Origin of the sequence: Salipaludibacillus daqingensis (assembly GCF_029891575.1) — a bacterium.
GTDB classification, from domain to species: Bacteria; Bacillota; Bacilli; order Bacillales; family Salisediminibacteriaceae; genus Salipaludibacillus; species Salipaludibacillus daqingensis.
Map to the genome: position 1 here is coordinate 461372 of NZ_JARZHF010000002.1, position 57671 is coordinate 519042.

At 36.4% G+C, this 57671-nt stretch carries 61 protein-coding genes and 1 other annotated feature (2 of these 62 running past the window's edge); of the genes, 12 read left to right on the forward strand and 49 right to left on the reverse strand.

Translation table 11 applies throughout. The features are described 5' to 3' along the window. Positions 1-310, reverse strand: partial view of a dicarboxylate/amino acid:cation symporter gene (locus QDN89_RS06400; protein WP_280769263.1) — the 5' end (the start) only. The gene continues 839 nt to the left of window position 1, outside the view; 310 of the gene's 1149 nt are visible here — the first part of the coding sequence; its start codon is at positions 308-310; its stop codon lies off the left edge, out of view. A gap of 183 nt (positions 311-493) precedes the next feature. Further along, positions 494-743 (forward strand) — a binding site (T-box leader). A gap of 118 nt (positions 744-861) precedes the next feature. Between QDN89_RS06400 and trpS the strand changes: the two genes are divergently transcribed. Continuing rightward, on the forward strand, positions 862-1851 hold the full coding sequence (gene trpS, locus QDN89_RS06405; protein WP_280769264.1) for a tryptophan--tRNA ligase: 990 nt from the start codon (positions 862-864) through the stop codon (positions 1849-1851). 121 nt (positions 1852-1972) lie between these two features. Here the strand turns inward: trpS and QDN89_RS06410 are convergent, their stop codons facing one another. From QDN89_RS06410 to QDN89_RS06420, 3 genes are all read right to left on the reverse strand, one after another. After that, complete coding sequence (locus tag QDN89_RS06410; protein WP_280769265.1) at positions 1973-2731, reverse strand: DUF3603 family protein; 759 nt, start codon at positions 2729-2731, stop codon at positions 1973-1975. A 69-nt stretch (positions 2732-2800) separates the two neighbouring features. Continuing rightward, on the reverse strand, positions 2801-3028 hold the full coding sequence (locus tag QDN89_RS06415; RefSeq protein WP_280769266.1) for a YuzI family membrane protein: 228 nt from the start codon (positions 3026-3028) through the stop codon (positions 2801-2803). Between the two features lie 161 nt (positions 3029-3189). Then, positions 3190-3981 (reverse strand): DUF2268 domain-containing putative Zn-dependent protease, encoded by a 792-nt coding sequence (locus QDN89_RS06420; RefSeq protein WP_280769267.1) that lies wholly within the window; start codon positions 3979-3981, stop codon positions 3190-3192. A gap of 113 nt (positions 3982-4094) precedes the next feature. On the opposite strand from QDN89_RS06420, the gene QDN89_RS06425 reads away from it, so the two are divergent. Next, positions 4095-4817 (forward strand): Crp/Fnr family transcriptional regulator, encoded by a 723-nt coding sequence (locus tag QDN89_RS06425; protein ID WP_280769268.1) that lies wholly within the window; start codon positions 4095-4097, stop codon positions 4815-4817. Between the two features lie 9 nt (positions 4818-4826). On the opposite strand, the gene QDN89_RS06430 is transcribed toward QDN89_RS06425, so the two are convergent. The 11 genes from QDN89_RS06430 to QDN89_RS06480 form a co-directional block, all read right to left on the reverse strand. After that, positions 4827-5450 carry a response regulator transcription factor gene (locus QDN89_RS06430; RefSeq protein ID WP_280769269.1) on the reverse strand — a complete coding sequence of 208 codons (624 nt, stop codon included), beginning with the start codon at positions 5448-5450 and terminating at the stop codon, positions 4827-4829. Further along, positions 5434-6606, reverse strand: coding sequence for a sensor histidine kinase (locus QDN89_RS06435; protein WP_280769270.1), 1173 nt, complete (start codon positions 6604-6606; stop codon positions 5434-5436). Before QDN89_RS06435 ends, QDN89_RS06430 begins: the two co-directional genes overlap by 17 nt. After that, a complete protein-coding gene (gene liaF / locus QDN89_RS06440) occupies positions 6599-7468 on the reverse strand; it encodes a cell wall-active antibiotics response protein LiaF (protein ID WP_280769271.1) in 870 nt (289 codons plus the stop codon). The genes QDN89_RS06435 and liaF overlap by 8 nt, the downstream gene beginning before the upstream one ends. A gap of 510 nt (positions 7469-7978) precedes the next feature. Beyond that, a complete protein-coding gene (gene fabF, locus QDN89_RS06445) occupies positions 7979-9220 on the reverse strand; it encodes a beta-ketoacyl-ACP synthase II (RefSeq protein WP_280769272.1) in 1242 nt (413 codons plus the stop codon). 32 nt (positions 9221-9252) lie between these two features. Then, positions 9253-10185, reverse strand: coding sequence for a beta-ketoacyl-ACP synthase III (locus tag QDN89_RS06450; protein ID WP_280769273.1), 933 nt, complete (start codon positions 10183-10185; stop codon positions 9253-9255). A 173-nt stretch (positions 10186-10358) separates the two neighbouring features. Further along, positions 10359-10703, reverse strand: coding sequence for a hypothetical protein (locus QDN89_RS06455; protein WP_280769274.1), 345 nt, complete (start codon positions 10701-10703; stop codon positions 10359-10361). A gap of 165 nt (positions 10704-10868) precedes the next feature. After that, entirely contained in the window at positions 10869-11423 is a 555-nt protein-coding gene (locus QDN89_RS06460) for a DinB family protein (RefSeq protein WP_280769275.1), read from the reverse strand. Next, on the reverse strand, positions 11423-12400 hold the full coding sequence (locus tag QDN89_RS06465) for a BMP family ABC transporter substrate-binding protein (protein WP_280769276.1): 978 nt from the start codon (positions 12398-12400) through the stop codon (positions 11423-11425). The genes QDN89_RS06460 and QDN89_RS06465 overlap by 1 nt, the downstream gene beginning before the upstream one ends. A 352-nt stretch (positions 12401-12752) precedes the next feature. Beyond that, complete coding sequence (locus QDN89_RS06470; RefSeq protein WP_280769277.1) at positions 12753-12926, reverse strand: hypothetical protein; 174 nt, start codon at positions 12924-12926, stop codon at positions 12753-12755. Positions 12927-13051: 125 nt separating this feature from the next. After that, positions 13052-13234 carry a YjzC family protein gene (locus QDN89_RS06475; protein ID WP_280769278.1) on the reverse strand — a complete coding sequence of 61 codons (183 nt, stop codon included), beginning with the start codon at positions 13232-13234 and terminating at the stop codon, positions 13052-13054. Between the two features lie 54 nt (positions 13235-13288). Then, a complete protein-coding gene (locus QDN89_RS06480; RefSeq protein ID WP_280769279.1) occupies positions 13289-14011 on the reverse strand; it encodes a YwiC-like family protein in 723 nt (240 codons plus the stop codon). Between the two features lie 195 nt (positions 14012-14206). On the opposite strand from QDN89_RS06480, the gene QDN89_RS06485 reads away from it, so the two are divergent. Further along, positions 14207-14752, forward strand: coding sequence for a hypothetical protein (locus QDN89_RS06485; protein WP_280769280.1), 546 nt, complete (start codon positions 14207-14209; stop codon positions 14750-14752). A gap of 124 nt (positions 14753-14876) precedes the next feature. On the opposite strand, the gene QDN89_RS06490 is transcribed toward QDN89_RS06485, so the two are convergent. The 9 genes from QDN89_RS06490 to QDN89_RS06530 form a co-directional block, all read right to left on the reverse strand. Beyond that, entirely contained in the window at positions 14877-15587 is a 711-nt protein-coding gene (locus QDN89_RS06490; RefSeq protein ID WP_280769281.1) for a Crp/Fnr family transcriptional regulator, read from the reverse strand. 237 nt (positions 15588-15824) lie between these two features. After that, positions 15825-17345, reverse strand: a complete 1521-nt coding sequence (locus QDN89_RS06495) for an MFS transporter (protein ID WP_280769283.1) — start codon at positions 17343-17345, stop codon at positions 15825-15827. A gap of 82 nt (positions 17346-17427) precedes the next feature. Next, the gene (locus tag QDN89_RS06500) at positions 17428-18720 is read right to left on the reverse strand and encodes a NarK family nitrate/nitrite MFS transporter (protein WP_280769284.1); all 1293 of its coding nucleotides are present in this window, start codon (positions 18718-18720) and stop codon (positions 17428-17430) included. Positions 18721-18760: 40 nt separating this feature from the next. Further along, complete coding sequence (locus QDN89_RS06505) at positions 18761-18967, reverse strand: hypothetical protein (protein WP_280769285.1); 207 nt, start codon at positions 18965-18967, stop codon at positions 18761-18763. Beyond that, a complete protein-coding gene (locus QDN89_RS06510) occupies positions 18960-19493 on the reverse strand; it encodes a Rieske 2Fe-2S domain-containing protein (RefSeq protein ID WP_280769286.1) in 534 nt (177 codons plus the stop codon). Before QDN89_RS06510 ends, QDN89_RS06505 begins: the two co-directional genes overlap by 8 nt. Before the next feature lie 22 nt (positions 19494-19515). Beyond that, the gene (locus tag QDN89_RS06515) at positions 19516-20058 is read right to left on the reverse strand and encodes a 4Fe-4S dicluster domain-containing protein (RefSeq protein WP_280769287.1); all 543 of its coding nucleotides are present in this window, start codon (positions 20056-20058) and stop codon (positions 19516-19518) included. Positions 20059-20097: 39 nt separating this feature from the next. After that, a complete protein-coding gene (gene fdhF, locus QDN89_RS06520) occupies positions 20098-22221 on the reverse strand; it encodes a formate dehydrogenase subunit alpha (protein ID WP_280769288.1) in 2124 nt (707 codons plus the stop codon). Continuing rightward, positions 22222-23367: an MFS transporter gene (locus QDN89_RS06525; protein WP_280769289.1), complete on the reverse strand. Its 1146-nt coding sequence runs from the start codon at positions 23365-23367 to the stop codon at positions 22222-22224. Positions 23368-23791: 424 nt separating this feature from the next. After that, a complete protein-coding gene (locus QDN89_RS06530; protein ID WP_280769290.1) occupies positions 23792-24082 on the reverse strand; it encodes a HesB/YadR/YfhF family protein in 291 nt (96 codons plus the stop codon). Between the two features lie 188 nt (positions 24083-24270). Here QDN89_RS06530 and QDN89_RS06535 point away from each other — a divergent pair, with 188 nt between their 5' ends. Both QDN89_RS06535 and QDN89_RS06540 read left to right on the forward strand, forming a co-directional pair. Continuing rightward, positions 24271-24960: a Crp/Fnr family transcriptional regulator gene (locus tag QDN89_RS06535; RefSeq protein ID WP_280769291.1), complete on the forward strand. Its 690-nt coding sequence runs from the start codon at positions 24271-24273 to the stop codon at positions 24958-24960. A 35-nt stretch (positions 24961-24995) separates the two neighbouring features. Beyond that, complete coding sequence (locus QDN89_RS06540) at positions 24996-25391, forward strand: hypothetical protein (RefSeq protein ID WP_280769292.1); 396 nt, start codon at positions 24996-24998, stop codon at positions 25389-25391. 507 nt (positions 25392-25898) lie between these two features. Here the strand turns inward: QDN89_RS06540 and moaD are convergent. The 6 genes from moaD to ctaG all read right to left on the reverse strand — a co-directional run bounded on the left by moaD (position 25899) and on the right by ctaG (position 30212). Next, positions 25899-26135, reverse strand: a complete 237-nt coding sequence (gene moaD, locus QDN89_RS06545; RefSeq protein WP_280769293.1) for a molybdopterin converting factor subunit 1 — start codon at positions 26133-26135, stop codon at positions 25899-25901. Beyond that, positions 26132-26605 (reverse strand): molybdenum cofactor biosynthesis protein MoaE, encoded by a 474-nt coding sequence (locus QDN89_RS06550; RefSeq protein WP_280769294.1) that lies wholly within the window; start codon positions 26603-26605, stop codon positions 26132-26134. Before QDN89_RS06550 ends, moaD begins: the two co-directional genes overlap by 4 nt. Further along, positions 26605-27129 carry a molybdopterin-guanine dinucleotide biosynthesis protein B gene (gene mobB, locus QDN89_RS06555; protein ID WP_280769295.1) on the reverse strand — a complete coding sequence of 175 codons (525 nt, stop codon included), beginning with the start codon at positions 27127-27129 and terminating at the stop codon, positions 26605-26607. Before mobB ends, QDN89_RS06550 begins: the two co-directional genes overlap by 1 nt. Beyond that, the gene (locus QDN89_RS06560) at positions 27126-28421 is read right to left on the reverse strand and encodes a molybdopterin molybdotransferase MoeA (protein ID WP_280769296.1); all 1296 of its coding nucleotides are present in this window, start codon (positions 28419-28421) and stop codon (positions 27126-27128) included. Before QDN89_RS06560 ends, mobB begins: the two co-directional genes overlap by 4 nt. Positions 28422-28649: 228 nt before the next feature. After that, positions 28650-29282, reverse strand: a complete 633-nt coding sequence (locus QDN89_RS06565) for an SCO family protein (protein ID WP_280769297.1) — start codon at positions 29280-29282, stop codon at positions 28650-28652. 15 nt (positions 29283-29297) lie between these two features. Next, a complete protein-coding gene (ctaG, locus tag QDN89_RS06570; protein WP_280769298.1) occupies positions 29298-30212 on the reverse strand; it encodes a cytochrome c oxidase assembly factor CtaG in 915 nt (304 codons plus the stop codon). 277 nt (positions 30213-30489) lie between these two features. Between ctaG and QDN89_RS06575 the strand changes: the two genes are divergently transcribed. Further along, a complete protein-coding gene (locus tag QDN89_RS06575; protein ID WP_280769299.1) occupies positions 30490-31299 on the forward strand; it encodes a Cof-type HAD-IIB family hydrolase in 810 nt (269 codons plus the stop codon). Positions 31300-31321: 22 nt separating this feature from the next. After that, positions 31322-31780 carry a GNAT family N-acetyltransferase gene (locus QDN89_RS06580; RefSeq protein WP_280769300.1) on the forward strand — a complete coding sequence of 153 codons (459 nt, stop codon included), beginning with the start codon at positions 31322-31324 and terminating at the stop codon, positions 31778-31780. 81 nt (positions 31781-31861) lie between these two features. Here the strand turns inward: QDN89_RS06580 and QDN89_RS06585 are convergent, their stop codons facing one another. The 5 genes from QDN89_RS06585 to QDN89_RS06605 all read right to left on the reverse strand — a co-directional run bounded on the left by QDN89_RS06585 (position 31862) and on the right by QDN89_RS06605 (position 34875). Continuing rightward, a complete protein-coding gene (locus QDN89_RS06585) occupies positions 31862-32167 on the reverse strand; it encodes an AzlD domain-containing protein (protein WP_280769301.1) in 306 nt (101 codons plus the stop codon). Continuing rightward, a complete protein-coding gene (locus QDN89_RS06590) occupies positions 32164-32886 on the reverse strand; it encodes an AzlC family ABC transporter permease (RefSeq protein WP_280769302.1) in 723 nt (240 codons plus the stop codon). The genes QDN89_RS06585 and QDN89_RS06590 overlap by 4 nt, the downstream gene beginning before the upstream one ends. 206 nt (positions 32887-33092) lie before the next feature. Beyond that, on the reverse strand, positions 33093-33638 hold the full coding sequence (locus tag QDN89_RS06595; protein WP_280769303.1) for a hemerythrin domain-containing protein: 546 nt from the start codon (positions 33636-33638) through the stop codon (positions 33093-33095). 143 nt (positions 33639-33781) lie between these two features. After that, positions 33782-34051, reverse strand: coding sequence for a NifU N-terminal domain-containing protein (locus QDN89_RS06600; RefSeq protein ID WP_280769304.1), 270 nt, complete (start codon positions 34049-34051; stop codon positions 33782-33784). 218 nt (positions 34052-34269) lie between these two features. Continuing rightward, positions 34270-34875 (reverse strand): hypothetical protein, encoded by a 606-nt coding sequence (locus tag QDN89_RS06605; RefSeq protein WP_280769305.1) that lies wholly within the window; start codon positions 34873-34875, stop codon positions 34270-34272. Positions 34876-35165: 290 nt separating this feature from the next. On the opposite strand from QDN89_RS06605, the gene QDN89_RS06610 reads away from it, so the two are divergent. Together QDN89_RS06610 and QDN89_RS06615 are read left to right on the forward strand one after the other, a co-directional pair. Further along, complete coding sequence (locus QDN89_RS06610) at positions 35166-36125, forward strand: hypothetical protein (RefSeq protein WP_280769306.1); 960 nt, start codon at positions 35166-35168, stop codon at positions 36123-36125. Further along, positions 36118-39036: a DEAD/DEAH box helicase gene (locus QDN89_RS06615; RefSeq protein ID WP_280769307.1), complete on the forward strand. Its 2919-nt coding sequence runs from the start codon at positions 36118-36120 to the stop codon at positions 39034-39036. The genes QDN89_RS06610 and QDN89_RS06615 overlap by 8 nt, the downstream gene beginning before the upstream one ends. A gap of 66 nt (positions 39037-39102) precedes the next feature. Here the strand turns inward: QDN89_RS06615 and QDN89_RS06620 are convergent, their stop codons facing one another. From QDN89_RS06620 to QDN89_RS06675, 12 genes are all read right to left on the reverse strand, one after another. Then, a complete protein-coding gene (locus QDN89_RS06620) occupies positions 39103-39660 on the reverse strand; it encodes a BsuPI-related putative proteinase inhibitor (protein WP_280769308.1) in 558 nt (185 codons plus the stop codon). Positions 39661-39749: 89 nt separating this feature from the next. Then, on the reverse strand, positions 39750-40592 hold the full coding sequence (locus QDN89_RS06625; protein WP_280769309.1) for a YitT family protein: 843 nt from the start codon (positions 40590-40592) through the stop codon (positions 39750-39752). A gap of 91 nt (positions 40593-40683) precedes the next feature. Then, positions 40684-40953 carry a hypothetical protein gene (locus QDN89_RS06630; RefSeq protein ID WP_280769310.1) on the reverse strand — a complete coding sequence of 90 codons (270 nt, stop codon included), beginning with the start codon at positions 40951-40953 and terminating at the stop codon, positions 40684-40686. A gap of 96 nt (positions 40954-41049) precedes the next feature. Continuing rightward, positions 41050-41193 carry a lmo0937 family membrane protein gene (locus tag QDN89_RS06635; protein ID WP_280769311.1) on the reverse strand — a complete coding sequence of 48 codons (144 nt, stop codon included), beginning with the start codon at positions 41191-41193 and terminating at the stop codon, positions 41050-41052. 120 nt (positions 41194-41313) lie between these two features. Continuing rightward, a complete protein-coding gene (locus tag QDN89_RS06640) occupies positions 41314-41685 on the reverse strand; it encodes a rhodanese-like domain-containing protein (protein WP_280769312.1) in 372 nt (123 codons plus the stop codon). Positions 41686-41780: 95 nt separating this feature from the next. Further along, a complete protein-coding gene (locus QDN89_RS06645) occupies positions 41781-42884 on the reverse strand; it encodes an AI-2E family transporter (protein ID WP_280769313.1) in 1104 nt (367 codons plus the stop codon). A gap of 155 nt (positions 42885-43039) precedes the next feature. Continuing rightward, positions 43040-44083 (reverse strand): LacI family DNA-binding transcriptional regulator, encoded by a 1044-nt coding sequence (locus tag QDN89_RS06650; RefSeq protein WP_280769314.1) that lies wholly within the window; start codon positions 44081-44083, stop codon positions 43040-43042. A gap of 236 nt (positions 44084-44319) precedes the next feature. Beyond that, positions 44320-45162 carry a sugar ABC transporter permease gene (locus tag QDN89_RS06655; RefSeq protein ID WP_280769376.1) on the reverse strand — a complete coding sequence of 281 codons (843 nt, stop codon included), beginning with the start codon at positions 45160-45162 and terminating at the stop codon, positions 44320-44322. Positions 45163-45188: 26 nt separating this feature from the next. After that, on the reverse strand, positions 45189-46508 hold the full coding sequence (locus tag QDN89_RS06660; protein ID WP_280769315.1) for a sugar ABC transporter permease: 1320 nt from the start codon (positions 46506-46508) through the stop codon (positions 45189-45191). Positions 46509-46578: 70 nt separating this feature from the next. Next, on the reverse strand, positions 46579-47901 hold the full coding sequence (locus QDN89_RS06665; protein ID WP_280769316.1) for a sugar ABC transporter substrate-binding protein: 1323 nt from the start codon (positions 47899-47901) through the stop codon (positions 46579-46581). 392 nt (positions 47902-48293) lie between these two features. Beyond that, positions 48294-50018 carry a methyl-accepting chemotaxis protein gene (locus QDN89_RS06670; protein ID WP_280769317.1) on the reverse strand — a complete coding sequence of 575 codons (1725 nt, stop codon included), beginning with the start codon at positions 50016-50018 and terminating at the stop codon, positions 48294-48296. 124 nt (positions 50019-50142) lie between these two features. Further along, positions 50143-51021: a helix-turn-helix transcriptional regulator gene (locus tag QDN89_RS06675; RefSeq protein ID WP_280769318.1), complete on the reverse strand. Its 879-nt coding sequence runs from the start codon at positions 51019-51021 to the stop codon at positions 50143-50145. Positions 51022-51188: 167 nt separating this feature from the next. On the opposite strand from QDN89_RS06675, the gene QDN89_RS06680 reads away from it, so the two are divergent. The 3 genes from QDN89_RS06680 (at position 51189) to QDN89_RS06690 (ending at position 56025) form a co-directional block, all read left to right on the forward strand. After that, entirely contained in the window at positions 51189-52580 is a 1392-nt protein-coding gene (locus QDN89_RS06680) for an MATE family efflux transporter (protein WP_280769319.1), read from the forward strand. A 137-nt stretch (positions 52581-52717) separates the two neighbouring features. After that, complete coding sequence (locus QDN89_RS06685) at positions 52718-53788, forward strand: TAXI family TRAP transporter solute-binding subunit (protein ID WP_280769320.1); 1071 nt, start codon at positions 52718-52720, stop codon at positions 53786-53788. Between the two features lie 260 nt (positions 53789-54048). Beyond that, positions 54049-56025, forward strand: a complete 1977-nt coding sequence (locus QDN89_RS06690; RefSeq protein ID WP_280769321.1) for a TRAP transporter permease — start codon at positions 54049-54051, stop codon at positions 56023-56025. Between the two features lie 162 nt (positions 56026-56187). On the opposite strand, the gene QDN89_RS06695 is transcribed toward QDN89_RS06690, so the two are convergent. Together QDN89_RS06695 and QDN89_RS06700 are read right to left on the reverse strand one after the other, a co-directional pair. After that, positions 56188-57042 (reverse strand): MurR/RpiR family transcriptional regulator, encoded by an 855-nt coding sequence (locus tag QDN89_RS06695; RefSeq protein WP_280769322.1) that lies wholly within the window; start codon positions 57040-57042, stop codon positions 56188-56190. A 13-nt stretch (positions 57043-57055) separates the two neighbouring features. After that, positions 57056-57671, reverse strand: the 3' portion of a protein-coding gene (locus QDN89_RS06700; protein WP_280769323.1) for an aspartate aminotransferase family protein. 782 nt of this gene lie beyond the right edge of the window; 616 of the gene's 1398 nt are visible here — the last part of the coding sequence; its start codon lies beyond the right edge, outside the window; it ends in the stop codon at positions 57056-57058.

The following is a 57671-nucleotide window of genomic DNA, read 5'->3' on the forward strand; positions in this document are numbered from 1 at the left end:
CTGGAACTGCTCCATCTGAAGCAATCATTGGCATAACTATTGTTGCAACAAAAAATGCCACTATACCTGCCAATAGTGTTGAAAGGTAAGCAGTACCTACCGTCATCCCAACTAATTTACCAGATTCATTTCCTAGTTTTGATACTCCTGAAGCGATAAAGAATAAAATAATGAGCGGAATCATAAATCCAATAAACTGACCAAAGACATCTTTAAATGTTAGAAGAGCTCTGATCATCCATTCAAATCCAACTAAGCCTAAAATCACACCTAACAAAATACCTGTAACTAATTTTAAAATAAGTTTCATATGATTTCTCTCTCCTTCACAGACCGTCCTCGACAAATGGACATTTGTTTTTTCAAGCAAGTACACTTTATATTGCCTTTTTTATGATGATATATCAAGCCGATAGAAAAAAGTCGCAATTTTAAATTTATTTGCTGTTTGCTTTTTAGATGAAGGCATCGTATAATAACTTTTAGTAAAAAAAAACAAGCAATGATAAAGAAGAGTACTTTTCCAGAAACATGCTCAGAGAGTCTGCGTTAGCTGTAAGCAGATCATGTGGAGAAAAGGAATGGCCTTTTGAGCTAATATGCTGAATGAATAGTAGGCATATTCGTATTCTCGAACGTTACCTCGAGACCCCTTGCAAGATCATATTTAAGCGAGGAGAACAAGTGATTTTCAATTTTTTTGAAAATAATCAGGGTGGTACCACGGTCCATTCGTCCCTATATTTAGGGGATGAATGGATTTTTTTATACTTCAGAAATATGTCAAAGAAAGCGATCACCGAAGAGATTAATTTCATACTTAGGCTAAACTATCTCTATAAACGAAAGGATGATTTGAACGTGAAAACAATTTTTTCAGGAATTCAACCTAGTGGGGTTCTAACCCTTGGAAACTATTTAGGAGCAATGAAGAATTTTGTCGAAGTCCAAGAAGATCATGAATGCTATTTTTGTGTCGTCGATCAGCACGCTATTACAGTACCACAAGATCGATTGGAGTTAAGAAAAAATATTAAAAGCCTAGCTGCTCTTTATGTTGCTTCAGGTATTGATCCAAAAAAATCGACGATATTTATCCAATCAGAAGTTCCAGCCCACGCGCAGTTAGGTTGGATGATGCAGTGTGTCAGCTATATTGGAGAATTAGAGCGTATGACACAATTTAAAGACAAGTCAGATGGTAAAGAAGCTGTCTCATCAGCGTTACTTACCTATCCACCATTAATGGCTGCAGATATTTTATTGTACAAAACAGATATTGTTCCAGTTGGTGAAGACCAAAAACAACATTTAGAATTAACAAGAAATTTAGCGGAACGGTTTAATAAAAAATACAACGACATTTTCACAATACCAGAAGTAAAAATCGCAAAAGTTGGCGCGCGTATCATGTCATTGACAGAGCCTACGAAAAAAATGAGTAAATCTAATCCTAACCCTAAAAGCTATGTATCCATGTTAGACGATGAAAAACAAATAATAAAGAAGATTAAAAGTGCTGTCACTGATTCGGATAACAAAGTAACGTTTGATATTGAAAATAAACCTGGGGTATCCAATCTTTTAACCATTTACTCTTTGTGCTCAGGTACTTCTATTCCCGATTTAGAGGAACGATATAAAGATAGTGGCTATGGTCCATTCAAAGCAGATGTAGCTGATGCCGTTGTTCAAACATTGAAGCCTATTCAAGAGAGATATGATCAACTACTTGAATCTGGGGAGTTAGATGACATCCTTGATGAAGGGGCTGAAAAAGCCAATGCAACGTCTTTCAAAATGTTAAAAAAGGCTGAAAAAGCGATGGGACTTGGCAGAAAACGAAACTAGGCCGTTCATGAATGAACTAATTTCTTAGTATTTAATGGGAACAATAAACATAGAAGACTATTCATTTAGCAACAAACAAAAAGGAACAGGTACTCTGTTCCTTTTTGTTTGTTAAACATTTTTATTTATTTGTTTTGTTCATTTCTTCTTCATGTTGTAATTCCCAAGTCTTTTCGAAGAAAGGTTGTCCTTTAATCATTTCAAAACAATATGCTTCATGACGCTGTGTCCAACCATGTTTAATATCATTAAACAACCCAGTCCATGCTTCATCAAACGACATTTGTTGAATTGCATGATACAAATGAGGAGCCCATTCCGTGTACCAGTATCTTAACTCTGATAGTTCCGCATCTTCATAGAGCTGATCTAAAGCCATAAATAGTAGTTGCTTCAACTGTTTCTCTCGTCTGACGAGTCCTTGCATGAACTGAGGACTGGGTGAGAGCATATGATACTGTTTCTCACAATCTAAATAATCCATATAATAATCAGATGTGGATTGATTTTCAACTAATTCACGTAGTTTTTCTTCTTGACGAGGAACCATTCTACTCTTTCTAATAGGCGTATGGTACCCTATTGTATCAACCACTAAGGCACGTGTGCCATCAGTAGCAATAAAACAATATTCCAAAGCTAAACGCTCATTTTTCTGTCTAACAAAACTCTGTCTACTAACATCGGCTAATAATTCTTCAGGAAGTTCTAGCAACGTATTTTCAATGTAGTCTAATAAGTTCGTTTTCATTTTCACGACAACTACTTGATCTAGAAGCTCAATTCGATCACTTTTTTTCCATTCAAAAAATTCACAAACATTGTAACTATTTTCTTCCCCTTCAAACCAATTCACCCAAATATCTCTCATGTGAAGCATGGACATACCTCCTGACTCAATCTTTGTCATCAGTATGCGCTAATTACATCCATATTATTCCACGTAAGATTATTTTTTGATATTCTTTTTCCTTTGATTTCGATTCATAGATGGATAAACAATTACCCAAATCAAAATCATTCCCACAATAAACATATATGTTTCCACACGTTGAACGATAAATAGAGAATATTCTTGGAGAGAGTAGCCAACTGTCAACAAATTCAAATATGCTACTAAACTAATTCCTCCTACTGTGGCCATAATAAAACCAATACAAAGCAAAAATAGTCTCATGGGCGCTTCCCCTCCCTCCAGAATACTCTCTCATTTATTACAAAACCATATACTATTGTATGAACTTAAAGAGAGCTTAAGACATGATTACTAGAAAAACATGTCTGACTATTCCTGTAGTAAACACCTTCATATTAAATCATAAACTTTCATGGAGATTTTTAGCTATCCATCGTTAAAAAATGATGTGCTGGAATGTTTAAAATCATTTCAGAATCTACATTTAAACTTTGTTTTAAATACTTATTCACCAAGTGATAACCAATTTGATATCCCATCATCGGTGGTATACCATCGATGTTTCCATACAAAAAAGGATAGTGAGATACTCTACCAGTCAAATGAATCCTGTGTTGATATAAACGGAACCACCAATCTTTGATTTCATCTTCGCTATACACCGTCGTCCACGGTGCAAGGTAGTCTTTCCCAAGACGATTTCCAACTTCCCACTCTGCCAAACCTTCCATAACCATCGATTCAAGCAATGAAATCGTCCGTTCATTTACTTTCTGATGGTATAACCTTGCAATATGATGATATTCATGAAGAAGAAGAGCTTTTTGTTCCATTAACGGCAAATTTTCTATCCAAAACAACAACATATACGCTGAAAAGGAGCAGCCATTTTTTCCACCAAGATCCTCCATTATTTTTTGATGCTCACTATTTAATGGAAACAAAAAAAGATCGATATCAGGTCCACAAAATACTCTTTTAAGCTTCAATAGAAAATCAGTAAGTTCTTCTAATTTCAACCGACGTCGCCAACTCATCCAATCTTTTTTTGTATGTTTAGAAATGGGAATCATTCCTTGATCAACAAGAAAAGATAACCACTGAGCATCTGTTTTAGTTAAGTCTTTATTAAATAAAGGTTCAAATAATTTGGAAACAGACCGTTCAAAATAATGATGTTTAATTACCCATACAGATGAATCATAAACTTTCATTCTTTATCCCAACCTTCATGCATATTTCAAAATGATTTATCTCACATATTTATTGACTATGTTATGATATGTGTAAAAGTAGAAATTCGCTTCATGAAAGGTGGGAATGATCTTTGACTAAACGCCTTTTTAATTACAAAAATTATGATCCATTTTTCAAACAGTTATCAAAAGAAAATCAATCACAGCTTCTTTTACACGGGGAAGAAATTACTGCCCCAGCCGGTAAAATGCTTTTTTATGAAGGAGAAAATGTCAAATATATCTATTTGATAAAACATGGGCAAGTTCGTCTTAGTAAAAAGACAATGGATGAGAAGAAGTTTGTGCTTCATATCAAACGTGAAGATGATATTGTTGGAGAATTTAGTTTATTTAATGATATGAAAGCAAGTATGACTGCTGAAGTATTATCAGGTGCAACCTTGATCCGGTTTAACTGCGAAATTTTAGAAGGGTTATTTTCACAAAACGGGGAAATTGCTACTGCCTTTATTAAATTATTTGCCCGTAATACGCAATCAACACAGGCTAAATTTTCTGATTTATTATTGTACGGAAAAACGGGAGCATTTTATTCCATTCTTATTCGTTTTGCTCATTCCTATGGTATTGAACATTCGGAAGGCATTATGATCGATATGAAACTGACAAACCAAGAAATAGCTAATTTCATTGGTACGAGTAGAGAAACTGTTAATCGAATGTTTAATGATCTTAAGAAGGATGGTGTCACAGACTTGATTGACGGTTATATCATCATTAAAAAAATTGAGGAACTTAAAAAGCACCTTCACTGTGAAAAGTGCCCATTAGAAATATGTACCATCTCTTAATTTACCTGTTTATACGAGATGATTTTTATTGGCATAAATAGCCGCTTGCGTTCGATCTTCTATCTCTAACTTGGCTAATATATGGCTTACATGCGTTTTTACTGTTTTAATGCCGATGAACAGTTCTTCAGAGATTTCTTTATTTGTTTTTCCTTTTCCTATAAGGCAGAGAACTTCATGTTCCCTATTAGTTAATTCATCGTGTTTTGGTTTATTGTGCATATGCCGGAACATTTTTTGCGTCACTTGACCTTGGAAAGTCGGTTCACCATTTGCTGCTTTGCGGATCGCTTGTGCAATCTCATCTGCTGAAGACGTTTTCAATAAATAACTAAATGCACCTGCTTCCAACACTGGAAATAACATTTCATCATCGATATAACTCGTTAATACAATAATTTTCACATTTGTTTTAGCTAATACTTTTGTCGCTTCAATACCATTCATCTTCTCCATTAATAAATCCATCAAAATGACATCTGGAAACGTCTTTCCTGCCTTATCAATTGCTTCTGCGCCATCACACGCTTCTCCAACGACTTCCATATCTTCTTCAACACTTAAGTATGTTACTAAACCCATCCGAACCATGTCATGATCATCAACTACTAGAACTTTAATCGGTCGATTCATTCAAATCACTCTTTTCCTTAGAAATATCATTCGTTAATGGAATCCGAAATTCTAACTTGGTTCCTTTTCCTGGAAAGGATACAATCGTAAAGTGTCCCCCTAACTCTGTCATTCTTTCTTTCATCGTAGAAAGTCCATAATTCCCTGTCTTATTTTGTTCTATTTGCATCGAGTCAAATCCATCTCCATCATCTTCCAAAATGATGAGTAATCGCTCTCCTCTTAGAGAAGCATGAAGGCCGATCATTTGAGGATTAGCATGACGAAGAGCATTAGAAATCCCTTCTTGAAGGACGCGAAAGAGCTGTTCTTCCGTTCCTTTTTCGATGGGTGGAACAACGTGGAGATCACATTCAAAGCGAAGGTTCGGATGCTTTAATTTCAACTCTTCCATAAAACTTTCCATCGCATGTTTAAAAGCTTTTCCTTCTAACGTAACGGGACGCAAATGCATAATGAGTGCTCTTAACTCTTGCTGTGCATGATGCACCATTTTCTCAATTTGATTAAATAATTGCTCAGCTTTTTTTGGATTTTGATGAAATACTTTATGAACTGCACCTAACGACATGGAAACAGCAAACAGTTCTTGACTAACAGCATCATGAAGGTCTCTTGCCAACTTTCTCCGTTCTTCAAGGCTTGCTCCTTTTTCCGCTTCTTCTATTAAAGTAGCGTTCTCATTTAAAACACGTCTCATTGAAACGATTTGTTGTTCTAAATCATCAGTCAATTCGTTTACTTCTTCGGCTAACTTTTTGAATTCATCTTGCCTTTGCACCGATATTTTTTTATTTAAAGATCCTCGTTGAAATTGTTTTAGCTGATAAATAAATTGCGCGATTGTTTTTTTTATTGATAATCCATAGGCATAAGCATACATCCAACCTGTAATGAGAAATACAACCATGAAAAAGAGAGTCAACACTGCGAAGATAAGTGGATCCTCCGCAACTTTAACCACGTTGTAGAAGAGGGATTCAGGCTGATTCTCCCAAGATAAAATCGTACTTTGGAGGATCAGCACAATTAAAAAACAAATCGCCCCTGCGGTAACAACCGCCTTGAATTGAAGTCTTAAAAGCTCCCAAAGAATTCCTTGTAAACTTGATCGCTTTTTTGTTTCCATAGACGTTGGTTTTCGTTCCTTAGTCAACGGTCAAGACCTCCACATCACCAATGCTTAAATCGACATCGAGAAGTAACTTCCTTTCTGCTTGATGAAACCCAGGACTTGTATATGCTGCACTCCGCCCTGTTCCTGCATGGCTATCATTAAATAATGTTACTTCCCCTGCTTTTACATGCACATTCGCTTGCACTGCCATTTCTTTCGGAACGTAAATTTCAACGGAACCGATCCAACTAGAAACATCTAAAATATTGTCGCCTTCCTTTAAAATGGCTTTTGTTAAATCTATTTCAATGCTACCAATCCCCATACTTATATCCATACCATCAGGTTCCCAAGCCTGTTTCCCTAATGAAATATCTCCGATAAACGTCCGATGATTTTGACTTTTTTTCCTCTCATTCTTATGAGCCCTTTCATCTGATCCTATTGAGTGAAATGAATAAGACGATTCACTGCCTCTTTTTTTAACTTTTTTCTTACGTTTCACTTTTTCTACTTCTTCCGGACCCAAATTTATTACCACATTACCATCTCGATCAAATAAGACTTTGAATCCGATATAAACGATAATGAGAGGCCATGTCCAATTCCACAAATCACCTATTCCATATTGAAACCATTCTGCATTATTCCCTAGTAGCACTATCCCAACAGTGGATATGAATGCTCCCCACAAGATTTTTCCAATATGCCATCGATCTCTTTTTAATCCATGAAAAAAGTAGACTAACCCTTCGAATAAAACCTTTAAACCAATCAATATAATAATAGCGGGCCAAAAAGTGGAGAAATAGTTCGTTACTTCCAAATCAATTAGGCCCGTATTCGTTAATAAAAAAACGATACCAACACTTAATATAAGAATACCAATAAAATTTTTCATATTACTTCACCTCATTTTAGTAGGAAAACCTCTCCAACAGAAATATCTCCCTCTTTTATTGTATCCTTTCCATTACGATTCGCCAATTGTTAACTTCGTTGTTGACGAGTAATTTTCTTAAGTTTATTATTGCTTCTATAATATAGTTTTGTCTAACCGCTTTATAGAAGTAACTTTGTTGATCTTAATATCAGTTTACGTTATCTATGTTTGAGTGAAAAGGACCGCAAGACCGTTTCAATCTAAGACTTGAGGCGGAGAAAGATCTTAATTGAGCTATTTCTCGAATCAATATCAATGTTAACTAGTGAGTTGGCCACTAGTGACCCTTAATTAGCTTTTTATCGTTTCTTTGGTCACTAGTGCTGGCCACTAGTGACCTTAAGTTAGCTTTTTGCCAATTCTATGGGCACTACTAAACCAATTTTCTAATCCAACCAGTCAACTAATAAGTGCTTAAAAGCAAAAAATCGATCGCCAATTGATGGCGACCGTTTTCTAAATTGATTTTTAGCTATCAAATTTTTTAAAGATTAGGGAAACGTTATGGCCCCCGAAACCTAATGAATTACTCATAACAACTGGAACATCTGTATATCTTGATTCATTTGGAACGTAATCTAAATCGCAATCTGGATCCGGAGTCTGATAATTTATCGTTGCTGGTATAATACCTTCTTGGATTGCTCTCACAGAGAAGATTGCTTCAATTGCACCTGCTGCACCAAGTAAATGACCTGTCATTGACTTAGTAGAACTAATTGCTAATTTTTTCGCATGGTCTCCAAAAACTGTTTTTGCTGCCATCGATTCATATTTATCATTGTATCCTGTACTTGTCCCATGAGCGTTTAAATAAACAACGTCAGATGGTTTTAAGTCTGCATCGGATAAAGCCTGTTGCATTGCTCTGGCGGCGCCTTCGCCCTCAGGTGCAGGTGCCGTGACATGATAAGCGTCTCCCGTTGCTCCATAACCCACGATCTCAGCAAGTATCGTTGCTCCTCTTTTTTCAGCAGAATCAAGTGACTCAAGTACGAGAATTCCGGCACCCTCGCCCATCACAAAACCATCTCGGTTTTTATCAAACGGTCGACTTGCAGTTTTCGGATCAGAATTAGTCGAAAGAGCTTTCGCAGAAGAAAACCCTGCGAATGACATTTCTGTTATTGGAGCCTCTGCTCCACCAGTAATCATCGCGTCTGCATCGCCTCGTTCGATCACTTTAAATGCATCTCCAATAGAGTTTGCTCCAGACGCACATGCCGTAACTGAACAAGAGTTAACGCCTTTTGCTCCTAATTTAATTGACACTTGTCCTGAAGCCATATCTGGAATGAGCATCGGCACAAAAAACGGCGATACACGACGATAGCCTCTTTTTTCATACAAACGGAACTGTTTCTCATATGTTTCCATGCCACCAATACCTGAACCAATCCAAACACCAACACGATTCGCATTTGTCTCATCAATTGTTAAATTAGCATTCTTCACTGCCATCATTGCACTTGCAACGGCAAACTGTGTGAAACGGTCCATCTTCCGCGCATCTTTCCCATCCATGAAGTCAGCAGGATCGAATTCTTTTGCTTCAGCAGCAACAGTAGTTGGGAATGTTCCTTCTTCAAACTTTGTTAATACATCTATACCTGACTCTCCGTTAATTAATTTTCCCCATGTTGTTTCTACATCATTTCCTAAAGGCGTCACAGCTCCGACACCGGTAATTACAACTCTATTTTTAGTCATTAAAACTGCTCCTTTCTCTATCTAATCAAACGTTATTTTCCCCATTTCATGGCGACAGCACCCCATACGAGTCCTGCACCAAATCCTACAAGTACAACAACATCTCCATCTTTTATCTTACCATTTTCCAATTCGTGTACTAATGAAAGAGGTATAGAAGCAGAAGATGTATTTCCATATCGGTCTACTGTTTTAGACATTCGTTCAATTGGAAGATCTAGTCTTTGTCGTGCTGCTTCCATAATTCGAATATTTGCTTGGTGTGGTACGAGAAAATCAACATCCTCTTTGACTAAACCTGCCTTATGAACGACATTCAGTGCAGATTCTCCCATTTGACGAACAGCGAATTTAAACACTTCCCGTCCATTCATCATGAGATGATCTTCCATGCGAATGTGATTGCCTCCTGCTCCATCTGATCCTAGTTCAAATGATAAAATACCATTATCCCCTTCTACAGGACCTAATACGGCTGCACCTGAACCATCGCCAAATAATACAGCAGTGTTGCGGTCATTCCAATCAACGATTTTTGAAAGCTTCTCTGTACCTACGACAAGGACATGTTTATATGTGCCAGACTCAATAAATTGTTTTCCGGTAACTAAGCCATACATAAACCCTGCACAGGCGGCACTAACATCCATTGCGGCAGCTTTCTTTGCTCCGAGTTGTTGTTGGAGCATCGAAGATACCGATGGAAAGGTTTGATCCGGTGTCACCGTGGCTACAATAATCATGTCCAATTCTTCAGGATGTATCCCCGCTTTTTCAAGGGCATCGACAGAAGCGAAGTAACTCATATGTGACGTATCTATATCATCTGAAGCAATTCGTCTCTCCTCAATCCCGGTTCTCGTGCGAATCCATTCGTCATTTGTATCAACTTTTTTTTCTAAATCTATATTTGTTACGACATGCTCTGGAACGTATTTTCCCATTCCCCATATTCCTGCTCGCATCTCGTTTCCTCCTTAAAAATCAATTTTATAGTTATTATTATGACCTAGTACTAATAAAAGTGCAAGAGTCTATGTTATCCTACTTTAACTTTCTGATGTCGAATTATTTAATGAAACAAAAGCTGTGCCTCTTATGAGACACAGCTTTCATAAATGACTTACAACAGATGGTTTTATTCGTCTTTTTTATTTGGAGCGTCTGCTTCGACGGCCCCCATTAATTCTTCAAACATTTCATCTACTCGTTTTACTAGAGCGGCTTCTTTTGCAGATTCCGGATCATATTTCTTTAATTCTTCATATGTTTGTAAAAAAGAATCGATATCCTTTGTTGCTATTTGAGAAATGGATACGTAAGCTAAAAGTGTAACATTCGGTTTTTCTTCTTGGTGGAAAAGTGGCAATAGTGGTTCTAATAACTCTTTTGCTTCTTGGTATTGCTTTTGATGAACGGCTTCATACCCTTTTACAATACGATCTGCCATTTTTCTTATAGCTTTTGACTGTTCTTCTGGCATACATCAAACTCCTAACCTGATCTACATATATTCTACATTACTAGAATCTCCTATTATAACCTCTATACTCTAAAATAAAAACATATGAGAGTAGTTTACAGCTTCTTCACTTCCATTACCCTTTTCGTCCCTTAAGATGTGAAAAAATTTACCGAGCGTCTTCCGTTAAATAGAAAGATATGGACTATTAAAATGATCCCACTTTTCCCTTTGACCATTGATCCATTTCAACAACATGTACATTTGACCGAGATGGTAACTCTCATGGTGATTTAAATGATACAAAATCCATTCAGGAGAGTATCTCTCCTCTTTGTTTAATCCATGCACAGTTAAATTAGCACGTCGGAATTCCATATCTGATAAATCTAAATAATATTCTCTTGTCAGCATTCGAACTTCACCTAGGCGAGATAAAAACCAACTTTTTTCCAAGTGCTTTGGTGCTGTTATTACTTGTTTTTCTTGGAAAAAGAAGCGAGCTCTCTCATCATCCGTCAATCCTTCACCTTGCAAAACCATTTTATTCCACCATAATTCAATTTGTGCTAAATGCAGCGCATAAGCCGCAATCGTTGGAAAATCATGCACGTGATGATGGATATCTTGCTCATCCAACTCATCTAGCAAACCTAAAAGACGTTCTCTAGTTAAAATTAATCCTCCTAGTAGATGTGTAGACTCTCTAGAGGAAACAGGGGCTAACGTGTGCTCGATCATTATTCATCACCCTCCGCATTGTTTTTAACATCATCTGGCAACATACCTGATTCAATGTACTTAGTAATGTGATCTTCTATCCATTCCCTCGTTTTTGATGGAACCTCCTCGCTGAAATTCCCCATAGTAATAACGCCATCTTCAAAATCAAAATAAATATTTCCACTTTCTAATTTACCTTCTTTAAAATCTGTTGCAACAAATTCATAGAGTTTTTCCACTTCTTGAACAGTACTCGTTAAAACTGTTGATTCGCCTAAATCAAGTTGGTCTCCCACATATCCAATTGCATAAAGACCTTCCTTTTTAACTTTTTCAATGATTTCAACGTGGTATCCATCCCCTGCAGGATAAAAAATATCAACATCTTTATTTTTCATCTCGTTAAATATCCTAAAAGCTCGTGATTTATCTACCCAGCTTTCCACATAATCAATATTAACGGTCACAGAATCCGAATGGAATTTAGCTCCATCTTCAAATCCTTTTACCTCTGGTTGAAAAGGAAACGCCGCTATGACACCCACTTCATTAGAATCTGTCATCTCTGCTGCTAGCATCCCCGCAAAATAACCCATGGCGTAACCTTCAAAATGAAGACTCGTAATATTGTCGCCTTCTACTTCTCCATTAAAACTAATAAAGTGCATATCAGGAAAATCGTCTTTTAATCCCATAAATAAATCAGCATAGATATGACTGTGTCCAAATACAATGCCTACATCTTCCTTATGAAATTCTGCAATCGCATCTTCTACAAGAGACTTTGATCTAATATCTTCTTTCAATAACACATCAACACCTAACGTAGACTGCAACTTTAACATACCTTGGTAACCCTTAGCATTCCATGCTTGATCATCAATAGGATAAGGAAGGAGTAACCCTACTTTTTCTAAGTTTTGTTCTTCGTTTTGATCACAACTAAATAAAAGGAGAAAAAATGGGATAACAATTAAATATTTAATTTTTTTCATCTTTTTAACACCCATTCCTTTGATTCATTTCTCAAAGTATATTCTTTTATAATTAATACGATGTTTACTGATTTTAGAGGAACTGACTGAAAAACAGCCCGATTATTTCTCACTATATGTAAAATAATTCGACATGGCATTTATAAATCCTCTTTTTAATTTACTACCCTGAAAATAAAACATAGTAGAGAGGGTTCCAGATTCTTCCCCTCTTTCCACGGAGGCTACACCGCTTCAATTATTCAACCCTCGTGGTTCAGATAGATTTGCATCATATATAAACTACACACCCTCGTTGGGCGAGAAAGGTAATGTTCAATACCACCCATCTTAAGATCACGAAATTCTTCATTTAAGCATCACCACTAAAAGATTTCATTTTATAGAAAAGCCATTCAGTTAGTCCGCCTAAAAACAAAGAACTAATCACAATAACTTCCATTGGCCATTCTGTGTTTCCCGTCAGGAAGAAAAAAACCAAAATCGATACGACAGAAAAAATGACAACACCTAAAAAAAACCTCATCTTTCTCCTCCTAAGCTATTTACCAGATTCCTAGACTTTTTCATCATACATATCTCATAATCGCCAACCATACTTCATTTATATAATACCTATTCCAAAAAAATAATCGAAGGTTTTACCTTCGATCAATTAGGCTTTTGTTTAAATGTCCAAACTCGGTCCTTGTTTGTCGTTTCCGGAAAAGTCATGCCTGCTTCTAAATGAATTTGCTTTGGATCTTGTACCATGCTTCTCGTTTCACCAATTTCCATATAAACACCATTATTTGGTGCTTTATCGCCTGCTTTAAATTGATTTCTTTGTCCCATACGTTCACCTCTTTTTTAATCATACACAATTATAATGAACGGTTAAATGGGATTCTATCCATAATAACTAAAAAGAACGGCAATGATGAAAAAAGAACTATTTATAATTTCAACAATACCAATTTGTATTGGTTTTTTCAAATATTTTTTAGGCATAGCGACTGTTTTTACTAATGATATAAGAAAAGCAACACCTGCACCCGTTGATACGAATACAAACATAATGACCACCATACCAATATGATACAAAACGGATATTCTCCTAAATGTAATATTACCTTTTTCTCTAAGTAGTGATTTTACGTGGAAGACACTCCCTACAAAAAACGCTACAACAACAAACATGTAATAAAAAGCTTCTAGTAAAAGCGTGTTATTTCCTATTTGGTATGAAAATAACAAAAAAGCGGACAGAGCGATGATAGCAGATAAATCATTTAAAAATAAACGTTCTTTCTTCAGTTTTGCAAACACAAGGTTTATAAAGAAAAACGGAAAGATAATTAAAGCAATATAAAATAGCGAGAGATCTACTATGAAATTCGGAACTAAAAAAAAGCTTCCAAATGTAACATAAATAAAAAATGATGGCCAGACGTCTTGATGCTTCGGTTGCCTTAGATAAGTTAACAATGGCGCTTGTGCAAAGTATAAACTAAATAATCCAATAAAAAAGATGATATGATTAAAAGTAACGCCTGTCATTCCAGCCCCTAACCAATAAGGAACAATGACCATAGCCCATGCCCCATGTTCTCTTGGAATATACCATTTCATCTCCTCGCCTCCTCTCTATGTCTTAATTTAACTTTACTAAAGAGCCGTGGAAATGTATGTGATGGTAATCACATAAATATTTTTTTCAATAGTGATTTTTCCCACAGCAATGATTTATCTTTTCTGATAAAGTATGGATATAATCAACCATAATCGAAAACATAGGCTTCACTGATCGTTGAAGGAGGAGTTATCATGTTAAAGGTTCTACTTTATTATAAAAAAGAAAATGGCATATATCCAATTTTATCTAAATTTGGATTTAAACTTAACGAAGATCATTATATAAGAGAATTAAAAGCAGACTCATTTATCGTAAAAGCTATTCATAACAATACGGCCAAAGTCGTAGAATTTTCTTGCAAAGATGAAGTCTCTTACGACGGCTGTAAAGAAATGCATGAAATGATTACTCACATCGCAGAAAATCTCAATGCTAAGATTGATGACTCGGATGCCATGCTTGGATATAATGCAGAAGGAAATCCTACTTATTTAGTCCATGGTTTCCAATCTTGGTCTGAATTTCTTGATCAAGCAGGACACCGGTCCCTAGAAGGGCATAAGGTCGAGTGTTTTGACGGAAAAGTATTTCTAGGTAAAGGAATATTTATCTCTTCTGATATGGCAACAAAAGATATAAATGAGAATCCAAAAATCCCTTCTTGTACTATTATTTCTTCTGAAGGAGAAGAAACATTCCTTGGAGACAAGCTAAAAATTATACCGGTTTCTGACTAGATCGTATTGAGTTAGCTGATTGGATTTGACATGGGACACTCACCTCTTATTACACTTCATTCGTTATAATCTTTAGGTCAATAAAAAAAATCATGAATAAAGATCTTTATTCATGATTTCATCATTAAATGGTGCATATTTCCACTGGGCAATCTCCGCAGTGCAAATAGTTTTTTAAGTATTGTATATCGTGAAGAGTCATATAACCATGGTCCATAGACAGAATCCCCGATTTTTTCAAATCATTTAACATACGATTAACGCTTTCTCTTGTTGTTCCTATATAATTTGCGATATCTTGATTCGTTAAATGTACATTAATGAGAATGCCCTCTTCTTTCGAAATACCATAAGAATTGCTGAATCGAATCAGCGTCGAATATAAAGCTCCTGTTTTCCCACAAAGAATTAGGTCACGGAACTTTGCCTGCGTTGATTGCGTATGTCGAGCAAACCATTTCATAAAAGCAACCGCTATTTCCCCATTTTGCCGAAATAATGCCTCTAATGTATGACGGTCAAAACGAATTAGTGTCGCGTTATCAACGACTTCCGCTGTAACACTAATAGACATCTCGTTAAATAACCCTACTTCGCCAACAAGCTCATCTCGTTGTTTTAAATGAACAGAAAACTCTTTTCCTTCAGACGTCATCTTGCTTAACCTTACTTTTCCGGAACGAATTAAGTAAACATGTTCTGGGAAGTCTCCTTCATAAAATAAATACGTTCCTTCCTTTGCATTTATCTCTAAACCATTTTTCAATAGAAGGTTTTGATTCTCTGGTGAAATTTCATTAAAAAACCGTTTCATTTGTAATTGTTGTTTTTCCATAGAGAAACCTTCCTCCTTTTATCGTTCTTTTACCTCTCTTCATTCTATATTAACACTATAGCAATAGTTACAAACTGATAAATTTTGTCTATATTTTGAATGATTTAATCTTAACGGATTCAAGTCATTACGTCTACTCTCCTAAACGTTCACAGACTCTTTTTTCTAAGACATTTATACATAAATAGGATTCAAAAGGTAAGCTAACACCTTCTGAATCCTATTTTGAATTTCCTTTTAAGCTGAAACAGAATTTCTTTCTTTCATTTGTTTAGATGCATCTTTTAAATTCTCATTCAATTCACGATCTACTGATGACAACACATACTCTTCGTCATGAGATCCTTTCGGCTCTTCCATAAACAATAAACAAAACAGAAAACTTCCAAATGCTCCTGCTGCTAAAATAAAGAAAAATGTTTGGGGCGTAACAAGGGTGTAGATCGTCAAATACACAACAGCACCGACGTTTCCATAAGCACCGGCCATTCCTGAAATCTGACCTGTTATCCTCTTTTTAATCAGAGGAATCACTGCAAATGTTGCACCTTCAGCGCCCTGGATAAATATCGATGTTAATACAGTAATCCCAATAGCCATTATAAGTGGCCACTCAGAATTGATAAAGGCCATTCCAAAAAGTCCTAAACTAATACCAATCATATAAATTAACATAACAGTTTTACGTTTTGACATTTTATCCGATAACCATCCACCTAATGGACGAGCGAATAGATTCACGAATGCGAAAGATGAAGCGATTAATCCTGCTCCCATAGCGGAAAGCTCAAATGTCATTAAGAAAAAGAACGGTAACATCGATACAATCGCTAACTCAGCACCAAAATTCGCAAAGTATGTCGTATTTAATGCCGCAACATTTTTGAATTTATATTTGTCATCTTTTGGAACACCTTCACGTAGAATAGGGATATTCACGCGAAGGATCTGTATGATTTGATAAGCTATTACTAGGAACAAGACTACGAAAATAATATTCATCGCTTGAACAGAGACAAAATCTAAGTTTTGTAAGCGCCATGTTAAAAGTCCTAGCGCTCCACCTAATGGAATCGTCCATAAGATAAGTTGGATCATATCACCGTAAGTACTTACCTCCATAGCCGCAACTTTTCTAGGTTTTTGATACGTTTTTCCGGCAGGTGTATCTTTAACAGAGAACCAGTATATTATTCCGTAAATGATACAAGCAATCCCACTAAATGCAATCGCATATCGCCACCCGTCATCTCCTCCAAAAGCTGTTAAAGCCATCCATGGAAGGACGATTGCAGCAACAGCTGAACCGAAATTTCCCCAACCAGCATAGAAACCTTCTGCAAACCCCACACTTTTAGGTGGGAACCACTCAGAAACCATACGTATTCCTACAACAAAACTTGCACCAATGGAACTAATTAATAATCGTGAAACGAATAATTGCATCCACGTCGTCCCAAATGCAAACATAAATGTTGGAATCGCCATCACTACTAATAAAATAGAGAATACTCGTCTAGGTCCATATTTATCCAATAACATCCCAATAACGATTCGTGCGGGAATCGTTAGGGCAACATTTAAAATAGCTAAAGCTGCAATATGATCCGTAGTTAACCAACCTACAGATTCTACCATTGTACCTGCTAAAGGGGCCATGTTAAACCAAGCAAAAAATGAAACGAAAAAGGCTCCCCAAGTTAAATGTAACGTTCTCGTTCTTTCATTTTTGAATTGAAATAACTCTTTTACTTTCATAAAAAACGCCCCTTTTTTACCAATGAATACTCAGCCAATTTTCTGTAAAGAGCAAATTAATCCATCTCTTGAAATGATGATATTAGCATTTTACTTCGGCATTTTTTCTTGAATAATAGAACCAGTGAATTCCCAAGCTTATAACATAATAAACGATAAAGATTATTAAAGCTACATTTGCCATACCTGTTTGATTGATCGACCAACCAAACAAACTTGGAATGAGAAATGCTCCGTAAGCTGCTATCGCGGAAGTAAATCCTAACACTGCTGCAGCTTCTTTTTGTTCGAAAATAAATGGAATCATGCGGAACGTCGATCCATTTGCAATACCTGTTGCAATAAACACGATAATAAACATTGTTAAAAATCCTGCAAAATTACCTGCGTTATAGAAATACATAACACCTAGGGTTCCAGTGATAAGTAAAATGATGTCCCAAAAAGTGACAAATGCTCCACCTAGTTTATCAGACAACCAACCACCTACTGGCCGGATTAACGCTCCGAGTAAAGGACCAATAAAGGCAATTTGAAATACGTTTATTTCAGGGAACTCTGTCCTTGTTAATAATGGAAAAGCTGCCGCATAACCAATAAAGGATCCAAAGCACATCGTATATAACCATGTCATAATCCACGTATGTTTATTTTTGAAAATAACAGCTTGTTCTTTGAATGATGCCTTTACACCCGGTAAATTATCCATTCCGAAGTAAGCTGCTACAACCGTTAATATGATTGGGATAACCCAGATAAAGGCTGCATTTTGCATGTATATTTCTTTCCCGTCTCCTAACACTTGAGGAGCACCGACAAACGTACCAAACAATGCTACTGTGATAACAATTGGCGACAAAAGCTGCACAGCACTTACACCGAGGTTTCCAATTCCTGCATTTAAACCTAGCGCTGTTCCTTTTGCTTTCTTTGGATAGAAGAAACTAATATTCGACATACTAGATGCAAAATTCCCTCCACCAAAACCACAAAGAGCTGCTAGAATAGCCATCGTAACAAACGATGTTTCAGGATTTTGAACAGCAAATCCTATCCCAATTGCTGGTATGAGTAAAGATGCTGTGCTAATTATCGTCCAATTTCTTCCTCCGAAGATAGGAACTAAAAACGTATAAAAAATCCGAAGTGTTGCTCCTGTTAACCCTGGTAATGCTGCAAGTAAGAATAGTTCACCTTCTGTAAAAGCAAATCCGATATCATTTAAATTTGCTGCAATAACAGACCAAATTTGCCATACTGCAAAAGCTAAAAATAATGCAGAAATAGAAATCCATAAATTTCGTCTTGCATGTTGTTTCCCTTCTTGTTCCCAAAATGCTTCGTCTTCGGGTTCCCATTTTTGTATTTGTGCCATGTTAAACTCCTCCTATATCAGTAAAATTCTCATTAATGGTCTACTCATGTTGCTCCGCTTCATACTCGACTCTTTTCCAATAAACAAGGGCAATAAAAGCAATACATGCGGATACAATCGCTATACCTGAGAATAAAACAACTTGTTCATACTCTCTTCCTAGATATGACTCCACTGTCCATTGAACCATCATGACATTAATTGCAATTGTCAAAAATATAATCACCCAATATTTTTTATTAGCCATGACGATACTTCCTTCCCGTCGCGAAAATTGTGCCGTTTGTCACTTCTAGTTCAATTAACGGAAGTTCTCTTTGTGGCGGTCCTGAGATAGGATGACCATTATTGATATCGAAGTATCCTTTATGGCAAGGGCATAATAGTGTGTCACTGTCTTTTTCATAAAAAACTGGACACATTAAATGGGTACATGCTGAATTGTAAGCAACTAATTCTCCATTTACTGAATGGACAAGAATCGCGGCGTCGTTTTCCGTAGGATAATTAAAAGTTAGCGATTCACCCTTAGGCAAGTTAGCGAGTTTAGTAATCTCTACTCGCTCCTCTTCCTCTTCCGCCATACCCATCATTGCCTTAACACTAAATGGTACAGTAGAAAGTCCAAGCGCCACGGAGGCACCTGCTGCTGTTTTCAAAAACGCGCGACGGTTATATTTCAAATCATCCTTTTGATCGACATTTCCGATAAGGTTGACCATATCAGACTTTGATTTCTTTACGTTGCGTCCTTTTTTACACTCGGTATTCATCGTTCATTCTCCTTTCTCTAACTTAATCTGAATAAACTCCGAAAAACTCAGGTACGTATTCCCATTTATCGTTCTCTGACGGTTTTTTTCCTTCAATTAAGTTCATTTGTGTTCTTCTTCTTCTTAAATCCATCATTTCGTCATGATCAATAAAACGAATCGCATCAGATGGACAAACGGACGCACACATTGGTGAAATATCATGCTTTGTTCGGTCATAACACATATCACATTTGTACATTTTATTTTCTTCAAAATCGAACTTAGGAATACCGAATGGACAGCCAAAGGTACAGTTTCTACAACCAATACACTTATCTTCCATTGCTGAAAGGACAACACCCTCTTCGGTAATTTGAATCGCATTTGCCGGACAAACTTTAGCACAAGCTGGATCTTTACATTGCATACACATCATTGGATATGTTTGACGATTTTCAAAGAAATTCACATATTCCACGTAGTTCCGTTCTTTTGCATCGTGTCCGCCACATTCTCTACAGGCCGCCTGACAAGCGCGACAGCCAATACAGCGTTCGAATTCTAAATACATCACTTTATTCATTTTCATAACCTCCTGCTGTTTTGGTTGACCGTTTTGTTATTAAGCCTTTTTGATTTTCACAGCTGCCACTTTGAATTCTGGCATTCTTGATGTTGGGTCTAAGGCTGGGCTCGTTAGTTTATTCACTGACAGTTCCTTGCCCCAGTGATAAGGAACAAAAATGTGATCTTTTCGAATGGCTTTTGTTATCTTTGCTTTGACTTCCATGTTCCCTCGTCTTGTTTCCAAATAGACGTAATCGCCATCTTTCAATGCATACCTTGACGCCATCTCAGGATGCATTTCCGCAAAAGGTTCTGGACATTGTTCCATTAAAAATGGCGTTCTTCTCGTTTGCGTTCCAGATAAATAATGAAATACAACTCGCCCTGTTGTTAATGTGATGGGATATTCTGCTGATGTGACTTCCCCAGGTTGTTGCCATCCAACTGCAGCTAAGTTCGCTCTGCCATCTTCCGTTCCAAACGAATCTTGGAACATTGTTGGTGTACCTGGATGATCTTCACTTGGACAAGGCCAAAACACACCATCTTCTTTTTCGATTCGATCATACGTAATACCGTAATAATCTGCTTTCCCACCTTTGGAAGCTAATCGAAATTCTTCATATATTTCAGGGACATTTTTGTAAGGAAAATACTTCCCTTTTCCCATTCGCTCTGCAATTAGCTGCATAATTTCCCAATCCGTTTTTGATTCTCCAACTGGTTCTCTTACTTTACGAATTCGAATCACTCGACCTTCAAGGTTTGTTGTTGTTCCTTCATCTTCCGCCCACGTAGTTGTTGGTAAAACCACATCAGCAAATTCACAAGTCTCAGATAAAAAGAAATCGGAGACGACCATGAAATCTAGTTTATTAAAGCTATCCCAAATATAATTATTATTCGGTGCTGAGACCGCTGGGTTGCTACAAATCACATGCATCGCACGTATGTTTCCTCGTTGAATTTTATCGAACATCTCATAAGCAGAAACACCAGCTTTCGGCATTTCTTCGGGCTCAATTCCCCAAACGCTTGAAACATATTTCACGTGTTCTGGATTATCTATTTTTCTGTATCCTGGCAATGCGTCGGCTTTTTGACCGTGTTCTCTTCCCCCTTGACCGTTCCCTTGACCTGTGAATGTCGCTACACCAGAAGCGAACTTCCCAATTTGTCCTCTTAAAAGTGCCATTGATGTGTATAAACTTACATTATCGACACCTTTCATTTGCTGTTCGACCCCGCGGGCAAACATGACAACTGATCGAGGAGACTGTCCAAAAATACGAGCAGCTTTCACTAGCTTTTCAACGGAAACTCCAGTGAGTTCCGATGTATATTCTGGTGTGAAAATTTTCACTGATTCTTTTAATTGTTCGTAATTATTGCAACGCTCATCGACATATTTTTCGTCAACATAGCCTTCTTTAACGAGTAAATGCATCATCCCATTTGCTAATGCAGAGTCTGTTCCTGACTTCAAATCCAAATGAACATCTGCAATTCTTGCTGTCGGTGTTTCCCTTGGATCGGCAACGATCATCTTGGCACCTTTGTCTCGTGCTTTCCAAAGCCATTGAATCGTTGTTGGATGACACTCTGCCGTATTTGATCCTGCCATAAAGAAACAGTCTGTATGTTCTAATTCCGGCCATGGTAATGTTGAGCCTCGATCAATACCTAGAGTCTTCATAAATCCACCTGCTGCAGATGACATACAAAAACGGCCGTTATAATCAACATACCTTGTTCCTAAAGCCACTCGGGCATATTTCCCGACTAAATAACACTTTTCATTCGTCATGGAAACACCACCAAATACGGATAACGCATCCTTCCCATGTTCCGATTGAATTCTTTTATAATTCTTTTCAATAAGATCAAGTGCTTCTTCCCAAGAACTTTCAACGAATTCTCCATTCTTCTTGATTAAAGGCTTTTTAATTCTTTCTTCATGATCAACAGTTTGGTAGGCGGTTACGCCTTTCGGACACATTTTCCCCATTGTCACTGGCCAATCATATCGTGGTTCAACACCGACAACTTTTCCAGATTTTTCATTGACTCTTATATGCATGCCACACTGCATGCCACAATAACAACAGTGTGTCGTAATTAATTTTTCACCTTCGTGGTGTAGATTTTTCACTCCAGGTTTAACAACAAACTGGGTCATTTAAAACTCCTCCTTCGCTTCTGCTGATTGATAAAACTCTTCTGACCGTTTTCGTCCAAATCCTGGCATGTGAATGCCATTGTTAGTTTCAATAGGTGTTGGTTTGCTATTCGTTTTTTTAGGTAGATTGAGTTGACTCATCACTCTCAGTTTTCTTCGACAAGCCGGGCAATACTCCGCTAACCAATCTCCATCTTCATTTGTTAAATCAAAGGCTTGGGCGCCTAACATAGCTTTCACGTCAGCAATTTGTTCATCGTTCGAATACAATTCATCACAACCAAGACATGTTTTCGTATCCACTTCAGGGGTTTCTTGGTAATTCATTGGGACCGACATTGCCATTGGTCTAATTGGTAAGTGGAACAACTTTCCGAACGGGAAGTAGATAAGAAATACAACAACGGTTATTTGATGTATTAAAGCTAACTGTGGATGCATCCACCCTCCTAGAAGCTTGTAAGATACGGTTAAAAATAATCCAGTCAGCGTCACCGCAAGAAGAATGTAAAGTGGAAACAAATCAAATTCTGCTCTTTGCGTCACTTGTAGGTCATGATTTTTTATTCTTCTAGTGATCGCCATTGCTAAGCCGATCAATAACATCGATGCTGTAATGTTTAATCCTTCGAAAAACATCTGAGCAAGGAAACCATCTGGTGCCATTTCCAATGTTGGAATGCCGAATACGACCATTTGGTATGTTGTTGCATCGATTAATTTAAAATGCATCCAACCAAACGTTAATCCAAAAGTAATAGCGAGAGAACCGATACATCCCCAGGCGATTAACCAATGTTGCACTCCGCGGTATAATCCTCTTTTAAAGATAAATTTTTGTAAGATAATGTTATCAATCAATGTTTTTGTTATTGCTCTCCAATTTCGTTTTTGTCTCTTTTTCGTTTTCATATTTCGAATCGACCTTTTAATAACTTCATTCGTCGCTGGTCTCATTAACCAAGACGTCAGTCTAACTGTAATTCCTATGAAAAAGATAAACGATGAAACCATGTAACCAAACAGCATCCAATCCATATGGGAAAATTGCCCTGTCCCTACCCACATAAGGAAAAATAATACCGTTACAACGACAAAGGAATACATGCTTGCTTTTGAATAAAAAGACTTTTCTAATTGACTCATGTTTAACTCCCCTTCCTGATAAACCTTGTAGAGTTACGAATAACTCTTTTAATATGGTTGCTGTGATCTTAATGATTTCGATCACGTTAGCTCTTTCCGTTCATCAACGTTTCGTATCTCGCTAATGGGATAACTCTATTGTAGAAGTTCATAATTCTCCTCACTGTGCAATCAGTCACAGCAGATGTGTGATTTTCGTCACACCGACAAGCCGAATATGTCAATTTTATTAACATGTATTTTAAAAATGCTTTCACTAAGGGGTTTTGAATATGTAAGGTGAAAAATCATGTTCACAAAAATGTCATGACAGAAGTGATTATTAAGTGACGAAGCCCTAGAAAAAATGCTCTAGTTAACAAAATACATAAAAAAGCCAGCATGAGAATGAACTCACACTGGCACTTCTATCAAAACTATTAAATTAATCATCATGTCCAAACGATATCTCTTGTTTATCTTCGTCATATGATACTGCGAAATTTTGACCATCAAAATACCATTCGTCTTTCTTCTCTACATAAAATAATATACCCTCTTTTTCAATGGAAGCTGCTTTTTCATCCGGAGTTTTTACTGCTACCCCTAATGAAAAACCTGTTTGAAAATCTCCACATCCACCGTATCGAACAAAAAATTGCACAGAATCACCGGATTTTACTTCTAATTCATTTTTAAACCATTTCAATGCTTCATCAGTTACTGTCATATTCATATTACCCCTCCAATAAACACGTCATCTCTCATGTTATTCCCTAAATGCAATGGCAAAAAACACAATAACCGTTCGGACAGAATAAATCAAAAGATTGGAAATAGTACTTTTCATTTTAGTTTCCATCATGTATGGTTAATTTGGTAAATTAATTCAAGTACTTATAATAAAAGGAGTGTGTTGCGTTTATGCCTTCTCATTCGTTCATTAATACAATTTCAATTTTTTCTAGTCTCCCAGTCCATATTAAAGAACAATTGCAAGAAATCATTTTAACAAAAACGGCTACGAAAGGCGAGATCCTATTCCATGAAACGGAACCCGCTGAATCCATTTATTTTATCAATGAAGGAAAAGTTAAATTAACCAAAAGTAGCTCTGACGGGAAAGAAATCGTCTTGAATATTCGTCAACAAGGGGAAATTTTTGCTGAAGTTGCCTTGTTTAGCCCTCATGATACGACATATCCTGCTACTGCAAAAGTGATGGAAGGCGGTACCATATCTTTTATTCGAAATGAAGATTTAGAAATGTTTCTTACAGAACACCCTGAGCTTGGGATGGCTATTTTCAGAATCATGGCAGAAAGATTAAGAATTTCCCAATCAACATTAAGAGACGTGGCCTTATACGGAAAACTCAGTGCATTGGCTGCAACATTAGTAAGGTTAACAGAAGATTATGGAATTGAAAAAGAAGATGGTGTCTATATAGATATTAAACTTACCCATGAAGATTTAGGTAATTTCTTTGGTGCAACAAGAGAAAGTGTCACTAGAATGATGAATCAATTAAAGAAACAACAAATCCTTAGTAAAAAGCAAGGATACCTTATCATTCATAATGTAGAAGATTTACGCAGTTACATGAACAAATAAGCTGAAGGAATATATAAAAGGTGGCGTGTACAACAATGAACATTCAACTGATCAGCTACGTTGGATATATGACATTCTTCATCATGCTATTTAATATTTCTATTTACGGATTATTTCTTTTTATTAGAAAATCAAAAAATCCACTCTATCGAAAAAAAACTGCTAAAGTTGCACGAGTTTGGATGAAAATCCATAGACCGGCAGCTTGGCTTGCGTTTTTTCTCGTATTTATTCATGGAGTCATGGCATTAACACATTTTAATTTATCGTCTTTTTCATTATTGACGGGAATAATTAGTTTTTTCTTTTTACTTCTTTTGATGATTACGGGGTGGATTCGTAACCAAAAAGCAACTGGTAAAAGAAAAAGATTTCATCGTTACGCCTCTTTTATTTTTATCATCATTGTTATAATACATATAGTCATTTGAGTTGAACACATAAACTATTTTGTAGATTTCGTTCTTTTATCTCCATTCTCAAAAAAAGAGAAATACACCGACTCCAGTTTTGCTCGTCTAAAGCCAGCAAGGTTGGGAACTCTTCTCACTACCTATTTCACGAATTCAAGTATCAGACTGTCTGCCAGCATCAAGGTCCTTCCTAAATAACAAACAATCTTAATCTCAGAAAAAAAGCGACTGCCATAGGCAGTCGCTTTTCCGTTCATATGATTGGGGGTCATAAGAACGACATCATGCATTCACATGTGTTCGGTTTGTACGTCATTCTTTGGCAACATTGTTAGTCTTGGGGGGACTAACACCAAATAAACGTTGGGTTCTTATATAAAGGAAGTAAAGCTATGCATCGCTTTACAGCTATTATTAGCCATCTAGCAATACAAGTATAGTATATAAGTTTCTAGCTTAAATTTCTGTGAACTTGATCACATTTCCTCTTTATTTATCGTAGTGTGTGTGAACAATTTATGACGATTATCCCCCACTAACGGGTGGAATAAATGCAACTAAATCGCCTCTATGAACCAACACGTTATCTTCAGCATATTCTTCATTAATAGCTGCCATCGCCGATTGGATTCCTTTTACGTTAGGATAATCATCTGTAAGTTTTTTTCGTATCTCTCCGACTGAGATCTCATCGACAGTTAATTCAACTTCGCGTTTTCCAACTGTTTCTTCTAATTCGGCAAATAGTAAAATACGTATCATTTTTCCAATTCCTCCTTATCTGGCTTTCCATCAGGATAGGCATTCGTTTCTAACTGATCTCCTATCCATTCTTCTCCATCTTCCCAATGTTCTTTTTTCCAAATAGGAACAATTTCTTTAATCCTTTCAATTGCGTACCGACTTCCTTCAAAAGAATCTGCTCGATGTGGCGTTGAGACAGCAATAACAACTGCTATATCAGATATTTTTAATTCCCCAACCCTGTGTGTAATTGCTACTTTAGCTTCTGGGAACTTCTCTTGAATCTCTGATCCTATTTGAGCCAATTTTTTCTCCGCCATCGGTATATAAGCATCATATTTTAAATATAGTGTTTTTTTCTCTTTTGTCATCTCGCGAACTGTTCCAATAAATGTATTGATAGCCCCAGCATTTCGGTCTTCCACTTTTTTTATAATCGAATCAATTTCGATTGGTCTTTCGATTATTTCGAAAAATTTGTCTGTCATTAAAACTCCCCCTTGTCAATTTGTTCGTTAAACCAATGTGAATATTGCTTCAACTCATCGATATGAAAAGAAGCTAGAGGATATTTTTCTTTCAAGCTTAACATAAGTTCCTTTTCCCAATAAATAATTGCTTTTACATCGTTCGTTTGACGAAGTAATTTTTCATCTTTTGGAGAACGGATCACAACTGTTTTCGGATAGAATTCTTTTTTAAATCCCTCAATCAGAAGAACATCTAACGAAATGACCTCGTACATGCGGATATAATCATCTAAACGAAACGATTGGTTATGATGAACAATCCAACTCAACTCGTTATCACTTGCAACCAACGTCCCTAACGCACCAGCATCCCTATGTTTGACGGTATCCTTTTTTTCAGCTTCTTTTACTAGAGGACTATTATCTCCATGATGTTTAATCGTAGCAACTTTTAATTGCCGCTTTGTTAACGATTCAATTAAAGCTGATACAATGGTAGTTTTTCCAGAATTTGAAAAGCCTACAACCTGATGAATGATCATTTTTTTGGTTGCCTTACTTTAATAAAATCTTTCAAAGGAACATCACTGCCTTCTGAGAATAAAAGTAACATATCTACTTCATCCCCTGCTTTGTAACCCCTAGTACCACCTGGAACAGCTACGAGAGCATCTGTATAAGCTAAAGAGGTAACCACTTGAGACTTATCCATTCCAACTGGGCTTGCAAATATTTGTCCTTTCTCATATTCAACCTTACTTCGAATAAATCTCGTAAACGGATTTGGTTTAGGAAAATCTGCCGTCAATGTTCCTTTTACGATTTGTAAGTATGGCTTCGATGAATTTAAAAAAGTCTTTACCCAAGGCCTTGCATAAAGTTCAAAACCCACAAAGCAGGCGGATGGATTACCAGAGAGCCCAAACAAAAGCTGCCCATCCTTTTCAGCAACTGTCGTCACACTTCCAGGGCGCATTGCAATCTTATTAAATAAAACGTTTGCACCTAACTTTGCATAAATTTGAGGTAAAAAATCAAAATCTCCTACGGAAACCCCACCTGTCGTAATTAGAGCATCCACTTTCGTTAATGCACTAGAAATAGCTTGAAAGCAAAGCTCAAAGTCATCTTCTAATTTACCAAAATAAACAGGTTCTGCACCCGCTTGGCGAATTTGGGATATCATCATATATGCATTACTATTTCGGATTTTACCAGGTTGAAGCTCTTGATCGACATCTAATAATTCTGTTCCAGTAGCATAAATCCCTATTTTAGGTTTTTTGGAAACGGGAACTTGTCCATACCCAAAAGTAGCCAACACAGCAATAACTCCTGCAGTTATTTTTGTTCCTGCTTCAACAACTACTTCTCCTTTAGAAGTTTCTTCCCCTTCTTTAGATACGTAATCGCCTGCTTGAAAAGCTCGTTTTATTTCAATAAATGTTTTGCCAGACTCTACTTTTTCCGTAGCTAGCTCAAACATTACAATCGTATCACACATTTCAGGCATGATTGTACCTGTCATCACTCTTACCGCCTGACCAGGTTTTAGTAACTTTTTTGAGACATGACCCGCTCCAACAGTTTCAATAACCTCTAACATAACTGGTTTATCTTGTGATGCTGTTTTCGTATCCTCACTTCTTACTGCAAATCCATCCAAAGGTGAACGATCAAATGGTGGAATTGGATGATCGGCAACGATGTTTTCGGCTAAGTACCTTCCCTCCGCCTCAGCTAAATCTATATGTTCCATATCTCCTTTGATTGCATGTTTCATGACGCGCGTTACAGCTTCATTCACTTTTATGGCTTCACGCTGTTCAAACATAGTGTCACCCACATCCTTTCTTAATCAATCTCTCTCCATTTTACCAATAACCTATTTATTATGTGTTGAACATTTTCAAAACTTTTTTACATGTTTTTTTCAAAACTCTTCATGAAGACTTGTTCTTTTTATTTAAGCGGCATATGGAACATTGGTTCGTTATCATTGTTAATATAGACTGACATGTTGAAAAAGCTGCCAATTAATTATTCGGCAGCTTTCCTCTCATTAATAATTAGATTGTACGTCTACGATATCATCCACAGTTTTTTCTAAATCAAAGCTGTTTTCTCCGCTATACATCCTTACGATAATACCTTCTGGGTTCACAAGGAAAAATCGAGTAGGATGAATAATATCATTTTGTTCTGGCACCTCTTGTATAGGAGCTTTCAAAGATTCCAAAGTAAATTCACCTATTTCCTCTGGACTATAACCTGTTAGAAAATTCCAATTTTCAAAACTTGCTCCATAAGATTCGCCATATTCCTCAAGTCTTTCAGGCGTATCGAATTCTGGATCTACCGTAAAAGAGACGATCTGAATATCAACTTCCTCATCTTCTAGACCTTTTTGCAATTCGACCATATTAGGTGTCATTGTCATACATACGGTCGGACAACGGGTAAAAATCGTTTTCGTAATCCACCATTCACCTGCAAATGTTTCCATTGTCACTTCTTCATTAAACTGATTCACTGCTTGAAAATCAATGACCTCCCAAGGCTCTTCAGCCTGTGAAACATCAATCACTGCATCAGCTTTCGGCGATTCTGACGCATCTTCATACAGAAAACTACACCCACTAAAAATGACAACAATAAAAATGAAACTCCCCATAATCCATACACTTTTCTTCATACGATCCCTCACTTTTTAACCGTTCGTTTGATACATTTCATATTCTTTCAACTTAAGCTTTGGTGTGTCTTCTCTATCACGTTTCATCCAAATTCTAAACGTATATCCTATCGCAACACCATAAGTAAGTTCTTGAATGATTTTCATCATAGCCCCACCAAACTGCTGATCTTGTTGCGGACTTAGCAATGTTAATGATTGCTCTCCAGAGAACACTTCAAATGGAATGTCTGCACCTGGTGGTAAACAATACGACATGGCAATCGCCCATGTTGCAGGATCTGTATAGGTTGCATATAACGGTTCCCCAGCAAATATGATTAGGACACAAGCAGGTGTAAACAAGACTCCACTAGCAAACATATAACCCATCCGCTTTAGTTCAGATAAATCATACTTGGTCTTAAACCTTGGAATAATATGCCACCACATAAGCATAGCCGCTAGCAGCATCCCAAGTTGATACGTATTATGCCATGATTCATTAGTCATTAAATAATCAAACGTAACAGGCAAATGATAAACGGAAAAAATACCATTAAAAAGAAGTAATCCAATAAGTGGGAATCCAACGACAGTAAATAGTCCTCTTACGACTTTAAAACGAGCGAAATACTTAAAAAACCACGCAGGAATACCAATTAAAAGTAATGGTGGTGCAACCAGATAAACAATTGCCATCGATAACATGTGCATGCTTAACATAATATGTCCAAGCACATAAAGAGGACCACCGAAACCTAAGTAAATGGCTAGCAATCCAAGGTGGAAATAAATAATCCTTCGAACCGGAACCGGCTTTGAATCAGGAAAAAGATGACGAAACTTTTTTATCACAATAAAATAAATGAAACTAATCAATGCAAGGACAACAACTAATTCAGGTGTCCATATCGTTCGTGCAGTAAAAGTAGAGAAAAATTGATCCATTTTGTTAGCTCCTATCCTATAGTATTTCTATTGGTAAACCTTTATTTAATATTAAACGTATTTTAACAAGAATGAACCATGTTATAGTATATTTATAACATGATTTCAGTGGAAATCATATTGTTTTGATCATGGAAGAAACAGGATTTTATATTAACTTTCTTATAAATACTACTTTTCCCTTGTATGATAATCACATTGATTCACAATAACATCCTATTTTTACTATATATAGCTTCACAAACATATAATAAGTCATCTATCAGGAGGAATATCAATGAAACCACATTTAATCGCAGTTGATCTAGATGGTACTTTGCTCTCTGATAATAAAACAATATCATCAAAAAATAGATCTACCTTATTTCAGCTTCGCAAACTTGGCCATCATGTCATAATTGCAACCGGGAGACCTTATCGAGCAAGTTCAACCTATTATCAACAGCTAGCTCTAGATACTCCCATGGTAAACTTCAATGGGGCATTTGTGCATCATCCTTTAGCACCGAATTTATTTAAACCTATCCATACACCTTTAGACCATACAACAGCGAAGACAATAATTGAGACATGTGAAAGTTTTCGGGTTAAAAATATTTTAGTAGAAGTGATGGATGACTACTATTTACGTTATTTAAACAGAGGTTTTGCTGAGGCTTTTACACTTAATCAACCACCATTAGATTATGGCGACTTACAAAACATTATTCAAAAAGACCCGACTTCCCTGTTAATTCAACCAAACGATAACCAACATCATGAATTAAAAAGTCTTCTGTCTAAAGCACATGCTGAAGTAATTGATCAACGCTCATGGGGAGCGCCATGGCATGTGATAGAAATTGTTAAAGCCGGCTTAAATAAAGCTTTTGGACTTGAAAAAATCGCAAGTTACTATAATATTCCACAAGAACGAATCGTTGCCTTTGGAGACGAGAGTAATGACTTTGAAATGCTTGAATATGCCGGGCGTGGGATAGCAATGGGAAATGCCATCCCACAATTGAAAACGATTGCAAATGAAGAGACATCCACGAATGAAGAAGATGGTGTCGCTGTTTTTTTAGAAAAATTCTTTAAATTGTGAGGGAACAAGAAAGGGGAACGACATGATAGAAGTATTTAAAGTAGAAAAACCAGCAAACTCAGATATGACTGTAGCTTTAACAAAACTAATGATGGAACAAATGAATAGTTTAAGTGTAGAGACTTCGGAAGAGACATTATTAAAAACGATTGAAGAAGTATTAACTCCTCCTTCTAACGCTGAATTTTTCGTTGCGCAATATAAAGGTCAACTCATCGGCTGCGCCTTTTTAAATAAAGGGATCGGATTAGATAAAGGTGGTCATTACATATGGTTAAATGATTTGTATGTGACGAAACGTTTTCGAAGACAAGGTATAGGAAAAAAACTCCTTTTGAAAGTTCTCTATTGGGCTGAAAAAAATGAGTTTAAAGGGGTTGAACTTGAGACAGGAAGGCACAATGAAGCAACAAAGAAACTTTACAATTCATTAGGTTTTTACGACATTGTATCAAAACGATATGGTAGGACACTAACATAATCGGACAATATAAAAGGAAGGACAAGGATCTTCCCTGTTCCTTCCTTTTTTAATACAAGTTTCTGATTGATCATATCTTCATTACATAATAAATTGAATGATTGCAAGAAACGTAATGGAACCTCCAACAACAATAATCAATGGAGCTCCAATAGATGAAAGAACGAGTGCGACAACTCCACCTACAACCCCAAACCAAAGGGCATCATGAATATAAAGAATCCCAGGGAATATCAACGCGCCTAACACTGCATAAGGAACACGAGATAGCATCCGCTTCGACCAAGACGGCCAGTTTTCCGTTTGCAATGCTATGAGTGGCAGCAACCTTGGAATATAGGTCACGACACCCATTCCTACTATCATCCAAAACAGCGTCATGCTCATGAAGTTGCCTCCTTTTTCATCCATTGTTCTAGAGCTTCATACATCACTACTGCTGTGATTGTAGCAGCCATTATAGACCACCCGGTAGACAACCACACTTGAAAAATAGCATTAAATATGGCTCCTAATAAAGCCAAACGGATCACGACTTTTCCTTGTGTTTTCACAGACGGTACAAGTAGTGCAATAAACAAGGCATAAAGTGCAATGGCCATGCTTTCTTGTATTATCTCCGGTAGAAATGCGCCTGCAAAATAACCTACCCCAGTGAAACACACCCAGCTACTGTACGCGACTAATCCGACTCCAATAATGTATTGACTTCGTATCGGCCGATTACTTGTTGAAGCTACTGCAAACACTTCATCTGTAAGAAAAAAACCGTAAAATACGCGTTTTCTTAGAGTGCTTGTCTCTGCTCCTTCATGAATGGAAGCGCTCATTAATAAGTGCCTGAAATTAACAATAAACGTAGCAAAAATGATTTCCACTGCAGTTGATCCTAACGCAATCATGGAAAGCGCCATATATTGCGCTGCACCAGCAAAAACAATCATGCTCATAAATACAGCTTCAATAACAGTTAAGCCGGTTGCACCTGAGATCAATCCAAACGTTAACGCAACGGGCATATATCCTAAAGCAATCGGAATTCCAGAAGCTAATCCTCTTTTTAACCAATTTACATCCGATTGATATGAATCAACTAAAGCGTCCATACAAGTCCTCCTAGTCATTGATACAAATGACAAACGATCTATCTATTTTACTTTACATGACTACTGACTTGTCAAGCTGAATCCCATCTTTAGAAAATTTTAAGAAATTGTATCAGCTTTACCTAAAACACAAAAAACATGAAGGCAGTTATCTCTCCATGTTTTCGCTGCTTATTAGACTGTTAAAATAATATGATCTATCGATTCTAGCCAGAAATTTTCAAAAATTGGTTTCTTAACGTTTCTTTTTCATGATTTGACAACATATTTTCTGCCATTGGAAATAAAATTTGCTCCTCTTTCATGAAATGATCCGTTAATGTTTGATATACCATTAATACATGATGCGCCAACTCTGTAGTAAATTCATCTGCTTGAAATTGATCCGAACGATATTTTTTGAAAAAACTAGCGATATGTTGTTTCGCTAAGCTGTGTTCCTCTTCCATTACAGCGATCGGTCCACTTTGTCTTCCAATATGCGTCACCATCATTTCGAATAGGGCATCTTCTTCTTTAGTTGAATGTAAATCGATTTCTACTTTAAATCGACGCATCTGTTGGTACATTAATTCTAATTCTTTTTTTATATTGGAACTAGACTCGCTCTCCTTTATTTTCATCGCACTATTCCGAAGATCCTCCATTTGGACTCTTAATGGAGGGTGCTCTTCCAACAACTCCAATAGTGGTTGGCAATACGATTGAGGTTTCTCCATTCCATGACTCATACACCCTTGAAATTGCTCCATTTCTATTCCTCCTCGATCTTGAAGTCCAATTTAGTATACATCTACAAGAAGGAGGTTACCGTGATTCAAGTCACAAACAAATACATTTTATTTTAGAATCTAAATAAAAAAAACGAAGAGTCTCCTCTTCGTTCAATGTATTATTAATCGTAAACTTTCTCAAATGCTTTCTGAATTTCAGGGAGTAAAGCGTCCCAATCGGCTCCCACTTCTTTGTTAACAGTAACAAAATCTTGGAATCCAAAAATATTATCGACACCTTCTAAGCCTAATAATTCTTTCGCCAATGCATGATCTGTATCATCACCTTTTTTAAAAGAAGCACTGCCAGACCCTTCAAATAAAACTTGATTTGCAGTAAATTTCATAGCATTTGGATTTGGAGTTGGTTCACCTTTTACTTCAATTGACATATCGCATTCCTCCTTGTTATGTAAGTAAGTACAGTTTAACACGTTTTTATTTAAAAGATAAAGTTCGGACGATCAATTGAGGTTTGCTTCTCGATATTTTGTAACTGATTCGAGACCCTTAGATGCGTTTTCTTTCCCCAGTGTCCAATTTTTTTAAAAATTATCACAAAAAACTAGCTCATCATATATATTGATAGCTAGTTTTGCCGATCTTAACATTATTGTTGATGAGAGAACTTCTCTTTTTCATTAACTAATTTTCTCAACCGATCTTTTAGTCGATTTTTAGCAATATCATCGTTATTCTCCATCGCTTCCTTTAATTCCATCAAAAAGTAATCAATTTCTGAAGAGATCACATATGCTCTTATCGTTGCATCCAATTCCAATGGTAAGTTCGACTTAATCTGGACAGGTTGATGGTAGGCGTCCATCAAATTTTCCCTCCCTCCACTCGTTTTAAGAACGGAAACAACCTTTCCGTGATCAAAATAGCTGACATAGTTTCCACCATCGGTAATGGTTCTTACGATGGCACTACCTTTGCTTTCTGTAATCAAATCCTCCAAACAAAAAGCAAGCTCTTCTTTGATTACTTCTAATTCTTTTATATTGACGATGGTTTTACGTTCATTTTCTAAGTGCATCGGAAGTGACATACGATCCTCGCCACAGTGGATAATTAGTTCTATTCCATTGTCTTCATGTCGCCACGTTAATCGATAGTTTGCAGCAAGTAATTTATGAACAAATGACTTCAACATGGTGCGATGTAATTCAATCCAGATATCTTTAAATTGTGCTCGAAAGGTCGGTTCGTCCATTCGCTCGCTCCTTTCCATTTATTTTCCGTTTTCTTTTCCTATTCGCTCTGTTAACCTTTATTGAGAATCTGATAATTGCAGCAATGAATTTTTAATTCAATAAACTGGTCTTTAACGAAAGACTTACTTAATCAAACAATTCAAAAGTTAAAACTTCTTATTAGTTATCTTATGAATTCGTCTAAAAAAAAGACACTCTTTTTATCTGGTCAAGTTAATTTACATTGAGCAAAAATGTCCAACCTAGTAAAATGAAAAATGGATCCTCTTTAAAAAAGAAGGTGTGTTACATGTGTAAAACCTTAAATATACAAGAAAATTTAATTATCATTTACAAAGAAATAGCTAGTCATTCTGCGAGAATAACTTCTTTTAGTGAAGAATGGCTTTATGATCCTTCGGTTGAAAACCGATTTCAAGATTGGGTGACATCTGTCTTAATAAAAACAGAAACGATTGTTATTAATGAAAAATCTAATTACCATCAATGGAAGTTAATCATGTTGCTTTTAATTTTTAAAGAATTAAGAAAAGAACTCGTTCAGCGCGGGTTTTATTCTTTCTACCGAAGAAGTGTTGAGCAATTATTAAGTGATATGATACAGTCTTTTCCTTCTAATACCATTTCCTCTCTATATAGAAATGTTACGCTACAGAAGATACTTGAACAAACGGGTCAAGATTTTTCTAATGTTACCGAATTAAAGACGATAAATGAACCTAGCTTAAAACAGGAAGCCGACCATGACAAATGGATTAATGACTGGCTTTCACGTCCACACTTTTCTAAATATAAACGATATTATCATCAGCTTACAAACGAACACGAAAAAATATATTTGAAAAATGAGGTAGTTGAAAACCTTTTTCCATTACAAACCCATCCGCCTACAAAAAGAACGCTCTTTCAAATTTATGATTTTCACGAGGATTTTAAGCTAGGCATAAATAGTTGGCTAAATTACCCCCAGGACCCTCTTTATTTGTCGAGAGAAGAACAACAATTACTGTCTTCTTTAACAGAGAAAAGACCAGACCTGGCAATTCCGTTATACAGTCAGTGGATCGAACGACTGGTTGAAAAGAAAACGACGCAACATTATAAAAAAGCCACTTTATTTATTATAGAATTAAAAAACACTTTAAAGAAAACTGACAATGAAAACGACTTTCCATTGTTTGTGACATTGTTGAAAAAAAAATACAAACGTTATGCTGCTTTTTATGAGGAGTTGAGAAATTATGAGTGAGGGTGAAACTTCTAGATACGAGCTATTTTCTGCGATAAGTTATGATTCGACAAACAAAGGAGTTTTCATATTTCAAACGAAACGTAACAGAAACATGAGATCTTTCTCCGAAAAATCTCATCTATTAACTCTAAAACATCAATTATTTCATTCTCACCGTTCCTCTTTTTATGGGGTGCAGCTTCAAATCAAGTCATGTTATGTAAAAGCTTGGGATTCAGATACATTCGATTTAATAGAGGCTATTTGGATTCCTTTGCAGTTTATGCACTACCTTTTAGAAATCGATATTAATACATTCCAGACCAAAGTATCAGACTCAACTCACTCGTTTTTATCTTATTTAGCCAAATTACATAAATCGAAATGTTTTTTTCCTACTAGACACGGACAATGGCAATTAGACTCCTCATTCCTCTCTGAATTACATAAAGAAAAAATGCTTATTGCTACAAATACAGACGAGCTTACAAGCGTGGGAAACGCTTATAATAATGAAAAGCTAATTTATTTATTAAATGATTGGTTGCAAATCAATGTCTTGTTCTATTTTATGTCAAAAACAGAATGGACCTCATTTAAAAACGGAATTTCAGAATCAACGAATGACTCTCAAATATCCCAATGGCTCTTCGCCTTGGAGAAGCCCGACAGGACCTTTACACTATCGCAACACCTGTACCCTATTGGAGTTCAAAAGTGGAGTGGAGAAGCCCCAGAACCTTTTCAGCTACATCTCATCATTTATGCTCCGATTTCAAAAAACCATAATTGGAAACTGGAGTGGTTTATTAAAGAATGGGAATCGGGTTCTCTCGTTTCTTTATTAAAAGTAATGGAAGGAGCACATCCGTTTCAAATAAATCCAATTTCTTGGTTGCAGAAAGAAAAAAAACGTTTATCAGCTGCTACCATCCCATTAACCCTTCATTACAGTAATTTATTTGTTTTTTATTTAAGTTCCGAAAGGTTCACTGATTATTTAATGAATGATGTAAAAAAACTAGAAGAAAATGGTATTTCTGTCCTCATACCTGAGAGTTTGCAAAGGAAAATCACTCCAAGATTATCTGCAAACCTTTCTTTATTCGAAAAAGATGACTTCGCAGATGAAGCACGGTCATGGGTGCACAGTCACGTTTCGTGGAAGTTAGATCTGAATGAATTACAAATGGACGAAGCAACATTTCGCTATCTAGTGGAACAGCAAAAGGAAATGGTTCACATCAATGATCAATGGGTTCTTTGGGACTTGGAGATGGCTAGGAGGTTTGTTCATTATGTCGACCAAACGAAAAATGATGAGCATCTATCATTCTTCGATGGACTGAGAGCAGCACTAAATAGCGAAGAAAGTAACATGAAAATAGGAATACGTGATGAAATGGATGGCTCATTACCAATAACGTGGTCATTAACATCAGATACGGAAGCTGCTTTACTAAAACAAGAAACTCGATCTCGTTCATTAACGCCAAAGTGGATAGATTCGTTAAGAGAATATCAACAAAATGGAACGAATTGGTTACTAAATATGAGAAATCTCCAGTTAGGTTGTTGTTTAGCTGACGATATGGGATTAGGAAAAACAATCCAAACAATTGCCTATATTGATGAGGTTATTTCAAATGAAACTTTATCAACACCCTTTCTGATTCTTTGTCCATCTAGTTTAATCCACAATTGGTCTAATGAATTAAATAAGTTTGCAAATAATCTTACTGTCTATGTCCACAATGGGGCGCCAATAAAAAGACATAAGCAATGGCACAAATGGATCACCAAAGCCGATGTAGTAATTTGTTCGTATCCAACGGCTACGAAAGATCTCGAAAAATTAACTTCTATTCATTGGTCAGGATGTATATTAGACGAAGCACAACAATTGAAAAACATTCGAACAAAGTTACGTAAAGCTATGAAACGCCTGAATGCTAGCCATATGATTACATTAACTGGAACTCCAATAGAAAACCATCCATTTGAAATGTGGACGATGATGGACCTTTTAAATCCAGGACTATTGAAAAATGAAACATGGTTTTCAGAAAACTTTCTTCACTCTAATGGTCGTGAAGATAAAACTGAGCGATTATCTCACCTCCGAGAAATTGTTCGTCCATTTTTATTAAGGCGAACGAAAACATCCTTTGAAAAAGAATTATCTTTGCCTAAAAAAACGGTGATCGATCACCATGTTTCATTAACAGCAGAACAACAAGTTCTCTACGAAGCCGTTGTAGAAGAATTATTGAAATCATACGATGATGAACCATTGGTTGTTCAACGTGCACTTTTATTCAAAACGATGACGAAACTGAAACAAATCTGCAATCACCCTGCACAACTTTACAAGGAACAAGGAAAAAGGACACTTCAAAAAGGACGATCAGAAAAATGGGATTTATCGGTAAGAATTATGGAAGATTGGCTTCATTCGGGAAAAAGAGGGTTAGTCTTTACTCAGTACCGATTTATAGGCTCCCTTATCCAAAAGATGGGAAAAAATAATTGGGACTTGTCAATTCCATTTTTTCACGGCGGACTCACATCTCATCAACGAGAAGAAATGATTCATAACTATCAATCTCATCGGTCATCTCCAATCATGGTTATCTCTCTTAGAGCCGGTGGATTTGGTATAAATATGACGGAAGCCTCGGAAATGATTCATTATGATCGATGGTGGAATCCTGCTGTGGAAGATCAGGCAACAGATCGTATCCATCGTATTGGTCAAACCAAACCCGTTCAAGTTCATCGAATAACATCAAAAGGAACGATTGAAGATAGAATCGCTGATTTATTAACAGAAAAGAAAAAATTACAAAAAGCAGTCATTGATGGTCGTCCTTTACCTATATGGACATTATCTAGAGAAGAATTAACAGATCTCTTCACATTAAAATGAGCCGTGACTAAATGTCACGACTCATTTTTCATTACAAAAGCATCATTTGTATTTTAACCGTGATTATTAATTCTGTGTCCATGATGTTGTTAATGTAAATGGATCCCCAGAGACAGACTGTCCATTTATTTCATACACATTCAATTTTGTGGCAATTTTCAATGACTTTGATAAAGACTCCTCAGGTAAGTCAGGTTCATCTTCAAATTCAAGCTTATCACCTGGCGCTAATTCTTCAGAAATAATTGCTTGAGTAAACATTTTCCCTTCTGCAAAATCATACAGTTTGTTATCCTCATCGTATATCAGAATATCGTATTGATGCCCTGAAGCAAAGTCTATTTGTTTCATCTCGTCACTCACATTTTCAAGCGTTAATTGGATACGTAAAGAAGCATTTGTTTGTTCAACATTCATTGCAAATTTTATTCCTTCGTACTCCATCACAACTGGCTCTCCTTCCTTTTCTCCTTGTTCCTGTTCATTTTCTTCTTGATCTAATTCTTGTTGGTTCGTATTAGAATTATTTACGTTATTTCCTATTTCCGTCACGTTTTCTTGGCCACAGGCTGAAATAATAAACATGATTGATGCTAAAATCAATACTACCTTCATTTTTATCATCACCATCTCCCTTAACCATCATCAATGGTCAATTTCTCTAATCTCTCCTTGTACAACTATAGACGTAATTACAGTGAATATGTTACATATTAATCATCTTTACGGAACATGCCATGAATACCTGTTGTTTGTACGATGTTTGTAAAGGCATTTGGATCAACCTCGTCAACAACTTGTTGCAATAAATATAGTTCATAGCGTGTAATGACAATCATCATTACTTCTTTTTCTTCTTTTGAATATCCACCTTTAGCAGGCATTCTTGTGACACCTCTCGTTACTTTTTTATGAAAGGCTTCCTGAAGCTCATCAGCTTTGTTTGTAACAATCATAGCAGTTAATTTAACGTGACGTGTATGTATCGTATCAATAATTCGTGATGCCACATAGATCTGTAGTAATGTATATAGAGCTTTTTCCATTCCGAACATAAATCCTGATGCCATGACAATAATTGCATTCATCATAAAAAAGTAATCACCAATCGCTCGATCACTTTTTTTAGCTGCTAACAACGCTAAAATATCCAGACCACCTGACGATGCTCCCCATTTTAGAAGGACACCAGCACCTATACCTCCAAGCACTCCTCCAAAAACAGAATTTAAGATGATATCTTCCGAAAAACCTTGAACTGGAATTATTTCTAAAAATAATGTTGTAGAAGCAACGTTCACAAAACTAAAAAAAGTGAATTTCTTCCCAACTTTTAACCAGCCTAAAATAGCTACAGGAATATTCAATAATAAAAGTAACACACCAGGAGATAAAGGAATAAATGCAGAAATGATTTGTGCAACACCTGTAAATCCGCTAGCAAAAACATTCGCTGGGATTAAAAACATATTTAAACTCATCGCTAATAAGACCCCACTTAAAACGGAGATCGTAAATACTTTAGCATCCTCTAACTGGATTAATCGATTTGCCATTTAACATCCCCCCCTATCTACCTATACTAGCGTAACAATACTTTATCACAAATAGAAGCCACAATTCATATGAATTGTGGCTTCTACATCATTATTGTTTTAATTTTTCATTATAATAATTAACTGAAAAAGTTGCTCCTTCATCTACCATTGAATTATCTTCAATATCATAAGGATCAGAATGTCCTACTTTTTCGGTTAAATGAGATTGATGATCTTTATTCGTTTTATTATTTATTTTTGCCTTTAACTGATTAACTCTATGGGTAACCTTTTCCCTGTTTTCAGGTTTACCTAAATAATAACTTCCTGCAGCAACTGCGGTTGCAAATAATGTTGACGTGAGCCATTTACTTCCCATGATAAATCCTCCTTTTTAAACACAATGATCTATTCTCAACTAGTTTCTTGATTGCTATTCTGTCCGTTTTCGTTTGATTTATCAATTCAAATTGCGTTAAACCCGTCGCCCACTTATTAAATTAATGACGGCTACAACTAAAGCAACAACTAATAATAAGTGAATAAGTCCTCCGCCAACTTCAAAACTAAACCCTAATAACCACATTAAAACGATTATTCCAACTATTGTCCAAAGCATTTTATCTTCCTCCAATTAAATTTTAATTATTTTATGTCTTAGAATCGACTATTACCGAAAAACAAAAAAATAAAACCTTCTGTGGACTCACAGAAGGAAATTAGGACATTTTCACTATTATTACCATTTCTTTAATTCATCGACATTTTGAATTTCTTTTTCAGGGCCTTGTTTCTCTTCTCCATCCCAATCTAGCATACCACCATCGAAATTAATTACATTCTCAAACCCTTGTTCTTTCATAAATAATGATACATTTTGTGAACGATTACCGCTACGGCATACAAAGACATATTCTTTGTTTTTATCAAACCCTTCTAGTAAATTGGGGATGGAATGCATTGGTAATAGCGGTACACCAGGAATGTGACCACTATAGTATTCTTCTGGCTCTCTCACATCAATGACAACTTTTTCTTTATTTTTATTTGCTAGAATCTTTTTTAATTCTGTTGTATCAACTTGTTTGACTCCATTATATTCATTACTCACTCTAATCACCTCAATAGTTATGTTTAGTTCTCTTACCCACCACAATACCTCAGAAGGTATTTAAAGTAAAGAGAACAACTTCTCGCTACTTTAGCCTATCTTTTATTGAATTCTTTATCTATCTTTTTCCGCAATTGAAACAATCGATACATATGAGAAATAATTACTTTTGCTACTGCGTATGTTGGGACAGCTAAAATTAATCCTAATAATCCAGCAAATCTTCCGGCAACCAAAATTAATACAATAATCGTTAATGGATGAACGGCTAATTTCCGTCCCATCACTTGTGGTGAAATTAAATTACTTTCAATTTGCTGAACGATAACAATTGCTAGGATAACCCATAACACCATCAATGGAGAATCAATAATTGCCACAATGACTGCTGGAACCGTTCCAATCCAAGGTCCAACAAAGGGGACAACATTAGTAAACATAGCAATTAAAGCTAAAATAAGCGAATACTCAATTCCGATAATGAGAAACGAAATGTACATTAAGACACCCACACATACACTAACAATAATTTGACCTTGTATGTAAGAACTAAGTTTATCATCCATATCCTCTAGAATTCGGTGCCCTTCAGACTGCTGTTTTTCAGGCAAAAAACGTAAAAGTTGATTGGGTGCCTTCTCCCCATCTTTTAGTAAATAAAATAACACAAAAGGAACAACAATGAAAATGAGAAGAATATTAATGACTCCTCCAATGAATCCAGCAATGTTAGATGAGATAAAATCAAACGCTTCAGTAAGATAGTTTGTCAAATTATTCGTAATTTCTTCAATTGAGAAATTCTCCGTCTCTTGGAAGCGAGAAAACCACTCATTATCTTCTATTTGAATTAACAATTTCCTAAGTTCTTCAAATAACATTGGCGCATTATCGACTAACCTCATTACTTGGCCTTGAAGGATCGGTCCAACTAATAATACTAGCATCGTAATAACACTTATCATTCCTATATAAATGATGAGAATAGCAATGACTTTCGGTACTTTCCTCATATGTAATAAATGAACTATTGGTCTTAATAGATAAAATAATACCCCAGCAATTAAAAAAGGGATAAATAAAGTTTGAAAAAAAACAACGAGAGGGCGAAAAATAAATGAGACTTCTGTACCTACTAAGATGATTAACAAGATTACTAATATAGCTGCTAATAGTTTAAAAAAACGTGATTGAAACACATGAATCTCCTCATTCCATCCTGATATACAAAAAATTATACCACATTGATTTGAAACAAAAAAACGCTACTTGAAAAAGGGAAATGATCTCTTTTCAAGTAGCTTAGTAGCCTTTATATAATTAGTATGAATTAACTAGTTATACAACATGCGATTTATTGTTTCGACAACTTTCGAACGAGTCTTTGGCAAGATTGCCGTTTAATCATTTTATGAGGAATAATGACTTGTTTAGACTCCATTTCTGGATGAATAATTTCGTCAATGAGACAATTTGCCGCTTCATATCCTAAACTAAAAATATTTATATCAACAGTTGTCATTGGTGGTGTTGATAACTCAGAGATCATCACATTATTAAAGCTAATAATCGATATATCATCTGGAACTTTCACTTCCATTTCATTTAACATTCTCATCACACCAAATGTCATTATATCATCAGCAACGATAAGAGCTGTAGGTCGATCTGTAAGGCTCATCAAGTCGATAACAGCCTCTTGACCACCTTCTTGAAGCTCTTCATGGAAAACAACGTAATCTTTACGAGGTTCAATTCCCGCATTGGTTAATGCTTTTTCGTACCCCTTCATATGGTCTAATGTGACGACGGTATCTAAATTACCGCCAATAAATGCAATTTGCTGATGCCCGAGAAGGATTAAATATTCGGTCACAGTTTTTGCTGCTTTTAAATTATCATTATTGACGTAAGTAATGTCTTTCATCTGATCATCATAAGGTCTTCCAATTACGGTAAATGGAAATTTTTCATTATAAAGATAGTTCATCACCTTATCATTCACTTTTGAGTACAAAAGAACAATACCATCCACTCGTTTTCCTTGAACCATGTCCTGCACTTCTTCAAAAATTTCTTCTTCCGTTTGTCCTGTTGATAAATATAGTCCGTACTCTAACTGGTGAGCTTTCGAACTGATACCTCTAATAACCTCAGGGAAGAAAGGGTTCTGAAATGTTTTGTTTGCAGAATTAGGCATAACCAGTCCGATCGTTTTTGTACTTTTATTTGCAAGGCTTCGGGCATTAAAGTTTGGATGATACCCTAATTCTTTCATTGCCTCACGGACTTTCTCTTTCGTAGGCTCACTGATACGTGGGCTATTTGCAATCACACGTGAAACGGTAGAAGGGGCAACATTTGCTATTTTTGCGACATCTTTTATTGTTACTGCCATGTTATTTCATCCCTTCGTTATAAAAATTAATCCATACTTTATCCAATTATTCAACTATTTATTCTTTATAGCTGTTCAGAATGATTACTCTCATTTTAGCCTGTTCGATATAAAAGAACAATATAAAATACTTCCGAAAGCAACAAAAAGTATTATTCATTCATCATTAACTAAAAAAAGATACGAGAAAAGGAATGTGACCTCCTTCCCCCATATCTCGATGTTCTTATTTCTAATTAACCTTTGGTTGCTCCAGATGCTAATCCAGAAATTAAATAACGTTGCAAGTATAAGTAAACTGCTGCTATTGGTACGGCGATTAAAATCGACCCCGCAGCAAAACGTGTGAACGTATTTGCAAACTCGTCATTAACCATGTTGAACAAACCTAACGCAAGTGTATAATTTTCTGGACTTCTCAACACAATTCGTGGAAGAATGAAATCCATAAAAGGTGCCATGAAATTAAAGAGCGCAACAACTGCTAAAATTGGTTTAGCTAGTGGAAGTAAAATCTGGAAAAAGATTCTAAAATGCCCAGCACCATCGATTTTGGCTGATTCATCAAGTTCTCGTGGAAGCGTATCGAAATAACCTTTAACTAAGAACGCATTCATCGGAATCGCTCCACCGATGTAGATGATAATTAACCCTACCAAGCTGTCAAGTAGCCCAACCGTATTTAATAGAATGTACAAGGCTACCATCGCCATGAGAACAGGGAACATTTGCAAAAGTAAAAATGCATACAAACCATTTTTTCTACCTTTGAATCGATATCTTGAAAATGCGTATGCCGTTAATCCAACGATAAATGTTGCCAAAAATGATACGGTTAGTGCTACAACTAATGTGTTTCTATACCATATTAAATAGTTACTTCGCGGATCAAAGAATAGCCATTCATAGTGAACAAGCGACCAGTTTTCTGGAATCATTGTCGCACCATACAGTGATCTACCTGGGTTTAACGATAATCCAAATGCCCATAGAAGAGGGTAAAGGATGATCACAAACATAATTCCAATGATCGTATATATCGCAATCATTTCTAATAGATTTTTTCGTTTACTACTCATTGGTTTTTTTACTGTTTTTGTGCTCATTAGAAAGTCCCCTCCTCTTTAAAGGAACGTGAACGACGGAATTGGAAAAATGCAAAAGTCGCTACGAGTAACCCTAAGATAATCGATATAGCTGCTGCCATGTTAAATTGTTGATTTTCAAATGTTAGTCCGTAAATCCAAGATATTAATATATCTGATCCACCAGCTGTTTGCCCTCTTACTGCCGGACCACCCTGATTGAAAAGATAGATAATATTAAAATTGTTGAAGTTAAACGAGTACTGCATAATCAATAGTGGTGCTGTAGCAAACATTAAGTGAGGAAACGTAATATTCCTGAACTTCTGCCAACGATTTGCACCATCTATATCTGCTGCTTCATACCAGTCACTAGATATCCCTTGCAATACTCCTGTAAACAGAGCATAAACAAATGGGAAGCCTAACCACACTTGAATCATAATCAGTGCAATCCTTGTCCATGTAGCATCTTGTAGCCAAGGAATTCGCATGTTAAACAATGGTTCAATAAGTTGCAAGTTAATGGCACCGAAGTTGTCATTAAACATTGCTGAAAAAATGATAATTGTTACAAAACCCGGAACCGCCCATGGTAAAATAAATACCGTTCGGATCAGCCTTTTGAATTTTACTCTAGGATCATTGACTAAAATTGCTAAGAACATTGCTAAAGCAATCTGTAGTGTTGTCGCTACGAATGTCCAAATTAAAGTCCAAGATAATACATTAATAAAGGTATTTCTCCACTCATTAATCGTAAATAAGTTCGTGAAGTTCTCAAAGCCAACCCATTCAAGAATATGTCTAGGTGGCGCATTGTATAAGTTGTAGTTTGTAAATGCAAGAAATACCATGAAGAGTAATGGGAACACAACAACAAACATTAGTAAGAATAACCCTGGTCCAATTAATACGTAAGGGAATGCTGTATCCCATGCATTTCTAAATCCCTCGCGGATGTTTGGTACTTTCCAACCTAATTGTATTCTCTTTGCGTCTTTAAGGGCATCTTGAATATTCAAAATGTAGAATGCTAAAAAGAAAACTGTGAATATCAATGAAAGTATTCCATTACTTAAAAAGACTCTGGAATCGTCTTCCCTTGGAACTTCGCCTAGCGTCACCAACCCTTGCAGACCGGTACTGATGAAATCAATCATTGCAATCACAAAAGCAGCAAAGAGAATGAACAAGGCGGCACCTTTGATATATCGTTTGTTGTAAACTTGTCCGAGCCCTGGAATAATTGAAAGCAGCGCAGCTACAGTCGGATTATGCTTCGGGTTGACTAAAATTTCTTGACTGTCTTGACTGTCTTGACTGTTTTTCATAGCCATATTAGCTTCCTCCTGTGAAAGATTTGGGATTGAGAAGATTTTCTCCTCAATCCCTCATCATCTACTAATATTAATTCATGATAGAAATTTGTTCTTTGATTTGTTCTACTGCCTCGTCAAGTACTTCTTGTGGGTCATCCCCTTGAGAGACGAATTCAAGTGCGTCACCAATCGGTTCCCAAACTTGAGACATTTCTGGAATGTTTGGCATTGGTTCAGCATATTGTGTTTGGTCAAAAATTGGAGACATGAACTCATCGTCAATTTCTACATCAGTGTGTGCAGGTAACTCACCAGCTGTTTGGAAATATGTTTCAGAGTTTTCAGCGTTAGTTAAGAACAACGCTAATTCTGTTGCCCAATATTCATTTTCTGTGTAATAGTTCACTAACCAACCTTTGTTACCAGAGAAAGAGCTTAATACTTCTCCATCTTGAGTTGGAAGTGTAGAAATTTCAAGGCTATCGCCTAAAGCTTCTTCATAGTCAGGAATAGACCACGGTCCAGTTACAACCATACCAACTTGACCATCTGTGAATAGACCGTTCATAACGTCGCCGTCAATTCCATCAGGCATTAAATCTTCTTCAAACCAAGATTGAATAATTTCAGCACCTTCTACTGCACCATCACTATTTAGACCAATGTCGTCAGCATCATAAACGCCATCTTCATCTTGACCGAATACATAACCACCAGTAGCAGTTAAGAACGGATATGTGAAGTAGAAGTTAGTTGCTTCCATCAAAAACCCATAAGTGCTTCCGTCAGTTAAATCATGTGCAACATCCATTAAATCGTCCATTGTTTCTGGAGCATCTGGAACTAAGTCTGTGTTGCGGAATAATGCATATGTTTCAACTACAGCAGGAATACCATATTGAATTCCTTCATAGCTAAACGATGTTACAGCTTCCTCATTATAATGAGACAAACGCTCTTGTTGATCGTCTGTTAATTCCAATTCTGCAGCTAAACCTTGAAGGTGAATGTCACCCATACGGTCATGCGGCTGGAAGAACAAGTCTGGCCCTTGACCAGCTGGTCCATCTAAAGACATACCTTCTGTTTGATCAAGCATAGAATAAGGAGTGACATTAACTTCAATTCCATATTCATCAGTAAACTTATCAGCAATCTCTTCATAAGCGTCTAATTGTGCATCTTCATCGTTTACCCACATTGCAAGCTCTTCAGGCTTTTCAGGAGCGTCTGCATCTCCTGCTGCTTCCTCATTACCTTCATTATTCATATTGTTTTCTTCTGCATTGTTCGTTTCTGGATCATTTGCTGGAGCTTCGTTCACGTCGTCATTGTTTCCTCCACCACATGCAACCAATCCGATCGAAGATACAAGCATCAACGACATTAAGAATGATTTACTTTTTAACATTTGTCTTCCCCCTTAATATTTTAAGTTTCTTTTGGTGCGCAATTCGTGTGCCCTTATCTAAACCTTTTCCCAAATGCCTCAATCATATGAAAATATTTTACAAAGATCGTAATCGCTTTCAAAACGATAAAATCTAGTTCATTTTCAATTTATATCGGAAGGTTTTAATGGTTTCACATCCAATAGATGGACCAACTTCGTCAAAGAGGTGAGAAGAAGTCTGACATTAGACAATCGTTTGCGCAAAGTGATTTTAAACGATTCCACCGTTATTTGTGAAATCGTTTGCACCACTTTATAATTTTATTATACATCTAGGTGAATCAAAAACACAACCTTTTTTTATGAATTAAAAGGTATTTTTCATAATGTCACCTTTTTGTCATATTATGTTACTTGTTAATTCGTTGCTCTTTAAGAACTTCAGCTAAATTCTCCAGTGATGTTACTTCTTCTGATAATCGTTTTTGGCGTTCGGTTTGTTCTTCTAAAATGGTTTTGACATTTCCACTTTTTTCTTGCAACACGTTTGCACCATCGACTAATTCTGTTACTGAATTTACGACATCTTCTATGGCGTGATTTATTTGCATAATCGATTCATTAATATCTCGATGCTCTTGGGAAACTTTTGAATTATCTGTTGAAATTTGTTGAAAAAGTCTTGCAGACGAAGCGGTTTTATCTCTCGCTTCGTTACTCTGATTCTGAAAATCATGAAACGCACGAACCACTTCTGTTGCTTCGTTTCTTAATTTTACAAGAACATCTTTTGTTTGTGCTGAAAATGTATTTGTTCCTTGAGATAGTTTCCGTATTTCATCGGCAACTACGGAGAAGCTTCTGCCTTCTTTACCAGCTTTTGCAGCCTCAATAGAGGCGTTAATCGCTAACAAATTCGTTTGATCAGCAATATCATCTATCCCTTTTAGGAATGATGTAATATGATTTAACTGTTCTTGCATCACTTTCACTCGATTAGCTGTACTCCCTGTTTCTTCATTTAATATATTCATTGTTCCTTCAACATCATTCATTAATACAAGACCTTCGTTTGAAACATCTTCTAACGATTTCATTTGGTTACTCATATATTCAATGGACGATTGTATTTCTTCAGAACTTGCAGATACTTCTTCTGTTGTTGCAGATATGGTTCCAGTGAAGTCAGTTTGTCTTTCCATCTCCTGTGAGAATTCGTCCATCGTGTCTTGAATTATTCTCATCCCTTCTAACTGTTCGGATGATTTATGAGAGGTCTCTTTTACGACATTTAACACTTCGCCACTTACTTGATCATTTCTTTCCAACAAAGAAGATAGTCTCATCCCCATTTCTGTTAACCTTGAATCAATTTTCCCAAATTCATCTGATCTATTACTATCCTTTATATAATCAAAATTACCTTCATGATAAGCACCAATTCGATTCATAACCATTTGAACACCTTTGTTTAAATTTTTGGCGAAAAGTAATAAAGAGATCAATGGTACGATAATTAAGGTCGTTAATGCGATCAGTGTGACTGTATCTGTTATATTAATAGACGATTGCAACGATACGGAGGCTTCTTCTCTCTCCCCTTCTAAAAATGTTTGGATTCTTTCATTTACTGTATTAATCGATTCTTCGTTTCTTGTAATAACTGGCGTCACTCTGTTTCTTATTTGATCCACTTCATTACCGACAAATATAGTAGAAAAATATTGGTCATATGTACCTTCATAAGAAAGAATCACATCGTCTAAAAAACTAAAATAATGGTTCGCTTCTTCGTTTGTTGCTACTTCTGATTTTAAATTATCATGTAAAACCCTTGTATCTTGAAGAAGTTCTTCAAATTTTTCAATATGATCTTCATTATAACCAGACGTAGTTAGCTGATATTGTATTAAACTCATTTGTTTTAAACCATTTACTAATTCCGTATAATCTTGTTGAAAGGAAGCGGATTCTTCCAAACGTTGACTTTGTTCGGAAACATCTTGACTGTAATAATAAATAGCCCCACCTGATAAAATGCAGACGAACAAGATAATACTCGTAAGCCCATAAAGTTTATGAATCAATTTCCTTTCTCTAATTTTCTTCTTTGCTTTTTTCTTTTTCCTGCCCATACATTACTTTCCCCCTTTATAATGAAAGAACTAGCTAAAATAACTGCAATTTATATATGCAATCGTTTGCAGTTAGGGCAATTATACCATTTATCATTAGAATCATCTATGACATTTTATTCATTTATTTGATATAGTTTGTAAAACTAACCCTTCTATATTCTCCTGGAGTCATCCCTTCATTTTTTTTAAATACTCTAGAAAAATAGCTCACTTCTGTAAATCCAGCTTCTTTTGCTACAGTTAGTAAGTCTAAACTTTCTTGTTGAAGCAACTCTTTTGCTTTTGTCAATCGACATTGATTCAAGTATTGAACGGGCGACATTCCAATTGTTTTTTTCATTGCTCTTGTTACATAGTCTGGATGATATAGTAATTTTTGAGCCATATCTCTCACACGAAAGTCTAATTCTTTATAATGGTTATCTATGTATTCAACACACTGTAACGCTATGTTTTGGGCACTAGATGGTACTTCCAGAGCGTCTTTTTGAATTTGAATAATAATGTCGAAAAAATAGGTTTGCTGTTTCATTTTATCAGATGGCTCAGTAGAATCGTTCATGTTCAGAAGTTTAGTGAATAGGTTAACTGCTTGTTCTTTTCTACGAAAAGTTCCAAATCTAGGTAAGTATAATTCATATAAATCAGATTTTGTAAACGTATGATTTCGTTTAATTATATTAGACCAATCTAGTTTCTTTTCTTCTACTAAGGAAAAGGATGAATGGAAAGTGAAATGAACCCAAAAAAATTCTGTATTTTCATCGCAAGGGCGAAACCCAGAGTGTTCCAAATGAGGTACTAAAATTAAATATTGTCCTTCCGCCACTGTAATACCCATACCATCTTCCTTCATATATAGCTTACCTTTCGTAACAAACAAAATATCAAAAATGTCGAACTGTCGTAGAAAATGTTGTTTTCCTTTATGAAATGTCGCATTCGACCCTTTAATAAAAACGGGTAAGGGCGGAATAACTGTATTTATTGCGCGTATCATATCGTCCCTCCAAGTCGTTTTTGTTCAATACTATTCGTTTTTTTTACTATTAACTTACTATATACTCCTTTATGATAATAAGAAAGAAATCTTTGGTTCGTTGATTTATATCATAAATGATCGCTACCTTCAGATGATTCTAACAACTATTAAAGAAGGTGTTCTACTTGAGTGATAAACAAAATAACAATACTGCCAAGCTCACTCTTTTTGCATTAACTTGGCCAATCTTTATTGAAATTCTCCTCCATATGTTAATGGGAAATGCTGACACACTAATGTTAAGTCAGTATGATGATAATTCCGTTGCTGCCGTAGGTGTATCTAATCAAATTATGAGTGTTATTATCGTCATGTTTGGTTTCGTAGCTACAGGAACAACCATCCTTATCGCCCAAAACTTAGGCGCAAATAAACCAAGACGAGCATCTCAAATTGCCGTCGTGTCCATCTGTGCGAACATCCTTTTTGGGTTCGGTTTAAGCATTCTTTTGTTTTTTTTCGGTGAACAGATTTTAACTGCGATGAACTTACCTGAAGAATTAATGAGCACCGCTCTTATTTATTTACGAATTGTTGGTGGTTTTGCATTTGTGCAAGCGCTAATCATGACATTATCTGCCATTGTAAAAAGTCACGGTTTCACAAAAGATGCCATGTATGTCACATTAGGCATGAATGTTCTTAATGTAATCGGAAATTATATTTTTATTTTCGGTGCTTTCGGTGCTCCGTCTCTCGGTGCAACTGGAGTTGCTATGAGCACTGCCTTTAGTCGAGGAGTCGGAACAGTTATTTTGTTTATTGTTTTGTATAAAAGAGTGAAAGGAGATCTCCCTTGGAGTTATTTAACTAAAAAGTTTCCAAAAAGAGAGGTTCAAGATTTACTACGAATTGGTATCCCGTCTGCTGGTGAACATTTATCCTATAACACATCACAAATGGTTATTACGTATTTCATTGCAACAATGGGTACAGCAGCCCTTACAACAAGAGTTTACACATTAAATATTATGATGTTTGCATTCCTTTTCTCCATTGCGATTGGGCAAGGAACACAAATACTTGTGGGACATTTAATTGGAGAAAAAAGGCATGAAGAAGCATATAAGAGGTGCTTACGTTCTCTATGGATCGGCATGAGTGTGTCAACTTTTGCGGCTTTTATGTTCGCGTTATTTCGACAACAAATTTTGACTATCTTTACGGATAACCCAGAAATCATCCAATTAGGAAGTATTCTTTTAATTTTAACTGTCATTTTAGAACCGGGACGCGCATTTAATCTAATAGTAATCAACTCTCTTCGCGCAGCAGGAGATGTAAGGTATCCCGTTTATATTGGCATTCTATCCATGTGGGGTGTTTCCGTAACAGTTTCTTATGCTGCTGGAATTTGGCTTGGACTTGGATTAGTAGGTATATGGATTGCATTGATTCTAGATGAATGGCTTCGAGGGCTTCTGATGCTTCGTAGATGGAAAACTAGAAAATGGGAGAAAATGTCCTTTGTCGATTCGAAAGGGGAAGGCGAGGAGCAGAAAGCCCATGTAAATTAGTTAGTGACATTTAAAGCCCAATTAGAATAGAACCTTTTGACAATCTTTAATTATTTTGGTTAAATTAAATAGAATATCAACACTTCTATACGTATGTTGGTATTTTTACTATTTTAAAAAAATAAGGGGGAATTAAGTTGAAGAGAAAATTTACTTCGATGTTTGCATTGGTCTTGACAGGTAGTTTAGTATTGGCCGCTTGTGGAGATGGCAACAACGACGATGTTAATGAAAATAACAACGTTGGTGGCAATAACAATGCAGAGGAAAACAACAACAATGACGCTGCAGATGAAGGAAATAATGAAGCTAGCGACGTGAATGTTGGAAATCTTCAATTAGGTACAGGAAGCACGGGTGGAACGTATTATCCACTAGGTCAGGAAATGGCAACAGTGATCAACAACAATATTGAAGTAGAAGGATTTGACTTAAGCTCCGTTTCTTCAGGCGCGTCTGTTGATAATATTGTAAGTATTTCTCAAGGAGAAATGGCACTTGGAATGACCGTTCACCTTCCAGCTTTAGATGCATTAACTGGTGACGGTGACTTTGAAGGAGTAGCAATTGATAATTTTGGTTTCATGGGTCACATTTACCCAGAAGTCATGCAAATTGTTACTGGAGCTGACTCTGGTATCGAATCTATTAGTGACCTTGAAGGTGCTTCGATTGCCATTGGACCTCCAGGAAGTGGTACTCAAGCTGCTGCTAAATTAATTCTTGAAGCTTATGGTATTGAAGATGGCGATTACGATGCTTTTGAAGAAGGTTTCGGTGACGCTGCTGGTCGAATCCAAGATGGTAACTTAGATGCATCATTTGGACTACTTGGTCTTCCTGCAGGAAGTATCGATGAACTTGCTGTTTCTAGAGATATTAACTTAATTCCTGTTAGCGAAGAAGGTCTTCAATATGTAGAAGAAAACAGCGGATATGAAGCATTAACAATTCCTGCTGATTCTTATGACTTCTTAGAAGAAGATGTTCAAGCAATTACTGCTTATGCAGTATTAGTTGGATCGACTGATTTGATTGATGAAGATCTTGGTTATGACATCATGAAAGCACTTTATGAAAACAGTGGAGATATTTCTCATCCACAAGGTGAATTTCTAACAGAAGAGAATGCAATGAATGGTTCTGATGGTCTTCCACTTCACCCAGGCGCTGAGAGATACTTCGAAGAGATTGGTGTATTAGAGTAAAGATTAACGATGATCGAGGCCGGACCTCAAGAAAGAACGTGTCCGGTCTTTTTTTTTCGATATTCCAAATTTAACCATTGTGCTAGTTATAAAACTATGATAAAAAAAAGATACCTTGTTCATATTGCTCTGTCGCAAATTGTTATGACAGAACATCGACGAAAGTGCAGGAATATATATTCTCCTACCTTTTCGTCGATCTCTTTTTTACATAAGGTCAATGAGAAATGAATAAAAGTTAATAAAGGTGAGGTGAAAGTATGGTAGATAAAGAGAAAGAAATGCTTTCAGAAGAAGAACAGCAAGAAATGCTAGCGAAATACGATAAAGAGTCTTCTTTCCGGCAAAACACCGGTAAATGGAAATGGGTTATCTCATTTCTCGCTATTTCATTAACTGTTTTTCACTTATGGCGAGCTTTTCCACAAAATGGTGGACCGTTAGTATATTTAATGCAAGGATCTGTTCATTTAGGAACAGCAATGGGACTTATTTTCCTTCTTTATCCATTTCGTAGAACTGGTATAAAAAAAGTTGGTATCCCTTGGTACGATGTCATTTTAGCCTTTCTATCGATGGGGTCCGTTTATTATATTTTATTCAGATATGATTGGATAACTGGACCTGCTCGAATTCTTGGTTTTTCCAACCTTGATATCGCTGTCGCTACAATAGGTATTGTTCTTTTATTAGAGGCTACTCGTCGAGCCGTGGGAATTCCAATCATTGTCATCGCTTCTTTAGCGATTATTTATGGTTTATACGGAACAAATATTCCTTACTTTGGACACGGTGGGTTTGATTGGCCAGGCCTTGCTAGAAGATTATTTTTCACTTCTGATGCTATATTCGGAACACCAATACAAATTTCTTCAACCTATATTTTTCTCTTTCTATTTTTTGGTGTAATGTTAACCAAAACTGGAGTAGGTCAATACTTTAATGATTTAGCCTTCGGTGCAACAGGTCGCTTCACTGGTGGTACGGCCAAAGCCGCTGTTGCTGCATCAGCTCTGCAAGGAATGGTTACAGGAAGTTCTGTTGCAAACACCGTTGCTTCTGGTTCGTTTACGATACCAATGATGAAACGAGCCAAGTTCAGACCAGAATTTGCTGCGGCAGCGGAGGCATCTGCTTCAACTGGTGGACAAATCATGCCACCCATTATGGGTGCTGCTGCGTTTATTATGGCAGAGTATGTATCCAGTGTATCTTATAGTGATATTATTGTTATTGGTATTATCCCAGCGATGCTATACTTCACTGGAGTATTCATGGGAACGCACTTTGAAGCAAAACGGTACGGTATTACAGGTCTTCCAAAAAGTGAATTACCTTCAATGAAAGGTCTCGCTAAACGAGCAGATTTACTTTTACCTCTTATCGTAATTGTTTCTATGCTCGTTAATGGTTTTACACCAACTTATGCTGCGTTAACGGGAATTGGGACTGCCTTTCTTGTAAGCTTTTTCCGTAAAGACACACGCATGAAGCCAAGAGATATTGTCGATGCTTTCGAACAAGGGGCAAGAGTAGCCCTCCCTGTTATTGCAGCCTGTGCAACTGCGGGTATTATCGTTGGTGTCGTTGTATTTACTGGTTTAGGTGGGAAAATTGCCGGTGGATTATTGGAAATTGCCGGTGACAGTCTTTTCTTGCTCTTGTTCTTTACAATGATAGCGTGTATTTTACTAGGAATGGGCTTACCAACAACGGCAAATTACGTAGTTACGGCATCCATGGCCGCTCCAGCTTTAATGGCTTATGGAGTCCCTGATATTGCTGCTCACATGTTTGTGTTTTATTTTGGAATCGTTGCAGATATCACACCGCCTGTTTGTTTAGCCGCATACGCTGGCTCGGGTATTGCCAAAGCAAATCCGATGAAAGCAGGTGTCATGGCCTTCAAGTTAGCAATCGCTGGGTTTATTATTCCTTACGTCTTTGTTTATAATCCAGCACTGTTATTACAAGATGCGGACGTGTTAACAGTCGTTCAATTGGTTATTACGGCCCTTCTAGGTATGGCAGCAATAAGTGCTACAATGATGAATTACTTTGTATATTCATTCAAATGGTATGAAAGGCTTATTCTTCTCGCTGCAGGTATCATGCTTATCTATCCAGAAAATTTGGTCATTGAATTGTCTGGATTTGTATTGTTTGTATTGATAGGCTATATTCAACACAAACGAAAAAAAAGAGAAACGCCAACAAATGCAGAAAGTAATGCATAAAGAATTAATCAAAAACGAGCAGAATGGATTTCCCGTTCTGCTCGTTTTATATGTCAATTTCTAAAGATCACATTAGAATTTATGTGAAACCATTATGGAGAACTATTATCTATATGGAATCGCCTCGCACAGACACATCTGTAATCAACTTTATCCTTTCTCCTAATCATAAAAGACATCAAACGTCTCCCAAAGTCCTTCTAATTCTTTTAATCTCTTTTCTACTTTTTTATGTTCAGCCCTCGTCAAAGCTGTGATCAACGCACTGGCAATACTCATAGGGGCAGAAAAGGAATCAATAAACGAGTTAATTTCCGTTGTCGCAACTAATTTATAGTCTGCGTAAGGGACAAGTGGACTGAGTAGATGATCTGTTATCACGACAGTTTTTGCATCTCTTTGTTTTACGTACTTTAATACTTCTACTGTTCTTCTAGTATAACGAGAAAAGCCAAGACCTATAACAAGATCATCTTTAGAAATATCTAAAAGATGTTCGGACACACCATCTGCTTGATGGATCATTTCAGTATTTTGAAGTACTAAATCTAAATAAAATTCCAAAAATCCACCAATACTTGTTGCACTGCGATAAGCGACAATATAAATTCGCTTTGCTTCAATCATTTCATTTACCACTTTTTCAAATATGGCAGGATCAACTTGATTTAACGTTTGTTTTAAGTTTTGAATATCATCTTGTAACACTTCCGTTACAACATTTTCAGTGTAATTATCATCATCTGTCGTTCTAGCTAAAACTTCAGCAGATGTCATTTTTCTTTGCAATGCCTCCTGCAGATGACGTTGCAAATCAGGATAACCTTTGTAGTTGAGGAAAAAGGCAAATCGTATAACGGTAGCTTCTCCTACTTTTACATATTTAGCTAATTTAGAAGCCGTTAAGAAAGGTGCTGTTTCATGATGCTCAATAAGATAATTCGCAATCTTTTTGTGAGATTTACTCATTTTCTCTCTACCTTGAATCATTCGTTGATAAACATCACTTTCAAGCAAGCTGCATCCTCCTTTAGGACACGCCAGCTCCTCCTTTTAATCGATGACACGCTTTCTCATAAGCATTCAGGGTAAATGACAACTCTTTTTCCCCATGTGCCGCTGAAATACTATAGCGATTCAGTGGTTTCGTATAGATTCCCTGTTGCATCAATTCAAAGTCTAACTTCTTTCTGTTACTTGTATTCGTGTTTTGGAGGTCGCGGTAGTGTCGTAGATTTGTTTCTTGGTTCCATATTACATTAAAAATAGAACCAACGCCAAATGTCTGAAGAGGCAATCCCGCATTTCGACCTATTTCTTCAATGCCGTCCCTTAATTTATTAGTATAATGAATAATTCCATCATAATTCGACTCTAAATCTTTTATTGTTGCTAAACCAGCCGCTAAAATCGTAGGGTGTCCATTATACGTTCCGCTATGAAAGAGCACGTCGCGTGCTGTTCCTTTCCCTTGAGAACCAGCTTCAAATACATCGTTTCCTCTGTTAGGAGAACTCACTTCCAATATTTCACTTTTTCCTCCCACTAATCCTATTGGAAATCCTCCACCAATCACTTTTCCTAATGTTGTGATATCAGGTTTGATGCCATATATACTTTGAGCTCCACCTAATGCAGAACGAAAA

Bases quoted from the DNA above. Each gene is read 5' to 3' on its own strand.
- QDN89_RS06615 (WP_280769307.1), top strand. From the start codon at position 36,118: ATGAGTGAGGGTGAAACTTCTAGATACGAGCTATTTTCTGCGATAAGT.
- QDN89_RS06465 (WP_280769276.1), bottom strand. From the start codon at position 12,400: ATGAAAAAAATTAAATATTTAATTGTTATCCCATTTTTTCTCCTTTTA.
- QDN89_RS06540 (WP_280769292.1), top strand. From the start codon at position 24,996: ATGAACATTCAACTGATCAGCTACGTTGGATATATGACATTCTTCATC.
- moaD (WP_280769293.1), bottom strand. From the start codon at position 26,135: ATGATACGTATTTTACTATTTGCCGAATTAGAAGAAACAGTTGGAAAA.
- QDN89_RS06650 (WP_280769314.1), bottom strand. From the start codon at position 44,083: ATGGCAGTAACAATAAAAGATGTCGCAAAAATAGCAAATGTTGCCCCT.
- fdhF (WP_280769288.1), bottom strand. From the start codon at position 22,221: ATGACCCAGTTTGTTGTTAAACCTGGAGTGAAAAATCTACACCACGAA.
- mobB (WP_280769295.1), bottom strand. From the start codon at position 27,129: ATGATCATTCATCAGGTTGTAGGCTTTTCAAATTCTGGAAAAACTACC.
- QDN89_RS06575 (WP_280769299.1), top strand. From the start codon at position 30,490: ATGAAACCACATTTAATCGCAGTTGATCTAGATGGTACTTTGCTCTCT.
- QDN89_RS06610 (WP_280769306.1), top strand. From the start codon at position 35,166: ATGTGTAAAACCTTAAATATACAAGAAAATTTAATTATCATTTACAAA.
- liaF (WP_280769271.1), bottom strand. From the start codon at position 7,468: ATGAAAAATTTTATTGGTATTCTTATATTAAGTGTTGGTATCGTTTTT.
- QDN89_RS06665 (WP_280769316.1), bottom strand. From the start codon at position 47,901: ATGTTAAAAAGTAAATCATTCTTAATGTCGTTGATGCTTGTATCTTCG.
- ctaG (WP_280769298.1), bottom strand. From the start codon at position 30,212: ATGGATCAATTTTTCTCTACTTTTACTGCACGAACGATATGGACACCT.
- QDN89_RS06590 (WP_280769302.1), bottom strand. From the start codon at position 32,886: ATGGACGCTTTAGTTGATTCATATCAATCGGATGTAAATTGGTTAAAA.
- QDN89_RS06490 (WP_280769281.1), bottom strand. From the start codon at position 15,587: ATGGAAAAACAACAATTACAAATGAAACGGTTTTTTAATGAAATTTCA.
- QDN89_RS06675 (WP_280769318.1), bottom strand. From the start codon at position 51,021: ATGATACGCGCAATAAATACAGTTATTCCGCCCTTACCCGTTTTTATT.
- QDN89_RS06625 (WP_280769309.1), bottom strand. From the start codon at position 40,592: ATGGCAAATCGATTAATCCAGTTAGAGGATGCTAAAGTATTTACGATC.
- QDN89_RS06660 (WP_280769315.1), bottom strand. From the start codon at position 46,508: ATGGCTATGAAAAACAGTCAAGACAGTCAAGACAGTCAAGAAATTTTA.
- QDN89_RS06620 (WP_280769308.1), bottom strand. From the start codon at position 39,660: ATGATAAAAATGAAGGTAGTATTGATTTTAGCATCAATCATGTTTATT.
- QDN89_RS06535 (WP_280769291.1), top strand. From the start codon at position 24,271: ATGCCTTCTCATTCGTTCATTAATACAATTTCAATTTTTTCTAGTCTC.
- QDN89_RS06690 (WP_280769321.1), top strand. From the start codon at position 54,049: ATGGTAGATAAAGAGAAAGAAATGCTTTCAGAAGAAGAACAGCAAGAA.
- QDN89_RS06455 (WP_280769274.1), bottom strand. From the start codon at position 10,703: ATGCCAGAAGAACAGTCAAAAGCTATAAGAAAAATGGCAGATCGTATT.
- QDN89_RS06410 (WP_280769265.1), bottom strand. From the start codon at position 2,731: ATGCTTCACATGAGAGATATTTGGGTGAATTGGTTTGAAGGGGAAGAA.
- QDN89_RS06415 (WP_280769266.1), bottom strand. From the start codon at position 3,028: ATGAGACTATTTTTGCTTTGTATTGGTTTTATTATGGCCACAGTAGGA.
- QDN89_RS06525 (WP_280769289.1), bottom strand. From the start codon at position 23,367: ATGAGTCAATTAGAAAAGTCTTTTTATTCAAAAGCAAGCATGTATTCC.
- QDN89_RS06560 (WP_280769296.1), bottom strand. From the start codon at position 28,421: ATGTTTGAACAGCGTGAAGCCATAAAAGTGAATGAAGCTGTAACGCGC.
- QDN89_RS06480 (WP_280769279.1), bottom strand. From the start codon at position 14,011: ATGAAATGGTATATTCCAAGAGAACATGGGGCATGGGCTATGGTCATT.
- fabF (WP_280769272.1), bottom strand. From the start codon at position 9,220: ATGACTAAAAATAGAGTTGTAATTACCGGTGTCGGAGCTGTGACGCCT.
- QDN89_RS06515 (WP_280769287.1), bottom strand. From the start codon at position 20,058: ATGAATAAAGTGATGTATTTAGAATTCGAACGCTGTATTGGCTGTCGC.
- QDN89_RS06510 (WP_280769286.1), bottom strand. From the start codon at position 19,493: ATGAATACCGAGTGTAAAAAAGGACGCAACGTAAAGAAATCAAAGTCT.
- QDN89_RS06670 (WP_280769317.1), bottom strand. From the start codon at position 50,018: ATGGGCAGGAAAAAGAAAAAAGCAAAGAAGAAAATTAGAGAAAGGAAA.
- QDN89_RS06505 (WP_280769285.1), bottom strand. From the start codon at position 18,967: ATGGCTAATAAAAAATATTGGGTGATTATATTTTTGACAATTGCAATT.
- QDN89_RS06585 (WP_280769301.1), bottom strand. From the start codon at position 32,167: ATGAGCATGACGCTGTTTTGGATGATAGTAGGAATGGGTGTCGTGACC.
- QDN89_RS06530 (WP_280769290.1), bottom strand. From the start codon at position 24,082: ATGAATATGACAGTAACTGATGAAGCATTGAAATGGTTTAAAAATGAA.
- QDN89_RS06655 (WP_280769376.1), bottom strand. From the start codon at position 45,162: ATGAGTAGTAAACGAAAAAATCTATTAGAAATGATTGCGATATATACG.
- QDN89_RS06600 (WP_280769304.1), bottom strand. From the start codon at position 34,051: ATGTCAATTGAAGTAAAAGGTGAACCAACTCCAAATCCAAATGCTATG.
- QDN89_RS06500 (WP_280769284.1), bottom strand. From the start codon at position 18,720: ATGGCACAAATACAAAAATGGGAACCCGAAGACGAAGCATTTTGGGAA.
- QDN89_RS06475 (WP_280769278.1), bottom strand. From the start codon at position 13,234: ATGGGACAAAGAAATCAATTTAAAGCAGGCGATAAAGCACCAAATAAT.
- QDN89_RS06420 (WP_280769267.1), bottom strand. From the start codon at position 3,981: ATGAAAGTTTATGATTCATCTGTATGGGTAATTAAACATCATTATTTT.
- QDN89_RS06635 (WP_280769311.1), bottom strand. From the start codon at position 41,193: ATGCTTTGGACAATAGTTGGAATAATCGTTTTAATGTGGTTATTAGGG.
- QDN89_RS06595 (WP_280769303.1), bottom strand. From the start codon at position 33,638: ATGGAGCAATTTCAAGGGTGTATGAGTCATGGAATGGAGAAACCTCAA.
- QDN89_RS06605 (WP_280769305.1), bottom strand. From the start codon at position 34,875: ATGGACGAACCGACCTTTCGAGCACAATTTAAAGATATCTGGATTGAA.
- QDN89_RS06580 (WP_280769300.1), top strand. From the start codon at position 31,322: ATGATAGAAGTATTTAAAGTAGAAAAACCAGCAAACTCAGATATGACT.
- QDN89_RS06550 (WP_280769294.1), bottom strand. From the start codon at position 26,605: ATGACAGACAAATTTTTCGAAATAATCGAAAGACCAATCGAAATTGAT.
- QDN89_RS06485 (WP_280769280.1), top strand. From the start codon at position 14,207: ATGTTAAAGGTTCTACTTTATTATAAAAAAGAAAATGGCATATATCCA.
- QDN89_RS06495 (WP_280769283.1), bottom strand. From the start codon at position 17,345: ATGAAAGTAAAAGAGTTATTTCAATTCAAAAATGAAAGAACGAGAACG.
- QDN89_RS06430 (WP_280769269.1), bottom strand. From the start codon at position 5,450: ATGAATCGACCGATTAAAGTTCTAGTAGTTGATGATCATGACATGGTT.
- QDN89_RS06450 (WP_280769273.1), bottom strand. From the start codon at position 10,185: ATGCGAGCAGGAATATGGGGAATGGGAAAATACGTTCCAGAGCATGTC.
- QDN89_RS06460 (WP_280769275.1), bottom strand. From the start codon at position 11,423: ATGATCGAGCACACGTTAGCCCCTGTTTCCTCTAGAGAGTCTACACAT.
- QDN89_RS06565 (WP_280769297.1), bottom strand. From the start codon at position 29,282: ATGAAGAAAAGTGTATGGATTATGGGGAGTTTCATTTTTATTGTTGTC.
- QDN89_RS06630 (WP_280769310.1), bottom strand. From the start codon at position 40,953: ATGGGAAGTAAATGGCTCACGTCAACATTATTTGCAACCGCAGTTGCT.
- QDN89_RS06470 (WP_280769277.1), bottom strand. From the start codon at position 12,926: ATGAGGTTTTTTTTAGGTGTTGTCATTTTTTCTGTCGTATCGATTTTG.